General features: G+C 68.4%; 50 protein-coding genes and 1 pseudogene (2 of these 51 cut by a window edge). 27 read left to right on the top strand and 24 right to left on the bottom strand.

Annotated features, from left to right (window positions below; translation table 11 throughout):
* Positions 1–394, bottom strand: the beginning of a protein-coding gene (locus ACWEWT_RS04535; protein WP_452556097.1) for an SAM-dependent methyltransferase. Its footprint begins 488 nt before the window's first position; 394 of the gene's 882 nt are visible here — the first part of the coding sequence; it begins with the start codon at positions 392–394; its stop codon lies beyond the left edge, outside the window.
* 224 nt (positions 395–618) lie between these two features.
* Between ACWEWT_RS04535 and ACWEWT_RS04530 the strand changes: the two genes are divergently transcribed.
* Both ACWEWT_RS04530 and ACWEWT_RS04525 read left to right on the top strand, forming a co-directional pair.
* Complete coding sequence (locus tag ACWEWT_RS04530) at positions 619–1,338, top strand: nucleotidyltransferase domain-containing protein (protein ID WP_452556095.1); 720 nt, start codon at positions 619–621, stop codon at positions 1,336–1,338.
* An 80-nt stretch (positions 1,339–1,418) separates the two neighbouring features.
* Complete coding sequence (locus ACWEWT_RS04525) at positions 1,419–2,693, top strand: cytochrome P450 (RefSeq protein ID WP_452556093.1); 1,275 nt, start codon at positions 1,419–1,421, stop codon at positions 2,691–2,693.
* Here the strand turns inward: ACWEWT_RS04525 and ACWEWT_RS04520 are convergent, their stop codons facing one another.
* Positions 2,694–3,869 carry a thiolase family protein gene (locus ACWEWT_RS04520; RefSeq protein ID WP_452556091.1) on the bottom strand — a complete coding sequence of 392 codons (1,176 nt, stop codon included), beginning with the start codon at positions 3,867–3,869 and terminating at the stop codon, positions 2,694–2,696.
* 245 nt (positions 3,870–4,114) lie between these two features.
* On the opposite strand from ACWEWT_RS04520, the gene ACWEWT_RS04515 reads away from it, so the two are divergent.
* The 4 genes from ACWEWT_RS04515 to ACWEWT_RS04500 all read left to right on the top strand — a co-directional run bounded on the left by ACWEWT_RS04515 (position 4,115) and on the right by ACWEWT_RS04500 (position 7,458).
* Positions 4,115–4,261, top strand: a complete 147-nt coding sequence (locus ACWEWT_RS04515; protein WP_452556089.1) for a DUF1059 domain-containing protein — start codon at positions 4,115–4,117, stop codon at positions 4,259–4,261.
* A 123-nt stretch (positions 4,262–4,384) separates the two neighbouring features.
* On the top strand, positions 4,385–5,098 hold the full coding sequence (locus ACWEWT_RS04510; RefSeq protein WP_452556088.1) for a 3'(2'),5'-bisphosphate nucleotidase CysQ: 714 nt from the start codon (positions 4,385–4,387) through the stop codon (positions 5,096–5,098).
* A gap of 106 nt (positions 5,099–5,204) precedes the next feature.
* Positions 5,205–6,026 carry a mycofactocin-coupled SDR family oxidoreductase gene (locus ACWEWT_RS04505; RefSeq protein WP_452556086.1) on the top strand — a complete coding sequence of 274 codons (822 nt, stop codon included), beginning with the start codon at positions 5,205–5,207 and terminating at the stop codon, positions 6,024–6,026.
* 304 nt (positions 6,027–6,330) lie between these two features.
* On the top strand, positions 6,331–7,458 hold the full coding sequence (locus ACWEWT_RS04500; RefSeq protein WP_452556084.1) for an NDMA-dependent alcohol dehydrogenase: 1,128 nt from the start codon (positions 6,331–6,333) through the stop codon (positions 7,456–7,458).
* 18 nt (positions 7,459–7,476) lie between these two features.
* On the opposite strand, the gene ACWEWT_RS04495 is transcribed toward ACWEWT_RS04500, so the two are convergent.
* The gene (locus ACWEWT_RS04495) at positions 7,477–7,935 is read right to left on the bottom strand and encodes a MaoC family dehydratase (RefSeq protein ID WP_452556082.1); all 459 of its coding nucleotides are present in this window, start codon (positions 7,933–7,935) and stop codon (positions 7,477–7,479) included.
* Between the two features lie 335 nt (positions 7,936–8,270).
* On the opposite strand from ACWEWT_RS04495, the gene ACWEWT_RS04490 reads away from it, so the two are divergent.
* Positions 8,271–9,008 (top strand): sulfite exporter TauE/SafE family protein, encoded by a 738-nt coding sequence (locus ACWEWT_RS04490; RefSeq protein ID WP_452556080.1) that lies wholly within the window; start codon positions 8,271–8,273, stop codon positions 9,006–9,008.
* A gap of 56 nt (positions 9,009–9,064) precedes the next feature.
* On the opposite strand, the gene ACWEWT_RS04485 is transcribed toward ACWEWT_RS04490, so the two are convergent.
* Both ACWEWT_RS04485 and ACWEWT_RS04480 read right to left on the bottom strand, forming a co-directional pair.
* Entirely contained in the window at positions 9,065–10,135 is a 1,071-nt protein-coding gene (locus ACWEWT_RS04485; protein WP_452556078.1) for a DNA glycosylase AlkZ-like family protein, read from the bottom strand.
* A gap of 84 nt (positions 10,136–10,219) precedes the next feature.
* Entirely contained in the window at positions 10,220–11,743 is a 1,524-nt protein-coding gene (locus ACWEWT_RS04480) for an SDR family oxidoreductase (protein WP_452556076.1), read from the bottom strand.
* 315 nt (positions 11,744–12,058) lie between these two features.
* On the opposite strand from ACWEWT_RS04480, the gene ACWEWT_RS04475 reads away from it, so the two are divergent.
* From ACWEWT_RS04475 to ACWEWT_RS04465, 3 genes and pseudogenes are all read left to right on the top strand, one after another.
* Positions 12,059–16,678: a cation-translocating P-type ATPase gene (locus tag ACWEWT_RS04475; RefSeq protein WP_452556074.1), complete on the top strand. Its 4,620-nt coding sequence runs from the start codon at positions 12,059–12,061 to the stop codon at positions 16,676–16,678.
* A gap of 104 nt (positions 16,679–16,782) precedes the next feature.
* Positions 16,783–17,073: pseudogene (locus tag ACWEWT_RS04470) on the top strand (helix-turn-helix domain-containing protein); the annotation flags it as partial.
* A gap of 42 nt (positions 17,074–17,115) precedes the next feature.
* Entirely contained in the window at positions 17,116–17,622 is a 507-nt protein-coding gene (locus ACWEWT_RS04465) for a DUF4240 domain-containing protein (protein ID WP_452556072.1), read from the top strand.
* 60 nt (positions 17,623–17,682) lie between these two features.
* Here ACWEWT_RS04465 and ACWEWT_RS04460 read toward each other — a convergent pair whose 3' ends face one another.
* Positions 17,683–18,504, bottom strand: coding sequence for a PRC and DUF2382 domain-containing protein (locus ACWEWT_RS04460; RefSeq protein ID WP_452556070.1), 822 nt, complete (start codon positions 18,502–18,504; stop codon positions 17,683–17,685).
* A gap of 402 nt (positions 18,505–18,906) precedes the next feature.
* Complete coding sequence (gene lysA, locus ACWEWT_RS04455; protein WP_452556069.1) at positions 18,907–20,250, bottom strand: diaminopimelate decarboxylase; 1,344 nt, start codon at positions 20,248–20,250, stop codon at positions 18,907–18,909.
* Between the two features lie 175 nt (positions 20,251–20,425).
* On the opposite strand from lysA, the gene ACWEWT_RS04450 reads away from it, so the two are divergent.
* The 4 genes from ACWEWT_RS04450 to ACWEWT_RS04435 all read left to right on the top strand — a co-directional run bounded on the left by ACWEWT_RS04450 (position 20,426) and on the right by ACWEWT_RS04435 (position 27,257).
* Positions 20,426–22,093, top strand: coding sequence for an FAD-dependent oxidoreductase (locus ACWEWT_RS04450; RefSeq protein WP_452556067.1), 1,668 nt, complete (start codon positions 20,426–20,428; stop codon positions 22,091–22,093).
* A 12-nt stretch (positions 22,094–22,105) separates the two neighbouring features.
* On the top strand, positions 22,106–23,563 hold the full coding sequence (locus ACWEWT_RS04445; RefSeq protein ID WP_452556065.1) for an ATP-binding protein: 1,458 nt from the start codon (positions 22,106–22,108) through the stop codon (positions 23,561–23,563).
* 102 nt (positions 23,564–23,665) lie between these two features.
* Positions 23,666–26,389, top strand: coding sequence for a helix-turn-helix transcriptional regulator (locus ACWEWT_RS04440; RefSeq protein WP_452556063.1), 2,724 nt, complete (start codon positions 23,666–23,668; stop codon positions 26,387–26,389).
* Positions 26,390–26,507: 118 nt separating this feature from the next.
* Positions 26,508–27,257 carry an SDR family NAD(P)-dependent oxidoreductase gene (locus tag ACWEWT_RS04435; protein WP_452556061.1) on the top strand — a complete coding sequence of 250 codons (750 nt, stop codon included), beginning with the start codon at positions 26,508–26,510 and terminating at the stop codon, positions 27,255–27,257.
* 129 nt (positions 27,258–27,386) lie between these two features.
* Here ACWEWT_RS04435 and ACWEWT_RS04430 read toward each other — a convergent pair whose 3' ends face one another.
* Positions 27,387–28,532, bottom strand: a complete 1,146-nt coding sequence (locus tag ACWEWT_RS04430) for an FAD-dependent oxidoreductase (protein ID WP_452556059.1) — start codon at positions 28,530–28,532, stop codon at positions 27,387–27,389.
* Positions 28,533–28,628: 96 nt separating this feature from the next.
* Between ACWEWT_RS04430 and ACWEWT_RS04425 the strand changes: the two genes are divergently transcribed.
* The gene (locus tag ACWEWT_RS04425) at positions 28,629–29,201 is read left to right on the top strand and encodes a TetR/AcrR family transcriptional regulator (protein WP_452556057.1); all 573 of its coding nucleotides are present in this window, start codon (positions 28,629–28,631) and stop codon (positions 29,199–29,201) included.
* A gap of 41 nt (positions 29,202–29,242) precedes the next feature.
* Here ACWEWT_RS04425 and ACWEWT_RS04420 read toward each other — a convergent pair whose 3' ends face one another.
* Together ACWEWT_RS04420 and ACWEWT_RS04415 are read right to left on the bottom strand one after the other, a co-directional pair.
* Complete coding sequence (locus ACWEWT_RS04420; protein ID WP_452556056.1) at positions 29,243–30,409, bottom strand: alpha/beta fold hydrolase; 1,167 nt, start codon at positions 30,407–30,409, stop codon at positions 29,243–29,245.
* A gap of 72 nt (positions 30,410–30,481) precedes the next feature.
* Positions 30,482–31,147 carry a TetR/AcrR family transcriptional regulator gene (locus tag ACWEWT_RS04415; protein ID WP_452556054.1) on the bottom strand — a complete coding sequence of 222 codons (666 nt, stop codon included), beginning with the start codon at positions 31,145–31,147 and terminating at the stop codon, positions 30,482–30,484.
* Between the two features lie 40 nt (positions 31,148–31,187).
* On the opposite strand from ACWEWT_RS04415, the gene ACWEWT_RS04410 reads away from it, so the two are divergent.
* The 3 genes from ACWEWT_RS04410 (at position 31,188) to ACWEWT_RS04400 (ending at position 35,604) form a co-directional block, all read left to right on the top strand.
* Entirely contained in the window at positions 31,188–32,678 is a 1,491-nt protein-coding gene (locus tag ACWEWT_RS04410; protein ID WP_452556052.1) for a flavin-containing monooxygenase, read from the top strand.
* Positions 32,679–32,933: 255 nt separating this feature from the next.
* A complete protein-coding gene (locus tag ACWEWT_RS04405; RefSeq protein ID WP_452556050.1) occupies positions 32,934–33,665 on the top strand; it encodes an alpha/beta hydrolase in 732 nt (243 codons plus the stop codon).
* A gap of 772 nt (positions 33,666–34,437) precedes the next feature.
* Positions 34,438–35,604 (top strand): lipase family protein, encoded by a 1,167-nt coding sequence (locus ACWEWT_RS04400; RefSeq protein WP_452557667.1) that lies wholly within the window; start codon positions 34,438–34,440, stop codon positions 35,602–35,604.
* A gap of 80 nt (positions 35,605–35,684) precedes the next feature.
* On the opposite strand, the gene ACWEWT_RS04395 is transcribed toward ACWEWT_RS04400, so the two are convergent.
* The 3 genes from ACWEWT_RS04395 to ACWEWT_RS04385 all read right to left on the bottom strand — a co-directional run bounded on the left by ACWEWT_RS04395 (position 35,685) and on the right by ACWEWT_RS04385 (position 36,866).
* A complete protein-coding gene (locus tag ACWEWT_RS04395) occupies positions 35,685–35,939 on the bottom strand; it encodes a hypothetical protein (RefSeq protein WP_452556048.1) in 255 nt (84 codons plus the stop codon).
* Positions 35,940–35,948: 9 nt separating this feature from the next.
* Positions 35,949–36,239 (bottom strand): hypothetical protein, encoded by a 291-nt coding sequence (locus ACWEWT_RS04390; RefSeq protein ID WP_452556046.1) that lies wholly within the window; start codon positions 36,237–36,239, stop codon positions 35,949–35,951.
* Between the two features lie 123 nt (positions 36,240–36,362).
* Positions 36,363–36,866 (bottom strand): gluconokinase, encoded by a 504-nt coding sequence (locus ACWEWT_RS04385; RefSeq protein ID WP_452557666.1) that lies wholly within the window; start codon positions 36,864–36,866, stop codon positions 36,363–36,365.
* A gap of 666 nt (positions 36,867–37,532) precedes the next feature.
* On the opposite strand from ACWEWT_RS04385, the gene ACWEWT_RS04380 reads away from it, so the two are divergent.
* Complete coding sequence (locus ACWEWT_RS04380) at positions 37,533–38,087, top strand: hypothetical protein (protein WP_452556044.1); 555 nt, start codon at positions 37,533–37,535, stop codon at positions 38,085–38,087.
* 46 nt (positions 38,088–38,133) lie between these two features.
* On the opposite strand, the gene ACWEWT_RS04375 is transcribed toward ACWEWT_RS04380, so the two are convergent.
* Entirely contained in the window at positions 38,134–38,451 is a 318-nt protein-coding gene (locus tag ACWEWT_RS04375; RefSeq protein WP_452556042.1) for a DUF2000 family protein, read from the bottom strand.
* A 3-nt stretch (positions 38,452–38,454) separates the two neighbouring features.
* Between ACWEWT_RS04375 and ACWEWT_RS04370 the strand changes: the two genes are divergently transcribed.
* From ACWEWT_RS04370 to ACWEWT_RS04360, 3 genes are all read left to right on the top strand, one after another.
* Positions 38,455–38,904 (top strand): helix-turn-helix transcriptional regulator, encoded by a 450-nt coding sequence (locus ACWEWT_RS04370; RefSeq protein ID WP_452556040.1) that lies wholly within the window; start codon positions 38,455–38,457, stop codon positions 38,902–38,904.
* A gap of 171 nt (positions 38,905–39,075) precedes the next feature.
* Complete coding sequence (locus tag ACWEWT_RS04365) at positions 39,076–40,407, top strand: alpha/beta hydrolase (protein ID WP_452556038.1); 1,332 nt, start codon at positions 39,076–39,078, stop codon at positions 40,405–40,407.
* Positions 40,404–42,890, top strand: a complete 2,487-nt coding sequence (locus ACWEWT_RS04360; RefSeq protein WP_452556036.1) for a bifunctional lysylphosphatidylglycerol flippase/synthetase MprF — start codon at positions 40,404–40,406, stop codon at positions 42,888–42,890. Before ACWEWT_RS04365 ends, ACWEWT_RS04360 begins: the two co-directional genes overlap by 4 nt.
* Before the next feature lie 101 nt (positions 42,891–42,991).
* Here ACWEWT_RS04360 and ACWEWT_RS04355 read toward each other — a convergent pair whose 3' ends face one another.
* Complete coding sequence (locus ACWEWT_RS04355; RefSeq protein ID WP_452556034.1) at positions 42,992–43,903, bottom strand: RNA polymerase sigma-70 factor; 912 nt, start codon at positions 43,901–43,903, stop codon at positions 42,992–42,994.
* A 164-nt stretch (positions 43,904–44,067) separates the two neighbouring features.
* Here ACWEWT_RS04355 and ACWEWT_RS04350 point away from each other — a divergent pair, with 164 nt between their 5' ends.
* Positions 44,068–44,556 carry a carboxymuconolactone decarboxylase family protein gene (locus ACWEWT_RS04350; protein WP_452556032.1) on the top strand — a complete coding sequence of 163 codons (489 nt, stop codon included), beginning with the start codon at positions 44,068–44,070 and terminating at the stop codon, positions 44,554–44,556.
* Between the two features lie 308 nt (positions 44,557–44,864).
* Here the strand turns inward: ACWEWT_RS04350 and ACWEWT_RS04345 are convergent, their stop codons facing one another.
* Positions 44,865–45,485 (bottom strand): TetR/AcrR family transcriptional regulator, encoded by a 621-nt coding sequence (locus tag ACWEWT_RS04345; protein WP_452556030.1) that lies wholly within the window; start codon positions 45,483–45,485, stop codon positions 44,865–44,867.
* Between the two features lie 88 nt (positions 45,486–45,573).
* Here ACWEWT_RS04345 and ACWEWT_RS04340 point away from each other — a divergent pair, with 88 nt between their 5' ends.
* Complete coding sequence (locus tag ACWEWT_RS04340) at positions 45,574–46,311, top strand: 3-oxoacyl-ACP reductase family protein (protein WP_452556029.1); 738 nt, start codon at positions 45,574–45,576, stop codon at positions 46,309–46,311.
* A 204-nt stretch (positions 46,312–46,515) separates the two neighbouring features.
* On the opposite strand, the gene ACWEWT_RS04335 is transcribed toward ACWEWT_RS04340, so the two are convergent.
* From ACWEWT_RS04335 to ACWEWT_RS04310, 6 genes are read right to left on the bottom strand one after another with little or no spacing between them, the layout of a single operon-like run.
* Positions 46,516–47,283, bottom strand: coding sequence for an ABC transporter ATP-binding protein (locus ACWEWT_RS04335; protein ID WP_452556027.1), 768 nt, complete (start codon positions 47,281–47,283; stop codon positions 46,516–46,518).
* Positions 47,284–47,329: 46 nt separating this feature from the next.
* Complete coding sequence (locus ACWEWT_RS04330; protein WP_452556025.1) at positions 47,330–48,352, bottom strand: ABC transporter substrate-binding protein; 1,023 nt, start codon at positions 48,350–48,352, stop codon at positions 47,330–47,332.
* 47 nt (positions 48,353–48,399) lie between these two features.
* Positions 48,400–49,254, bottom strand: coding sequence for an ABC transporter permease (locus ACWEWT_RS04325; RefSeq protein ID WP_452556023.1), 855 nt, complete (start codon positions 49,252–49,254; stop codon positions 48,400–48,402).
* Between the two features lie 13 nt (positions 49,255–49,267).
* Complete coding sequence (locus ACWEWT_RS04320) at positions 49,268–50,695, bottom strand: NtaA/DmoA family FMN-dependent monooxygenase (RefSeq protein WP_452556021.1); 1,428 nt, start codon at positions 50,693–50,695, stop codon at positions 49,268–49,270.
* Positions 50,696–50,698: 3 nt separating this feature from the next.
* Positions 50,699–52,159: an NtaA/DmoA family FMN-dependent monooxygenase gene (locus tag ACWEWT_RS04315; RefSeq protein WP_452556019.1), complete on the bottom strand. Its 1,461-nt coding sequence runs from the start codon at positions 52,157–52,159 to the stop codon at positions 50,699–50,701.
* A gap of 35 nt (positions 52,160–52,194) precedes the next feature.
* Positions 52,195–53,256, bottom strand: coding sequence for an aldo/keto reductase (locus ACWEWT_RS04310; RefSeq protein ID WP_452556017.1), 1,062 nt, complete (start codon positions 53,254–53,256; stop codon positions 52,195–52,197).
* A 284-nt stretch (positions 53,257–53,540) separates the two neighbouring features.
* Between ACWEWT_RS04310 and ACWEWT_RS04305 the strand changes: the two genes are divergently transcribed.
* Positions 53,541–54,308 carry an IclR family transcriptional regulator gene (locus ACWEWT_RS04305; protein WP_452556015.1) on the top strand — a complete coding sequence of 256 codons (768 nt, stop codon included), beginning with the start codon at positions 53,541–53,543 and terminating at the stop codon, positions 54,306–54,308.
* A 31-nt stretch (positions 54,309–54,339) separates the two neighbouring features.
* On the opposite strand, the gene ACWEWT_RS04300 is transcribed toward ACWEWT_RS04305, so the two are convergent.
* Positions 54,340–55,290 carry an SDR family NAD(P)-dependent oxidoreductase gene (locus ACWEWT_RS04300; protein ID WP_452556014.1) on the bottom strand — a complete coding sequence of 317 codons (951 nt, stop codon included), beginning with the start codon at positions 55,288–55,290 and terminating at the stop codon, positions 54,340–54,342.
* Positions 55,291–55,418: 128 nt separating this feature from the next.
* Here ACWEWT_RS04300 and ACWEWT_RS04295 point away from each other — a divergent pair, with 128 nt between their 5' ends.
* Both ACWEWT_RS04295 and ACWEWT_RS04290 read left to right on the top strand, forming a co-directional pair.
* Positions 55,419–56,588, top strand: coding sequence for a sensor histidine kinase (locus tag ACWEWT_RS04295; protein WP_452556012.1), 1,170 nt, complete (start codon positions 55,419–55,421; stop codon positions 56,586–56,588).
* Positions 56,589–56,599: 11 nt separating this feature from the next.
* On the top strand, positions 56,600–57,250 hold the full coding sequence (locus tag ACWEWT_RS04290; RefSeq protein WP_452557665.1) for a response regulator: 651 nt from the start codon (positions 56,600–56,602) through the stop codon (positions 57,248–57,250).
* Positions 57,251–57,280: 30 nt separating this feature from the next.
* Here the strand turns inward: ACWEWT_RS04290 and ACWEWT_RS04285 are convergent, their stop codons facing one another.
* On the bottom strand, positions 57,281–57,671 hold the 3' portion of the coding sequence (locus tag ACWEWT_RS04285) for an SRPBCC family protein (RefSeq protein WP_452556010.1). The gene runs 62 nt beyond the window's last position; the window shows 391 of its 453 coding nt (coding positions 63–453); the start codon falls outside the window, past its right edge; the stop codon is at positions 57,281–57,283.

Below are 57,671 nucleotides of genomic sequence, written 5' to 3'. Positions count from 1 at the left end.
TGTCCTCGTTGGTCTCCAGCATCACCCGGCCGTGCGCGACGCACATGGGGTCGTTGTCCAGGTACACCACCCGAGCCCACGGATTCACCAGCTGGGCGATCTCGTGGGTATTGCCGGACGCGGGCAGCCCGGCCCCCGCGTCGAGGAACTGGTCCACCCCGACGATGCCCGCCAGATACCGCACCACCCGGCGCGACCAGGCCCGGTTGCGCCGGGAGACCTCCACCATCCCCGGCGCGACGGCCAGCACCGCGTCGAGCACTCGGCGATCCACTTCGAAGTTGTCCTTGCCACCGAGACTGGCGTCGTGCACCCGGGCGATACTGGCCCGGGAGGTATCGACTCCGACAGGTGAACGGCCGGTGGCCGGTGGGCGAAACGGCGTGTCTGGCATCGGTTTCTCTCTATCCGGTCTGATACGGCGCGATATCGACAAGTGAGGCTCGACACATACGACGACCACAATGCGACGAATTAATCGCTCCGGGAACAGATTCGTCGACAAAGATCTCGAAACGATAAGTTTCGCTGTGGGCGATCGGAAAAAATTCGCTGGAGTCCGGCCGTCGCGTCGCTCATCATGAACCGGCGCGAAAGACGACCGGGGAGGAGCGCCGCATGCACGGCTCACCACAACTGCTGCTGGAGGGCGTCGTCGGTTCCCGGGCCTACGGCCTCGCCGGTCCGGCCAGTGATACCGACTATGCCGGAATCTATGTCGAACCCACGCACAACCTGCTCGGATTGCACCCCCCGGCGAAGCAGACCCGGCAGGGCCGCGCCGGAGCGGACGCGACCTATCACGAAATCGGCAAGGCGATGCGGCTGATGCTGTCCTGCAACCCGACCGCCACCGAGATCCTCTGGCTCGACGAGTACACCGCCGCTTCGGATTTCGGCCGCGAACTGGTGGCGCTGCGCAGCTGCTTCCTCTCCGCGGCCCGGGTACGCGACGCGTTCTACGGCTATGCCACCAGTCAGGCAGAGCGGCTGATGCGCGGGCCGTCCGGAGCGGACCGGCAGGCCCGGCGCGAGAAGCACGCCCGGCACACCCTGCGGTTGCTGTGGCAGGGGTACGAGCTGTACACCACCGGCCGGCTTCCCATCCGGGTGCCCGACCCGGACCGGTATCACGCCTTCGGCCGGTCGGTCGGCGCCGACCCCGACGCCACGGCGGTACGCGCGCTACTGGCCGAATACAGTGCCCGTTTCGACGAAGCCGTCTGCGTATTGCCCGCCGCTCCCGACGAGGCACCGCTGGACGATCTCCTGCGGCGGGTCCGCCGGGCTCATCTCGATTCGCCGGAAGCAGCCGCCGGGGACAGTCGCGCGCTCTAGAGTGTTTCTACCGGCGCGCGCTCGTCTCCGCGGCCTGCACCGCGTGCGGTACCCCTGGTTTGCCGAGCTCGGAGCCGCTCATGAACCCTGCCGACAGCGCCCCGGCCACTGCCCGCCGCTTCCACCGGCTCGATATCTCCGCACCGGCCTTCTGGGCCCGGGATTTCCGGGCCCGCGAGGAAGTGTTCGCCCGATTGCGCGCCGAACCCGGACTCAGCTGGCACGCGCCCGCCCCCGCCCTGTTCCCCCATGAGGAGCCGGGATTCTGGGCGGTGACCCGGCATCGCGATATCGCCTACATCAGCCGTCATCCCGAGCTCTTCACCTCGGCCCGCGGTATCAGCATGGACCCGATGCCGGTGGAGTTGCAGCGCCCCACCAGCTTCTTCCTCACGATGGATCCGCCGCAGCACACGCGGTACCGGCGCCTCATCAGTTCGGCGTTCACGCCGAAACAGGTGCGGCGTATCGAGTCCCAGATCGGCGCCAACGCCGCGGAGATCGTGGACGAGTTCCTCGCCGAGCTGGCGACGGGACGATCGGTGGACCTGGTGGACAGCCTTTCCCGGAAACTTCCCATGCGCACCGTATCGGACATGATCGGTATCGAGGGCGCCGACCGGGAGGCCGTGGCCTACGCTGCCGAGGCGATGTTCAGTTCCAGCGACGAGGAATACGCGAGCCTCGAAGAGCGTGCGTCGTTCTTCATGACCCAGTTCGGCATCCTGCACGGCGCCGGCACCGAACTCGCCGCGCGCCGGCGCCGCGAACCGCGCGACGATCTCATGTCCGCGATCGTGGCGGCCGAGGTGGACGGTCACCGGCTCGACGACGACGAGATAGGCGCTTTCATGGTGCTACTCGCTTCGGCGGGTAACGACACCACCAAGCAGACCACCTCGCACGGATTCAAGGCGCTGGTGGACCATCCCGCGCAACGAGAGTGGCTGCTGGAGGACTTCGACGCCCGGATCGGCGGCGCCGTGGAGGAATTCGTGCGGTGGACGACGCCGGTACTGCATTTCGCCCGGCACGCGGTGACCGATACCGAGGTCGCCGGCACCACGGTACGGGCGGGCGAGAAGCTGGTGCTGTTCTACTGTTCGGCCAACCGCGACGAGACCGCACTCGACGCACCGCATATTTTCGACCTCACCCGTGGCCCGAACCCGCACTCGAGTTTCGGGGGCGGCGGCGCGCATTTCTGTCTGGGTGCCTGGCTGGCCCGAATGCAACTGCGCCTGCTCTTCCACGAACTGCTCACCCGGATGCCCGAGGTGGTGCTCGGCGAACCGGAGTACGTACACAGCGATTTCGTGCACGGCATCAAACGGATGCCGGTTCGCCGGGCCTGATCAGACCTCGAGTACCACCGCGCCGCCCTGGCCACCGCCGGCGCACATGGCGGCCACACCGATACCGCCGCCGCGCCGGCGCAATTCGTAGAGCAGCGTGGTGACCATCCGCGCTCCGGAAGCGGCGATGGGATGGCCGAGGCTGCAACCGCTTCCGGAGAAGTTGACCAGTTCCTCGTCCAGATCGTATTCCCGGCAGGCGGCGATCGGCACCGACGCGAACGCCTCGTTGATCTCCCACAGCGCGATATCGGCGGGTTCCAGCCCGGCGCGCCGCAGCACCTTGCCGATCACCGCCACCGCGCCCAGGCCGGTATCGCGCGGCGCCACCGCCGAACTCGCCCAGGCGCGCACCGACCCCAGCACGGTGAGACCTTCGGCGGCGGCGAAGACGGCGTCGGAGACCACCACCGCGGCAGCCGCGTCGTTGATACCGCTGCTGTTGCCGGCAGTGATCGAAAAGCCCTCGATCTCCGGGTGGAGCACCGGGAGCTCCGCGAGGCGTGCCAGAGTCGTATCGCGGCGCGGGAATTCGTCCACCGCGAAATCGGCGACCGTACCGTCGGGCAGCGTCACCTTCATCGGCACGATCTCGTCGAGGAACTTCCCGGCGTCGATGGCCGCGACCGCGCGCTGATGTGAACGCACTGCCCAGGCATCCATTTCGGCCCGGGTGATCCCTACCGCCTGCGCGGTGTTCCAGCCGACGGTGATGGACATATCCCCGGCCGGCGCGTCCGGGGTCTCGGGATTGATGGGCGGCATCCAGCCTTCGGTGAAGGCGAGTTCGGGGCCGGGTACCCGCCACTTCATGATCGGGTTGGTGGACAGCGACTGGACGCCCCCGGCCACCACCACCCGTTCCATCCCGGAACCCACCTGCGCGGCGGCGTTACCGAGCGCGGTGAGGCTGCCCGCGCAATGCCGGTTCACGGCCTGTCCGGGCACATTCTCCAGGCCCGCGGCGACCGCCGCGTACCGCGCGATATCACCCCCGCCGTAATGGGATTCGGCGAAGATCACATCGTCGATCAGCTCCGGGGACACCCCGGATCGGCGGACCACCTCGGGTAGGACCGTCGTGGCGAGAACCTCGGTCGGGACATTGGTGAGCGTTCCCTTGAAGGATCGCCCGATCGCGGTCCGGGCCGCGCCGACGATTACCGGTGTTCCCATGTTCTCCACCTCTGCTGGCACGCGCCGCCGGCCGGGCAGCGGAATCCGCCACCGGCCGTCGCTTTACTGTGTACATCGCACAGCGTTGCACAGCGGCCGCCGGCATGGGTCCGAACCGCACAGAATTCCGGATGAGTCTGTGCGACGGAAGCCCCGTCACCCGTACCGCGGCCCCGATAGCCGCCGCGCCGGAGCCCGGGGACGTACGCTGTTCCCGATCGTTCCACGCTACGAAAGGAATTCCGATGAAAACCAGGCTCAACTGCCCGTGCGGCGAACATCTCACCGGGACGAACGAGGACGAACTGGTCGACATCGTGCGCAAACATCTCACCGAGAACCATCCCGGGCACGATTACAGCCGCGACGAGATCCTGTTCATCGCGTACTGACCCGCCGCACCGGCCCGTGGCGGGCCGGTGACACCGGGCCGTTCACCGACACCGCGCGCCGGGTACCTCGGACGCACCGTGGTATATGGATCTGGGCGGCATCGTTCGCCGGGAAGGATCCAGATGGACGACCACACTCTCGCCGCGACCCTGGCCGGCGAAGCCGGCGAACTACTCCTCGGCATCCGGCAACTCGGCGGCGCGGTCGGCGACCGGAGATCCGACAAGTTCCTGCTCGAACGACTGGCCCGGGAACGCCCGGCGGACGCCGTGCTCTCCGAGGAATCCCCCGACGACGGCGATCGCGTCCACCGCTCCCGGGTATGGATCGTCGATCCGCTCGACGGGACCCGGGAATACGGTGAACCGGCGCGCGCGGACTGGGCGGTGCACGTCGCGCTCGCGGTCGACGGGAAGCCCGCCGCGGGAGCGGTCGCTCTCCCGGCCCAGGATCTGGTGCTCCATACCGGACAGCCACCGGTACTCCCGCCACCGCCCCCGCCCGGAACCGTCCGGGTGGTGCTGTCGCGCAGCCGACCGTCGTTCGAAGTCCGGCGGCTGGTGGCCCGGCTCGGCGCCACCGAGGTGCCCATGGGTTCGGCGGGCGCCAAGGCCATGGCCGTGGTCCGGGGGATCGCCGATATCTACGCTCATTCGGGTGGGCAGTACGAATGGGATTCCTGTGCACCGGTCGCGGTGGCGGCCGCCGCCGGGTTACACGTCTCCCGCCTCGACGGGAGTCCGCTGGTCTACAACCGGCCCGACCCGTATCTCCCCGATCTGCTCATCTGCCGGCCGGAGCTGGCCGAAATCGCCTTGAAGGCCCTGTCGGAATAGTGGACCGGCCGGGTTCGGCCACCCGCCGCGTCCACGGGTCCGTGCGCACTCCGCCCGGATCGGCACACAATGGTCGGATGTGTCCGCAACGACAGGAGAATGGCAAGTGAGCGGTCGACTATCCGGGCGAGTAGCTTTCGTCACCGGCGCGGCGCGGGGCCAGGGACGGGCCCACGCGGTACGACTCGCGGCGGAGGGCGCCGATATCATCGCGGTGGACCTGGCCGGTCCGCTGCCGCCGGCGGTCCCCTACGACGCCGCGACACCCGCCGATCTCGACGAGACCGTCCGCCTGGTCGAGGAGACCGGGCGAAAAATCGTCGCCACCGTAGCGGATACCCGCGATCTGCAGGCCCTGCGCGCCGCCGTGGACGAGGGCGTCGCCGCGTTCGGCCGGCTCGACGTCATCGTCGCCAATGCCGGGATCTGCATTCCCGAACCGTGGGACGCCATCACCGAGGAGTCGTTCCGGGCGGTCCTCGATACCAACGTGACCGGCACCTGGAACACCGTGACCGCGGGCGCGCACCAGATCATCGAAGGCGGTCGCGGCGGTTCGATCATCCTGATCAGTTCCGCGTCGGGCGTGGCGATGCAGCCGTTCATGGTGCACTACACAGCCAGTAAGCACGCCGTCACCGGGATGGCCCGGGCCTTGGCCGCCGAACTGGGTAGGCACTCGATCCGCGTCAACAGCGTCGCCCCCGGACCGGTCGCCACCCCGATGGGTTCCGGCGATATGGTCGGCGCGCTGGTCCGGGCCGCGCAGACCAACGAAACGCTGGCCCGCATGAACACCCCGCTGCTACCGGAGGGTATCGCGCAGCCGGAGGACATCTCCGATGCGGTGTGCTGGCTGGCGAGCGACGAATCGCGGTTCGTCACCGCGACCAGTATCTCGGTCGACCTGGGCGCGGCCCAGTACTGAACCACGCGGTCCCGGTCCGCCGCCCGTGTCGGTGTCACCGATGCGGGGGTGGGGCCGTGACTGCACTACCTCCACCCGCTCGCGGCCGCCGCGGCGCACGGGCATCGGCCGCCAACGCAGCCGGTCGACTCCACTGCCCGTCACGCCACGATCGGCTCCGTGGCACCGATCTCGCAAGCGCGGGCCCCGGCGAGGGACTGCGCAGGAAAATTCGATATAACACTTTCCGAGAACGCCATTATCAGGCAACCTGGGTACTGCCGCGAATCGACACGCGATACCGCCACGACAGTAAGGGAAGCCGATGAAATCCAAGGGTGCTTTGATCTGGGATTACGCGCAGCCGTGGTCGGTCGAGGAGATCGAGATCGGCGACCCCCAGTACGGCGAGGTGAAAGTCCGGGTCGAGACCGCCGGTCTCTGCCAGTTCGATCAGCGTCTGGCCAGCGGCGATGTACCCACCGCCGAATTCCCGATCCTGGGCGGGCACGAGGGCGCCGGCGTGATCGTCGAGGTCGGCGGCGGCGTGGACCAGCTACAGGTGGGCGACCATGTGGTCTTCTCCTTCATCCCGGCCTGCGGGATGTGCCAATCCTGCCTATCCGGTCACCACAACCTGTGCGATCGAGGCCAGGACCTACTCACCCGGGGTGCGGTCTCCGACGGCACCTTCCGGATCCGCGCCCGTGCCCGCAATGTCCACCCCACCTCCTTGATCGGCGCGTTCGCACCGTACGCGGTGGTACACAAGAGCTCGGTGGTCAAGATCGATCCGTCGATCCCCTTCGATATCGCCTGCCTCGCCAGCTGCAGTGTGACCACTGGATACGGCGCCGTGGTCAATACAGCCACGGTGCGGCCCGGCGAGGATGTCGCGGTCATCGGAGCGGGCGCGGTCGGCAGCGCCGCGGTACAGGCCGCGGTCATCTCCGGAGCCCGCCGGATCTTCGCGGTCGATCCGGTCGAAGCCAAATGCACCCAGGCCGCGAAATTCGGTGCCACCCACACCTATTCCGATATCGACCGGGCCATCGGCGGTATCGAGGAGGTGACCGGGGGACAGATGTGTCGCACGGTGATCGTGGCGGTGGGGCGCTGCGACGGCCACGACCTCGCCAAATGGATGCGGATCACGGCCAAGGGCGGTAGTTGCGTCCTCGCCGCCACCGGCGACGCCGCGGATACCAACCCGCGGATGAACCTGTCCGCGCTGACCTTCCAGCAGAAGAGCCTGTGCGGCACGCTGTTCGGCGGCGGCAATCCCCAGCTGCTCATTCCGGAAGTGCTGGCGCTCTACAAACTCGGCGATCTCGGACTCGGCGATATGGTCACCCGCGAGTACTCCCTCGAGCAGATCAACGAGGGCGTCGCCGATATGCTCGAGGGCCGCAATATCCGCGGTGTCATCCGCTTCACCGACGCGGATCGCTGACGATCGCGTGGGGCCGGGTCAGAACACGACCCGGCTCACCGCTTCCGCGATCAGCGCCGGTTTCGCCCCGCCGTCGATCTCCACGGTGTGCTGCACGACCAGTTGCAGCGCCCCGCCGGCGACCTCGCTCGCATCGACCAGCACCGCCGTCGACCGTACCTTCGCGCCGACGGGGACCGGGCTCGGGAACCGGACCTTGTTCGAACCGTAGTTGATACCCAGTTTGGCGTTGTCGAAGCCGAAGATCTGCGAACCGAGCTGCGGCAGCAGGGACAGCGTCAGATATCCGTGCGCGATGGGCCCACCGAACGGGCTCTCCCGTTTCGCGCGTTCCGGATCGACATGAATCCACTGATGGTCTCCGGTGGCCTCGGCGAACTGGTCGACCATCTGCTGGGTGACCTCGATCCAGCCACTCGTACCCAGCGTCTCTCCCACCGCGGCGAGTACCTCGTCCTTGCCGGTGAATATGCGCACAGTGTGTCTCCTCCGGTCCGTGCCGCGCCGTCGCGACATCGCCTACTCCCCTATAGGTATTCCGCACTTCGGGTCCGAGTTCAACCCCTATTGAGACATATTTACAATTCGTCGCAAATGGGAGCCGGGAACCGAAGGGCCACCGATGACGGACGACGCCCGGCCCGAGCCGCTCGACATAGCAATCCGTACGACCGTTATGCTGCGGCAGATCGTCCTCGGCACGATCCGGCAACGACGCCGCGACAGCCCGGCCGCCCCGGCGGAGGCCGGGGGTCCACTCCCTCCGCGGCGGCGCAGCCCGCCGGCTTCCGTACCACCCAGGAGATCCGACCTTGACCGTGCTCACCTTCTGCCTGGTCACGGTCGCCGGCTTCTTCGCCGGACTGGTCGGTTACGTCACCGGTATGGCATCACTGATCTCGTATCCGGCCCTCCTCGCCGCCGGCCTACCCCCGGTATCGGCGAATGTGACCAATACCGTGGCCATGGTCGCGGTCGGCGTCGGCTCCACCGCGAAAGCGGGCGCGGCGGTCAACGACGATTCCCGATCACTTCTCCTGCACGCCGGTGCCGCCGCCCTGGGCGGCCTGGGCGGGGCGGCACTGCTCCTGACCACCTCGGCGGAGGTATTCGCCGCGGTCGTGCCGTTCCTGATCGCCGCGGCCGCGGCGAGCCTGCTGCTACAACCCAAACTGCGCGAACTCGCCGGCGGACGGAGTTTCCCCCGGCTGTACCCGCTCGCCACCGCCGTCGTGGCCCTGTACGGCGGCTACTTCGGCGCCGGAGTCGGTGTCATGTTCCTGGCACTGATCCTCGTATGCACCTCGGAGACGATCTGGCGGGCCAGTGTGCTCAAAAGCGTACTGACCGGTGTCGCCAACCTCGTCGCGGCGATAGGGTTCGCGGTGTTCGGCCCGGTCCACTGGGTCGCTGCGGCGGCCATGGGACTGGGCGCTTTCGCCGGCGGCTGGTACGGGCCACCACTGGTGGCCCGCCTACCCCCGGCCGCCATGCGCATCGGAGTCGCACTGTGCGGGTTCGGGCTCGCCGGGTACCTGGCGATCAGCTGACCGGCCGCGAGCCGATCGCCGGGAAACCCGTCTGGGCCGGGGCACTCCCCGGTGGATCACACCGGGCCGAGGAAAGTCTGCAGCCGTTGGATCTCCGCGTCGAGCGCAATCGTGAACGCGCGGCCCCGCGGGGCGCCGTCCACATATCCCACCTCGACACCGCTACCCGGTCCCGCGCAATTGGCCCAGCCGATCACCCGGTCGCGCCACAGCATGGGCATCGCGTAGTAACCGCGAACCCGCTTGGTCACCGGGGTGTAGGCCTCGAATCGGTAGTCCCAGCCCCAGAGCAGGCCGAAACGTTTGCGGTCCCAGACGAGGGGGTCGAACGGTGCCAGGAATCGGACCCGCGACTGCGGTGGGCGATCGGTGGGTATCAGATCGGACGGCCAGAGATAGCGCACGCCGTCGACGGTCTCGGCGGACAGTTCGCCCGTCGCGAGGAGTTCGCGGATCGTCGCCGAACCGGTCGCGCCCCCGAGGGAACGAACGACGCGGTTGACCGTCGCCGCCAGCGTCGATTCCGTTGCGGGGGCCAAGGTCCGGGCCACCCGCAGTACCAGCGCGCGCCTGCGGTCGTCCGGGTCGAGCACGGTCTCCGGGGGATTCGTGATTTCGTATCGCCTGATGCCGGAGATACGGTCGGCCACCCGTAACAATCCGTATCGGTGCATCTCGTCGAGTGCGACGGTGGTGGCCGAGGATGTCCCGCCCCAGGCGTTGACCACACCGCGGTGCCCGAAATGCGCCTGCAGGTCGCGCGGATGCACGACGCCACGTTCGCGGACGAAATCCAGTATTTCCACCGACCGTGTGTCGTGCGGGAACTCGCCGCCGGTACCGCGCGGGTGGCGGCGGGGATGCAGGTAGGGGCGCAGCCGGTTCACGGTGTAGCCGTAGGCATAGACGAAATCCTCGTCGAGGCCGAGTGCGCGGTAACCGCGATCGAGATCCCCGGCCCGGTATCCGCGCACCCGGTGCCGCAGGATGAGATCCTGCGCCCGCGCGGGTGAGCGAATGGGGTCGGCCTGGACGAACTCCAGTTCGGCCAGGGCCTCGGCGAGCGAACCCGGGCTGCGTGGCAGTGCCCAGGCGACGGCGTTGGAACGCAACCATGCCAGCGACATGGAGGTGAGGGTAGCGGTGGCCTCCGACACCGGGATGCGCCCGGCGGGCGTCCGACTCGCCGACCGCGTGTGCGCGGCCGGAATTCAGTGCCGGGTCCGGCCCGGCCGGGGTATGCGCCCCAGCGGACCGGTGCGTGTGGGGCCACTGCCGCCGCCGTCGATACTCTCCGCGGCGCCCGTGATATTGCGGGTCATCCCGCCGAATATCAGCGCGTGGAACGGTGCGATCGACTTCCAGTACAGATGTCCGGCCAGCCCGTGCGGTTCGAACATCGCGCGCTGCCGGTATATCGCGCCGGTGTCGCCGTTCCCGGGCCGCGCCTCCAGTTCGAGCCAGGCACGTCCCGGAACCCGCATCTCCGCGCGCAGCCGCAGCAGACCGGGTCGTTCTATCCGTTCCACCCGCCACCAGTCCAGCGCTTCGCCCTCGTGCAACCGATGCGGATCACGGCGGCCGCGGCGCAGCCCGGCGCCGCCGGCGAGCCGGTCCAGCCAGCCGCGCAGCGACCAGGCCAGCGGGAACGAATACCAGCCGTTCTCGCCGCCGATCGCCTCGATCACCGCCCACAGCGCCGCCGGGTCGGCGGTGGTCGGACGTTCCCGCACGTCCTGGTAGAGCGAGCCGCCGGACCATTCCGGATCGGTGGGCAACGGCTCGGCGGGAGCGGGGCCGGCATCGGACCAGCGGGTCGGAACATCCAGATTCCGGATCCTGGTCAACGCGAGTTCCACCGCCCGCCGGACCCCGGTGAGTCCCTCCTCCGGGTCGGGAATATGCTCTGCGATCTCGTGCTCACCGCAGACGACATCGTTGACCAGCGATTCCATCAGCGGAACAGCGATCGCCCGGGGCACCGGAGTCACCAGGTTCACCCACTGCGCCGACAGCCAGGGTGTCAGCACCGGGACCGGCACGATCACCCGCCGGGGCAGGCCGGCCACCTCGGCATATACCCGCATCATCTGTTCATAGGTGAGAACATCGGGGCCCCCGATATCGAAGGCGCCGCGGATCGCCGGCGGAAGTTCCGCGGCGCGGGTCAGGTAGTACAGCACATCGCGCACGGCGATCGGCTGGATCCGGGAACGCACCCAGCGGGGAGTCACCATCGCGGGCAGACGTTCGGTGAGATAGCGCAGCATCTCGAAACTCGCCGAACCCGACCCGATCACCACCGCCGCCTGGAAGACCAGGGCGGGGACGGCACCGTCGAGCAATATCCGGCCGACCTCGGCGCGCGAGGACAGATGACGGGACAGTTCCTGCCCCGCGGGCGCGATACCGCCGAGGTAGACGATCCGGTCGAGCCCGGCCGCCGCGGCCTCCCGGGCGACGATGGTGGCCGCGTCCCGGTCCACGGTGTCGAAATCCGCACGGGTCAGCGAATGCACCAGGTAGTACAGGACCTCCTGGTCCCGCAGTGCCGCCCGGACGTCACCGGCGTCCGTCACATCGCCGCGCACGATCTCGACCCGGTCGCGCCACGGTGTATCGGTGAGCTTGCCCGGTGTCCGCGCGAGGACCCGGACGGTATGGCCCGCCCGCAGGAGCTCCGGGACCAGACGCCCGCCGAGATAACCGGTCGCCCCGAACACCACACAACGCATAGCTCTCCTCGGTCGAGGTTGCTCACGGCCGGACGCGAATCGCTACCGGACGCTCGGCGCCACCGCGGTGGTCCGGCCCCGGCGCTGTGCCCTGCCGCCGATCCGGACACTGCACCACCTCGCAGGCTAGACCCGGTATCCGGGCCGATTCGGCTCGACACCGTCGCACCCGCACACCGTCGCGCAGTCGATATCTATATCTATCCGGCGCGAACCGGTCGCGATCGCGTCCCGAGCGGCACGAACAGCCGGCGGAGGCGTTTGCCCGTGCCTGCGCCGGGTAGGCGCGCGCCTATGGCCCCTTCTGTGCGAAGCATGCTGTCACCTCGTCTGCTGACCGCCCCGGCCGCCACAGTGACCACGGTGGCACGCACCGGCGCGAGCCGTGCCGTCGATACCGGAGCCCGGCTGGTCGAGGCACCGTGGCGAGCCGCGGAGAAGGTCGCCGACACTGTCACGACGGGCCTGTCGACCCTGGAGTCGGACCACTCGACCAGCCTGCGCGACGATCTGACCGCACTGATCGATCCACGCGACCGCCGCGCGCAACGCCGGATCGCCGTCAGCGAGGATCTGGCGACCATCGAGATACGCGGTCTGGACAACGGCCAGGGTCCGGCAGTGACCCGTTCGCTCGACCAGCATCTCGGACGGCTGCGCGGCGTGGAATGGTGGCGGGTCAACGCGGTCACCGGACGGGTTGTCACCGCACTGTCCAGCGGCGCGGATCTGGAGAAACTGCTGGCGGCGGTCGAAGAGGTCGAAGAGGAATCCGAGGTCGCCGATACCGGGTGGAGTCGCGCGGACGAATTCCCGGCCGATCGGGAACCGGTGCTGGCGGCGGCGATCGAAGTGGCCGGCGATCTCTGCGCCATCGCGGTCTCGGCCGCGGGTACGGTGCCGCCGCTCCGTGGCCTGATGCGCAGTGTGCGGGCAGTCGCGGCGTTCACCGACGCGCAGCCCCGGCTGCGGACACATCTGGAGGACCGGCTGGGTGGCGCCCGCGCCGACCTCGTACTGGCCATCGCCAACGCGGCGGGCGCGGCGCTGGGTGAGGGCGCGACCGGTGGCGTGACGAATCTGCTGGCCGACGCCGTCCAACGCGGATTCGCCCTCACCGAGGCACTGGCCCGCCGGGCGCAGTGGCGGGAATGGGAGGCCGATATCGTCGACGCCGAACATTTCGGGGTCGACGATCCGCTACCGCCCTATACCCGCCCCGCCGAGCTGCCGCGCGGTCCGGTGGAACGCGTCGCCGACGAGATGGCGGCCGCGTCGCTGGCGGGTGCGGCGACCCTGGCCGGACTCGGCCGGGCCGGTGATGTGCCGGACGCGCTGATGCTCGGCGCCCCGAAAGCGGCCCGCGCGGGTCGCGAAGTGTTCGCCGCGACCGTATCGACCGCGCTCGCCGGCACGGGTGTCCTCACTCTGCACCCGGCGGTGTGGCGGCGGCTGGACCGGCTCACCGCACTCGTCGTCGACGGCGAGTCACTGGCCACCGCCGGGCGGGTGGTGCTCGAAGTGGACACCGCGGACGCGGACCGGCCGGCCGCGTGGGTCTGGAGTACCGCGCAACGGTTGCTCTGGGAGTCCGACGACAAGGCCGACGCGGGCGGCAACGATTCGGTACGGCTCGTCCACCCGAATTCGGGAGAACCGGACCGGGGAGCCACCACCCGGCCGGTCTGGCGCGAACTCCGCGACGGCGACGAGGTTCTCGGCCGAGTGCTGGTGGGACGCGAACTCGATCCGCGCGCCCACGATCTGCTCGGTACTGCCCGGCGAGCGGGTCTGCGCATCGTGCTGGCCGCACACCGGGACGCGGGCGAACTACGCGGTCTCGCCGATGAATTCGTCTCCGCCCGCGGTTCGCTCAGCGATCGTGTCCAGCGTCTCCAGGAGCAGGGGCAGGTGGTCGCGGTCCTGGCCACCCGCGCACACAAGGCATTGGACCACGCCGACGTGGCCGTCGGCCTCATCGGCTGCGAAGGCGGCGGAATACACGTGCCCTGGTCGGCCGATGTGCTGTGCCGGGACCTCGGCCAGGTGCAGCGCATACTCGGGGCGGTGGGTCCCGCCCGGCAGGCCGGTGAACGCGGCCGGACGCTCGCCCTCTCGGCGTGCAGTCTCACGGGCCTGCTGCTCGCGGTCGCGCCTGCCGCGCGCTCGCGGACCGCGCCGATGATCGCCGCGAACTTCGCCGGTCTGTTCAACGGTGCGGTGACGGGTGCGCGCGCCGTCCGGACGCAGCCGTCGACCGGGCACGCACCGCTGCTGCCCTGGCACGCGTTGGAACCGCATGAGGTACTGGCCCGGCTCCCCGAACCGGTACCGCCGCCGGATCGGGATACCGGTGAACCGGAGTCCCGCGGTGCGGTGGCGGCCCGGGCGGCGGCGCTGACCGATTTCCTCGGGCATATGCGCCGGGAACTGGCCGATCCGCTGACTCCGATCCTGGGTGTCGGCGCCGCGGCTACCGCGATCCTGGGCTCCCCTTCCGACGCGGTCCTGCTGTCCTCGGTACTCACGGTCAACGCGATGATCTCCGCGCGGCAGCGGCAGGCCGCCGAGAACGAGCTGTCCGATCTCATCGAGGGCGAACGGTTGTCCGGGCGGGTGATCGACCGCGCCGATATCGATACCGACGACCCCGCCACCGCCGGACTTCCCGCCGATAGCCTGCTGGTCGGGGATGTGGTCGCCGTACGCGCCGGAGAAGTGGTGCCCGCCGACGCCCGCCTGCTGCGCGCCGACGATCTCGAAATGGACGAGTCCGGGCTCACCGGCGAATCGGTGACGGTACCCAAACAGGTCGAGGCCACTCCGGGCGCGGCCCTGGGCGACCGCGCCTGCATGGTGTTCGAGGGCACGACCGTGGTGAGCGGTTCGGCGGTGGCGGTGGTCGTCGCGGTCGGCGCCGATACCCAGGCCGGGCGGGCGACCGCGGGCGCGGTACCGCCGGAGAAGGGCGGGGTGCAGGCGCAGTTACGGGCCCTGACCGATCGCGCGCTTCCGCTCACCCTGACCGGTGGTGCGATCGTGACCGCCCTCGGTGGTATGCGCGGCCGCACCCTGCGGGCGGCGATCGCCGACGGGGTGGGTGTCGCGGTAGCCGCGGTACCCGAAGGCCTGCCGCTGGTCGCGACGGTGGCGCAACTGGCCGCCGCACGCCGGCTGTCCCGATACGGCGTGCTGGTCCGCGCCAATCGCGCCGTCGAGGCCCTGGGCCGGGTGGACACCCTGTGTTTCGACAAGACCGGCACCCTCACCGAGGGCCGGCTGCGGCTTACCGCACTGGCCGATCTGGACGACCAGTGGGAGCCCACCACCGGCAGCGATGCCGCCCGGCGGCTGCTGCGGGCCGCCGCGCGGGCCTGTCCCGATCCGGACAACGGTCCGGTCCTGCATGCCACGGACCGGGCCGTTCTCGACGCGGCCGGCGAGATCCTGGGCGCGGACGCGCACCGCTGGGAACCGATCGACGAGATACCGTTCGAATCCAATCGGGGCTACGCGGCGGTACTCGGCCGGACCGCGCACAAACTTCGCCTGGTGGTCAAGGGCGCACCGGAGGTCGTACTACCGCGGTGCACGCGGGTCCGGGGCGGGTCTTCCGGCGACTCGGATCGCTCGTTCACCGCCCGGCGACGCGAGCGCGCCGACGCGACGGTGCACGAACTCGCCGAACAGGGGCTGCGGGTGCTGGTGGTGGCCCGGCTCGATATCACCGATCCACCCGACGAACTCGAGGACGCCGTGGCGGGACTGACCCTGCTCGGGTTCCTGGGCATCGCCGATACACCCCGCCCGCAGACGCCCTATCTGGTTCGCGCGCTGGAGGACAACGGAGTCGGGGTCCGGATGATCACCGGCGATCATCCGGTGACGGCGGCCGCCGTGGCGCGCCAGCTGGGGATCACCGTCGAGACGGTCACCACCGGCACCGATCTGGACGAACTCGATGACACCGCGCAGACCGAACTCATCGAACGCAGCACCGTTTTCGCCCGGGTCGACCCCGAGCAGAAGGTGCGCATCGTGGCCGCGTTACGGCGGACCGGACATGTGGTGGGGATGACCGGTGACGGGAGCAACGACGCCGCGGCGATCCGCACCGCCGATATCGGCATCGGGATCGCGGCGCACGGTTCGGCCGCCGCGCGCAATGCGGCCGATCTGGTACTGACCGAACCGGATCCGCGGGCTCTGCTGCACGCGCTGGTCGAAGGTCGCAGTATGTGGCAGCGAGTCGCGGACGCGGTGACCGTACTGGTGGGCGGTAACGCGGGTGAAGTGGCGTTCACCCTGTTCGGCACCGCGGTCGGTGGTCGCGCCCCGCTCCGGACCCGCCAGTTCCTGCTGGTGAACCTTCTGACCGATATGTTCCCCGCGCTCGCCCTGGCGCTCGCCGGTGACCAGGAGACCCCGGAGCCGGAGCACGATCCGCAGTGGGTGGAGCAGCGCGCCCGTCAGCTCGGCGATATCCCGCCGGCCCGCTTGGGCGCCGATCTGCTGCGCACCATCGGGGTTCGCGGGGTCGCCACCGCCACCGGTGCCGCCGTGGCCTGGATGGCCGGCCGGTACACCGGCACCCAGCGGCGCGCCGATACGATCGGCCTGGTGGCGCTGATCGGTACCCAGCTCGGTCAGACCCTGGTCGCGGGTTACCGCAGTCCCCTCGTGTGGGTCACCACCGCCGCCAGTGGCGCGGTGCTCGGTGTCGTGGTCATGACGCCCGGTCTGGGCGCGTATTTCGGCTGTACTCCGCTCGGTCCGGTCGGCTGGACGATCGCGAACACCTCGGCACTGGCCGCGACCACGGGAGCGACGGTACTGCCGCGGCTGCTGCCCGGAACCGCGCAGAACGCGGTGGACACAGCTTCCGAGACGCCGGACGAGCAGCGGGATCCGGCGGAAACACCGCAGTACGTCTGAGATTGCCGGGAAACCGATTACGCGCGAGATGTTGTGGCCGATGGCGAGGTCCGCCCCACCATGGGATCGGTGGCCTGCTCCCTCGAATGCGGCGGCACCGGCGAGAAGTCCTCTACCGGGTCGCCACCGGCGGTAGCGCGCTCGATCCCGAGGTCGTGAGTCGGTTGCTGGGCGCGTCCCGGCACCAGGACCCGCCGGCCCGACTCACGCCCCGGGAGCGCGAAGTACTCGAGTCGACGGCCCAGGGGCTCACCAACCAGGCGATCGCCACAGCACTGAGCGTTTCCGAGCGCGCGGTGGAGAAATATATCGGGAACATCTTCACGAAACTCGACCTGCCGCCCTCGGATACGCACCATCGGCGGGTGCTGGCGGTACTGCGGCTCAGGGGGTGATCCGGTCGGCGCGTCGTACCGGCCTGCTAGCGTCCCGGAACTGTGAACGAGATCGTGACACCCGCCGAGGAAACCCGATTCTGGGATCTGATCGATACCGCATGGGCTCAGGTGGGCGCCGAGCCCGATATCGTGCGAAAGGGTCTGGCCGACAGGGACAGTGACGACCTCGCCTTCTCCCTCGACCCGCACCTACCCGTATTCCTGCTGCGGCTGCGCGCGCTCACCGAGGATCTGTCGAGCGCGGACCTGACCGCCCTGGACCGGGTGGCCGAACGAAAACTGCACGATATCGACCGGGCCGATATCCAGGCGGTGACCGACGGATCCGACGACGGATTCCTGTACTGCCGCGGGTTCATCCTGGCGATGGGGCGGGACTTCTACCGCGCCGTCGCCGCCGATCCCGCCGTGGCCGTGACCGATGCCGAATGCGAGAGGTTCTGCTACTTCTACGCCCACCTGCACAACGAGCGTTTCGGCTCCTTCCCGGAAACCGGTTCGGGGATCTCGCGGGAGAGCGGTACGAACCGGGCGGGTTGGTCCTGATACCGCGCGCACCGGTGGGCCGGGCCGGAACCCGGACCCACCGGCGGCGGTCGGCGACGCTCAGCGGAGCTTGTCGTCGCGGTCCATTCCTTCGATCTCGATCCGCTCCTTACGCACCGTTTCGGTGATCGTCTGGTCCTCTTCGACCTGATCGATGATCAGCCGGACTCGTTCGACCGGAACCATCTCCTTCTCGACGGTCACCCGGTCCCGGTGCAGGGTGACCTCCTGTTCCTGCTCACCGAAGTCGGCGGGCAGGGCCGAGGTGTCGCTGATCGGCTCACGCTCGATCCGCACTTCCTCGCGGCTGGTCGGCACGGTGATCGTCTGTTCCTCGCTGACCACGTACTTGTGCAGCCGCGCGTGCCCGGACACTTCCTGGTGGGTGCCGATATTGAGCCGTTCCTCCGACCGTACGAGGAAGTCCGGTTTGCGTTTCTCGGGCATAGCGGGCTCGGTGGGTCCGGGGGCCGCGGTGCCGGTGGTCTCGCTCCTCGCCGTATCGGTGGCCCGCATCTCACCACCGGTGGGTGTACCGGCATGCCGGCCGTAGTCCTCCCAACCGGCCCGGTTGGGATCGACACCGTAGTGGACGAACAGGTCGTTCTCGGAATCCTGGGTGATCAGGCCGTCGTGTGCCAGATGCGGTGCGGTTTTCACCGCTTCCTTGCGCACCCGCACCTGGAGTTCGGCGGGATCCTGCCGCAACTGCGCGCCGGCGAGCGGCACGAGTGAGTCCTCGCTGAACAGGCCCGTGCTGACCGATGCCCACGTCGGTGCGCCGGACGCGTTGTCGACGTAGACCCGTTTGACCTTCCCGATCTTGGCGCCGCCCAGGTCGTAGACTGCGTCGCCGATCAAGTCTTCCACATGTTGAGCCATGGCTTTCTTCCTCGATTCTCGTCCGATACGTGGCCGGCGAACCGAGTTGCGCGGTCGCGACCGGGACCGGCCCGGCCGGTCTCCGGCTCGTGGCCGGGTACTGAGCGGACCTCGACCGACGACGTTGCCGCTCGGCGTGCTCGTCGCTCCCGGTTGAACGGATCGGGTCGGGCGCGGCGCGCTGCACCTACCTGGTAGCGGGCCCGGCTCTCCACCCGGGAGACCCGGCAGCTACAAACCGGCAAATACCCCGAGCCGGGTACGTCAAACAGGCGCGCCGAGAGAGATCGCGAAAACCTCCTGCTACCCGGACCGCGATTCCGGACTGCCGCCTCGTTCGCTCGCCGGGCACCCGCGCGGATCTCGATTCCGGCGACACCGGACCACGAACCACGCATCGGTTCACCTACCGATATCACGGGCCAGTAGATCGCCCGCCGTCTCCCGCCGGACGAGTTCGCGTGCCCGACCGTCCCGGACGGCGACGACAGGCGGCCGGCCGACGCAGTTGTAGGACGCGGAGAGGCTGTGGTGATAGGCGCCGGTACACGGCACCGCCAGCAGGTCGCCGGGATGGACATCGGCCGGTAACCGGATATCGCGGGCGAGTACATCACCCGATTCGCAGTAACGTCCCGCCACGGTCGCTGTCGTCCACGGCCCGTGCGGGCGACGGTTGGCCACCACCGGTTCGTACCGCGCGCCGTAGAGCGCCACCCGCATATTGTCGTTCATACCGCCGTCGACGGTGACGAAGGTCGTACCGCCGTCGATCCGTTTGATCGACATGACCCGATAGATCGTGACCCCGGCCCGCGCGACGACGGCCCGGCCGGGCTCCAGCGCGATCTCCGGACGGGGGAACCGGTGCCGGGCGCAGGCGGCGTCCAGCGCGTCGTCGACGATATCGGCGAGTTCGGCGAGGTTCAGTTCGGCGTCCCCGGGACGGTAGGCGACCGCGTGACCGCCACCCAGATCCAGTTCGGTGAGCAGGTGGTGGTGTTCGCGCCGGATCCAGGCCATCTCCCCGATCAGCCGCCGGATCGCCTCGCCGTAGTGGTCCGGATCGTGGATCTGGGATCCGAGGTGACAGTGCAACCCCACCAGCTCGAGATCGGGCCGGGCCAGTACACGGCGCACCGCTTCGGCCGCCGTATCGCTGCCGAGCGGAAAGCCGAACTTCTGATCCAGCACCCCGGTACGCACCGCGGGATGCCCGTGTACATCGATACCGGGTGAGAGCCGCAGCAGTACCGGCTGGGGTCGTTCCGGCGAACCGGCGAGCAACGCGATATCGGTGAGCGAGTCCAGCACGATCCGGCCGACCCCGCAGCGGACCGCGGCCGTCAGTTCGTCGCAGGATCGCCCGGCCCCGTGCATGATCAGCCGTTTCGGGTCCACCCCCGCCGACAACGCCACCGCGAGCTCACCGCCGGAACAGATATCGATCGACAGGCCCTCGGCGGTCACCCAGTCCGCGACGGCCCGGATCATCAACGCTTTGCCGGCGTAGTAGACGCGGGCCCGGGGGAAAGTCCTGCGGTAGGCCCGGCAACGTGCCCGCACCTCGGCTTCGTCGAGCACGTAGGTGGGCGTCCCGTAACGGTCGGCGATCTCGGTGAGCGCCACCCCGCCGAGGGTGATGTGCCCCTCGCTGTCGTACTCGGTCCCGCGCGGCCAGATCACCGGGCTCAACCTGGGCGGAATCGCCGGTTGCAACGACGGGATCATATCGAGCAGTGTCACGGTGTGCTCCTGAAGTGTCCCCGCCGTTCGGTATGCGGGGCCGATATCAGGACTACTCGTCCGCCGGGTCACCGGAGCAGGCCTTGACATCTCCTTGACCTCCAGCCCGCGCTTCCTGACCGAACCTTGACCTCGCCGCCGCAACGACTGTCCGCCGACGCGGCATACTCGTCAGGTGAGCTCCCCCGCTACCAGCAAGCCCGCCATTCTCAGCGTCGACGACGATCCGGGCGTATCCCGGGCCGTGGTCCGCGACCTGCGCCGCCGCTACGGCGCCGACTACCGGATCCTGCGCGCCGAATCCGGCCCGCAGGCCCTCGAGGTGCTGCGCGAGATGAAATTGCGCGGGCAACCTGTCGCGGTGCTCATCGCGGACTTCCGGATGCCGGGTATGAACGGTGTCGAGTTCCTCGAGCAGGCGATGGATCTGGATCCCTACGCCCGGCGGGTCCTGCTCACCGCCTACGCCGATACCAATGCCGCCATCGATGCGATCAATATCGTCGATCTGGATCACTACCTGCTCAAACCGTGGGATCCGCCGGAGGAGAAGCTCTACCCCGTACTGGACAGCCTGCTCGACGCCTGGCGCAGCAGCGATCACCGGCCGGTGCACGGAACCAAGGTCATCGGCAACCGCTGGTCGCCGCGGTCGTCTCAGGTCAGGGAGTTCCTGGCGCGTAACCAGCTGCCCTATCGGTGGTTCCTCGCCGAGGAACCCGAGGGCGCGCGACTACTCGAGGCCGCCGGCGCCGACCCACGCCGCTGCCCGGTCGTGATCACCGAGGGCGGACAGGCCCTGGTGCAGCCCAGCGACAGCGAACTGGCCGAAAGTGTGGGTCTGAGTACCGAACCGTCCGGTGATTTCTACGACCTGATCGTGGTCGGTGGTGGTCCGGCCGGGCTGGGCGCCGCGGTCTACGGGGCTTCCGAGGGGTTGCGGACCGTACTGGTCGAACGTACGGCCACCGGCGGACAGGCCGGCCAGAGCTCGCGGATCGAGAACTATCTGGGCTTCCCGGACGGGCTCTCCGGTGCCCAGCTCGCCGACCGGGCACGCCGCCAGGCGGCCAAGTTCGGGGCCGAGGTGGTCACCACCCGGGAGGTCGTCGGCTTGGAGGTGAACGGTTCGGCGCGCACCGTACGATTCGCCGACGGTGGGGCGCTGTCGGGTCATACGGTCATCATCGCGACGGGCGTGGACTACCGGCGCCATCCCGGCACCGGTGTCGACGAATACACGGGCCGCGGGGTCTACTACGGCTCGGCCATGACCGAGGCCGCCGAATGCGCGGGTCACGACGTCTATATCGTCGGCGGCGCCAATTCGGCCGGGCAGGCGGCGATGTTCCTGTCCCGTAACGCGCGCACCGTCCACCTGGTGGTGCGCGGCGACGCACTGGAGAAATCCATGTCGCACTACCTGATCCAGCAGATCGCCCAGGTCCCCACCATCCGGGTGCACACCGAGACCGAGGTGGTCGCCGTGGACGGTGAGGACCATCTCCACACGCTGGTGCTGCGGAACAACCGGACCGGCAACGAGGAGAAGGCACCCGCCGAACGGCTGTTCCTCTTCATCGGCGCCGCTCCGCAGACCGACTGGCTCGACGGTGTGGTCGAGCGCGATACCGCGGGATACGTCCTGGCCGGCCCGGATCTGCTGATCGACGGTGACCGGCCCGCGGGCTGGGAGCTGTCCCGGCCGCCACACCATCTGGAAACCAGCGTGCCGGGGATCTTCGTGGCCGGTGACGTCCACGCCGAATCCGCGAAGCGGGTGGCCTCGGCCGTCGGCGAGGGCGCCATGGCCGTCATGCTCGTGCACCGATACCTGGCATAGAGAGGCCGAACAATGAGCATCTGTGATCCCGGCGAACTGCGCTCGCTGTTCCTGTTCGAGAAACTCGACGACGAACAATTGGACTGGCTGTGCGCCGACGGTCGCATCGAGACCATCGAACCAGGTCCGGTGTACCACGAGGGCGATCCGGCGACCTGTTTCTATGTCCTGATCGACGGTGAGGTCCGGCTCACCAAACTGTCCGCGGGCCGGGAGATCGAGATGGTGCACACCGACCATCGCGGCTCCTATGCCGGCGCGTGGACGGCATACCTGGGTGAACGGGCCGAAACCCACTACTACCACTCGCTGTATGCGACGAAGCCGTCTCGATTCTATGTACTGGACGCGCAGATCTTCGCCCGGATGATGCACAGCTGGTTCCCGATGGCCGTACATCTGCTCGAGGGCGCCTTCTTCGGCAATCGCAACACCAATGCGCGTATCGCCCAGCGGGAGCGGCTGCTCGCCCTCGGTTCGCTGTCGGCGGGCCTGACCCATGAACTGAACAATCCGGCCGCGGCCGCCGTCCGGGCGACCTCGGGCCTGCGCGACCGGATCGCGGGTATGCGGCACAAGCTGGCCATGATGGCGCAGGGCAAATTCGATACCGCGGTGCTGGAAACGCTGGTCCGGTTGCAGGAGGAGGCGGCCGCCCAGGTCGCCAAGGCACCGGAGCTGTCGCCGCTCGAGGCCGCCGACCGGGAGGATCTGCTCGGCGACTGGCTCGAGGACCACGGGATCCGTGACGGCTGGGAACTGGCGCCCAACTATGTCCAGGCCGGTTTCGATACCGATTGGCTCGAACGGGTGGCCGCCACCCTCGAGGGGTGCCCGCCGCAGGTCCTCGAGGGAGCGTTCCGCTGGTTGAACTACACCATCGAAACCGAACTGCTGATGAACGAGATCGCCGATTCCACCACGCGTATCTCGACGCTGGTGGACGCGGCCAAACAGTATTCACAGATGGATCGGGCCCCGTTCCAGGTGGTGGACCTGCACGAACTGATCGACAGCACGCTCGTGATGCTCAGCCGCAAGATCGGCGACTCGATCGAGGTGGTGAAGGACTACGACCGCAACCTGCCCCAGGTCCCCTGCTACGCCGCCGAACTCAATCAGGTGTGGACGAATCTGATCGACAACGCGGTGTACGCGATGGCGGGCAGCGGAACCTTGACACTGAGCACCCGGCTGGAGAACGACTGCGCGGTGGTGGTGATCGGCGATACGGGTCCCGGGATCCCGGCGGAGGTACAGAGCCGTATCTTCGAACCGTTCTTCACCACCAAACCCGTCGGCGAGGGCACCGGGCTCGGTCTGGATATCTCGTTCCGCATCGTCGTCGACAAGCACGGCGGCGATATCCGGGTCGACTCCCGGCCCGGCGATACCCGATTCACCGTATGGCTCCCGCTCACCCGGCCCGCGGACGAACCCGCCGAAACCGCCGACGTGGAAGCACCGTAGCCGCCGGTCGGTGCGGCGGCCGTCCGTGGCCCGTTGGATCGCCGGGCTCGTGGGACGGCCGACGGCCCGCCGTACCGTACGACCGGTCGCTACGCTGACGCCATGTTGCTGGGGCGCGAGGACGAGCGCACCGAAATGGACGGATTACTCGCGGACGCGCGTAAGGGACACAGCCGCGCGCTGGTACTGCGCGGTGCGGCCGGTATCGGGAAATCGGCGCTGCTCGATCACGCGGTGCGCGCCGCCGACGATATGCGGGTGATCCGCGGCGTGGGTATCGAATCCGAGGCGGAGCTGGCCTTCGGCGGGTTGCATCTGCTGCTGCACCCGTTCACAGAACGGCTGGCGGGGCTACCGGCCCCGCAGGCCAGGGCATTGCGCGCGGCCCTCGGACAGGCCGAGGAGTCGGATGCGAGCCGATTCCTGGTGGGCGCCGCGACTTTGACACTGCTGGCCGAACTCGCCGCCGAGACACCGACCCTGCTGGTGATCGACGATGCGCAGTGGCTCGATCAGAGTTCCTCGGACGCCCTGTTGTTCGCCGCGCGGCGCTTCCACGCAGATCCGATAGCAGTACTGCTCGCGGTACGCGATTCGGCGGTTCCGTTTCCCACGCCGGGAATCGACACCATGGTGCTCTCCGGTCTCCCCCGCGCGGTGGCCGCGGAACTGCTCGACCGGCATTCCCCGGGTCTCACCGTTCCCGGCCGGGAGCGGGTGCTCGCGGAATCGGCGGGTAACCCACTGGCACTCCTGGAACTCGGTTCGGCACGACACACCGCCGAACGCACCGGCCGGGCCGAACCCGGCCACGAGGTGGGGCCACTACCGGTGACCCGGCGGGTCCAGGAGAGTTTCCGGGCGCAGATCGCGGACCTGCCGGCCGATACCCGCACCCTGCTGACCGTCGCTGCCGCCGATACCGGCGCCGGATTCGAGACCATCCTGCGCGTCGCCTCCGAATTCGGGCTCGGCGCCGCTGTTCTCGAACCCGCCGAGCGGTCCGAACTGATCACGCTGTCCACCGATCACCTGTCGTTCCGGCATCCGTTGATCCGCGCGGCCGCTTACCAGCACGCACCCCATCACCTGCGTACCGCCGTCCACCTCGCCTTCGCCCGGATGCTGACGGCGGACGCGGACGCCGACCGCCGCGCCTGGCATCTGGCGGCGGGCACCGGTGATCCCGACGAAGAGGTGGCCGCCGAACTCGAACGTACCGCCCGCCGTGCCGCGCACCGGGGCGGTGCCATGGCCGTGGCCGCGGCCTACGACCGAGCCGGGCGGCTCAGTACGAACACCGAACACAAGGCGCGACGATTCCTCGCCGCCGCCCGGGCCGCCTACGACGCCGGGAAACCGGACCGCGCGACCCGGCTCGCCGCCGAGGCGGCCGCGCTCACCCGTGATCGCGGTATCGCCGCCGACGCGATACATATCCGGGCGCAGGTGGAATACGAACGTACGTCCCCGTCCGCCGACAGCGAACTCGCGCTGGAGGCGGCGGCGCTGGTCGCCGCCGATGATCCCGGGCGCGCGACCTCCATTCTGGCCGAGGCGGTCTGCGCCGGTCGCGACGCGGCCGACGCGGGGCTGCTCATCCGCGCGGCGGAACTGGCGCGGACGCTGCGCCCACCGGCCGGTTCCGGACTGCACGACCGGATCGATGCCCAGGCTGCCTGGGCCGATTTCCTCGGTGGCCGGCCCGAACTCGCCGTCGGGGCGATGGCGCGACAGTTACGCCGCGCACGCGAGGACGAGGCCGACTATCTCGGCGAGGTCGTCGCGGCGTTCAGCGGATTGATGCTCGCCGACGACGCTACGGTGCTCGTACTCATGGACAGGGCGCTCGCCCGGGCTCGCGCTACCGGATCGCTGCAGTGGATTCCCTACACCGTCGAGGTGATCGCGGTGGCGCAGTTGTTGCGCGGACGGTTCCACAGCTCCCGGGCGGCGGTGGCCGAGGGGCTGGCCATCGGTATCGAACTCGAGATGACCACCGAAATCGCCGCGCTACAGGCCGTCGAGGTGTGGTTGACGGCAGTCGGCGGCGATCTCGACGGCGCACGCGACCTCGCCGGACGAATCCTGCCGGGTCTGTCCGCGGGGCACCGGACCCATGCCGCGCTCGTCCGCTGGGGCCTCGCGGGCGGCGAGCTGGCCGCGGGACGATTCGATGCGGCGCTCCCCCTGCTCGACGACGTCTGCGGTGGTCCGGCCGCCCACGATTTCCTCGTGCGGGCAGTCCCCGACCATATCGAGGCGGCCGTCCGCGCCGGTCTGCAGAAGCGCGCGCACGACCACCTGGAATCACTCGAGCGGTGGGCGACCTCGGTGCCGAGCCCGCCGGCGGAGGCACTGGTACAGCGCTGCCGGGGGATGCTGGCCGATGCCGGTGCCGCCGAGACCCACTATGCTGCCGCGATCCGGCGGCACGAGGAGTACGACGGACCGTACGACCTCGCACGCACCCGGCTGCTGTTCGGAGAATGGCTGCGCCGCAAGCGACGCCGGGCCGAGGCACGTACCCAGCTGATCGCCGCCGTGGAAGCCTTCGATCAACTGGGCGCCCCGGTATGGGCCGAACGCGTCCGTACCGAACTGGCCGCCCTCGGCGAACCCGCCGTGGCCCCATACCGCGACCCGCTGGCTACGCTGACACCCCAGGAGACACAGGTCGTACGACTGGCGGCGGCCGGTTACAGCAACAAGGAGATCGGCGCGCAGTTGTACCTCAGCCCCCGCACCGTCGGTCACCATCTGTACAAGGCCTATCCGAAACTCGGAGTCACTCGCCGGATCGAACTCACCCAACTCGAGCTCTAGGCAGCGGCGGCCCATCGGCTACGTCGGACCGGCCGGAACACCGGTCATCCGACCGATGCGGCAGCGGTACCGACCGCAATAGCTTTCCCCTGTCAGACCGGCCACGACAGGAGACAGCATGCTGCTCGAGAACAGAACCGCGATCATCTACGGCGCCGGAGGCTCCATCGGATCGGCCCTCGCGAGCGGGTTCGCCGCCGAAGGTGCCCGCTGCCATCTGGTGGGCCGGACCGCCGCGACCCTCGATGCCCTCGCCGAGAAGATCCGTGCCGACGGTGGTCGCGCCGAAACCGCCGTGGTGGACGCGCTCGACGCCGCCGCGGTGAACGATCACGCCGACGCCGTGGTCCAGGAGAGCGGTGGTATCGATATCTCGGTCAATGTGATCTCCCAGGACCCCGTTTTCGGGCCCCTCGTCGATATCTCGGTCTCCGACTTCGCGGACTCGATGACGCGACTGATGACCTCCCAGCTCATCACGACCAAGGCCGCGGCCCGCCATATGATCGCCCGGGAATCCGGTGTGATCCTCTTCTTCGGCGGCTCCGACCATGCGAACAAGGTGCCCGGACTGGGCAATGTCCAGATCAGCTTCGACGCGGTGGAGGGTTTGCGGCGGCAGTGGGCGTGTGAACTGGCACCGCACGGTATCCGGGTGGTGACCCTGCTGACGGGCGGTATACCGGAGACCTTCCCCGATATCCCGGAGACCGAGCCGGCCCGGCAGGGCATCATCGACGGCACGCTGCTCGGGCGGGCGGCGACCCTCTCCGATGTCGGTGATGTCGCGGCCTTCGTGGCCTCCGATCGGGCGCGGTCGATCACCGCCACCCAGATCAATATCTCCTGCGGTGCCTGCGGCGACTGAGATGGCCGGCCGGGCCACCCGTGTGAACGGTGGCCCGGTCCGCGTGGACGGTCGGGCCGAGCTGCCCGGCGAGCCGCGCGTCGACGATCCCGTCGTCGTATCCCCGCTGTGCTGGAGCTGCTTTCCGGGTCAGCGACGGTCGAGCCCGGACAACCGCCAGGCGAGCTTGTCGCGTACCGACGCCCGGCTGCCCGCCAGGCGCATGGCGATATTGCGCAGGGGGCGAACCGCCGCTGGCATGGTCGCCAGCGAGGTGAGCCGGCCGGCGATCGCGACCACCGATTCGGTGCTGCGGCGCCGGGCCGCCGCATGCTCGTCGAGCAGTGCCTGCGGGTCACCCCGCAGTATCCGGGACAGCGTCGTGGCGGCGGTGACCGCGTCCTCGATCCCCAGGTTCATCCCCTGTCCACCGGCCGGCGAATGCACATGGGCGGCATCCCCGGCCACGAGGATCCGGCGGTCCCGGAAGCGGTCGGCGATCCGGTGGTGCACCCGGAACCGCGATCCCCACACCACCTCTTCGACCACCGCGGGCTGGGCCTTCGGACCGCGTGTGTCCAGGAGCCGCTGGATGAACGCCACATCGGGTTCGTGCGGGGCCTCGTCGACGGTGGCCACGATCCGGTACATCCCGTCCGGCAGCGGTGCGACCACGACCAGCCCGGCCGGCGAGAAGTACAGGATCACTTCGTCTTTCGGTACCCCACCGGAGACGCGGACATCGGCCAGGGTGAACGATTCGGCATAGCTACCGCCGGTGAAGCCGATACCGGCCTGTTCGCGGACCGTGCTGTGCAGGCCGTCGGCGCCGATCAGATAGCGGGCGCGGAGCTGCTCGCCGTCGGCGAGGGTCGCGGTGACCATATCGTCGTCCTGGACGACCGTGCGCACTTCCACGGGACGACGGACCGGTACGCCGAGCTCGGTCAGCCGTTCCAGGACGAATTTCTCGGTATCGGCCTGCGAGATCATCAGCGTGTAGGGGTAGGCGGTGGGCAGATCACCGAACGGGACGGCGATCAGCACCTGGTCCCGGTCGCGGATCGTGAAATCGGGGGTGTGCAGGCCGCGGCCGACCAGCGGGGCGGTCACCCCGTAGGGCTCGAGCAGTTCGAGGGTGTGCGGGTGCACGACCGCCGCCCGGGAGGTGTTCGCGCCCGCCGCCTGGGCGTCGACGATGACGACGTCGTGGCCGAGTTGGGTCAGCACTACCGCCGCGGTGAGACCGACCGGGCCGGCGCCGACGATCAGGACATCTGCGATTTCGGTGGTCATCGTCCTACCTGCTCTCCAGAGGTCAACACTTGTTGGCATCAACGCTAGGCCGGATCGGCCGACTTTGTCAACAGACGTTGGCCTACAATCGTTGACATGAGAAGGTCCTCGGAAGAGACGAAAGCGGTCATCCTCACCGCGGCGCGCGAACGGTTCGCCGCCGACGGCTACGACCGGGCCACGATCCGGTCGATCGCCGCCGACGCCGCGATCGACCCGGCCATGGTGATGCGGTACTACGGCAACAAGGAGCGATTGTTCGCCGCGGCGACGGAATTCGATCTACGACTGCCCGACCTCACCGCCGTACCGCGCGACCGGATCGGCCCCGCCCTGGTCGCACATTTCCTCGATCGCTGGGAGAGCGACGAATCCCTGCTGATCCTGCTGCGCGCCGGTGTCACCAATGCGGCGGTGGCCGACAAGATGCGCTCGATCTTCGCCGCTCAGCTCGCACCGGTGGTCGCGAAGACCGGCAACGACCCCCGGGAGGGGCCGTTACGCGCCGGCCTGGCAGCCTCCCAGATCCTGGGCATGGCGCTGTGCCGTTTCATCCTGGCGTTTCCCCCGGTGGCGGCGATGACCGGGCCGGAGGTCATCGCCTGGCTGGGGCCGACGATCCAGCGCTACCTCACCGGTCCGGCACCGGAGATCACGACGACGCCGTAGTCGATCGCTACCCGAACGGCCGCCGGCGTCGCGGACCGGCGTCAGCGATGCCAGGCCGGAGCAGCCCCGGCGACGCTGCTGATGCGCACCTGGTAACGCTCCACGAACGGCAGCACCTGCTGAGCGATCACCTTGTTGTACTCCGCCGGCCGCTGTCGCGGATTCGCGTGACCGGTCCCCCGCGGCTTGACCACGAGCAGGTTGCCGTCGACACCACCGACCTTGTCGATCAATGCCTGCTGGGTGCGCGCGACATCCACGACCCGATCCCGGCTCGCTGTGTGCGGCCGGATGAAAACGATCGCCGGGCGCGGTTTCCCGTGCGCGGGCCCGGAGACCGCACGCAGGTTGTCGGCGGCACCACCGGCGACGATCGCCAGGAATTGCGCCTCGATCAGTCCGTTGCTGGCGGCATCGGCGTTGAAGATCTTGTCCCGCATGACCTGTCCCACGGCCTTCCGGAGATCACCCAACCGGATACCCGGCACCCCATTGCGATCGACGAAACTGTCGCGACGCGCGTAGGTCTCCACCGCGGTGCGCAATCCGCGGCTCTCCCGGGCGCCGGGCAGCCAGCCCATCCAGCGCACCATATCCTCCCCCAGGCCCCGGCTCTCGGGCCGTACCGAATCGAGGTCCAGTGGTGTGCAGTCCAGCAGCACACCCACCAGTCTGCGATCACTGCCGATATGGATGTGCTGCGCGACCTCGAGCGCGATGACCCCGCCCATACTGTGTCCCGTCAGCACGATATTGTGCACTCCGGACATCACCGCCGCGCGGATGATCAGGTCCGCGATCACCTCGGTATCGATACCGCGATTGTCGTAACGGATCGCCCAGACCGCTCCCATCTCCCGCAGCGCGGGGAGGGCGGCGGCGGTATCACTGGCATTGAGATTGCCCAGACCCACCAGATCGACCACGGCGGTATCCCGTTTATCCGGCCGGAACGGTTCGGCGATCGGTAACAATGCCGGCTCGGTGAGCGCGAGGCGATCGCGCTCCGGCTCGACATCGTGGTTCCAGTACTGCGCGAACGCGACCAGAACGATCATCAATACTGCGGCTACCCGAATCAACGCCAGCCTGGTGCGGCGCAACGTCTTCCAGCCGTGACCCGGGCGCGTCTCGCGCAACCTGGCCCGGCGACGTTCGTCACTCCAGTCCGCGACGGTGGACGGATGCCATTCGTCAACCGGCGACATGCCTCCACTGTATGTGCACGCGCCGCCACGACCCGGCCGTGCGGCGGTGAGAATCACCGCACGGCCCCGAGCTCAATCCCTGCGAACCCCGTCCACCAGCAGTCGCCGGATCGCCCCGTTCAGGGCGGCGATCGCCGCCTCGTCCGGATTCCGCAGCCCGTGCACCACCCCGGCGAGCATCATCCCCGTCACCGCCCGCGCGGTGTTGATCGTGTCGAGGTCCGCACGCAGATAACCCAATTCGACGCCGTGGTCGAGATATCCGGCGGTCAAGGTATCGGCCGTATCGAGGAGTCCGTAGAGCCGCTGGGTGAGTTCGTCGTCGATACCGGTCGCGTGGAACAGCAGCAGCTGCGCCACCCGCCGGTCCTCGACCAGGATCCGGGTGAGCGCAATGCCGATACGGTCGATCTGCGCTCGGTACTGATCCAGTGAGGTGGCGGCATCGGGTGCGTTGTCGGTGCCCAGGGCATCGATGATGCGGGCGGCCAGATCGTCGATCACATGGTCGATGATGTCGCGCTTGTTGCTGAAGTAGCGGTAGAAGGTACCGTGCCCGATACCCAGCTCGGTCGCGATATCGGCGATCCCGGTCGCGTGATAACCCTTCTCGGCGAAACAGACGAAAGCGGTATCGATGATCTCCTGGCGTAGCTCCGCCTTCCGGCGTTCGGCCCGCGTCGATGGCTTCGTCACGCCACCGATGATACTGTCATCACAAGCGGAATGATGTGTCATTCTGTGATGAGTCGTTCAGCAGAGCAGCAGGAGGTTCGGCGTGGCACCTCGATACGACGCGGTCGTGGTCGGTGCGGGATTCGGCGGTATGGGGGCGGGAATCCAGCTCGACCGTCTCGGCCTGCACAATTACGTGATCCTCGAACGCGAATCCGACCTCGGGGGCACCTGGCACGTCAACCGCTATCCCGGTCTGGCCGTGGATATCGCCTCGGTGACCTACTCGTATTCCTTCGAACCCAACCCGAACTGGTCGCGCCTGTTCGCACCGGGCGAGGAGCTGAAGAACTACGCCGACCACGTCGCCGACAAGTACGGTCTGCGCGAGCGTATGCGCTTCGGGACCTCGGTGGACAGCGCCCGCTGGGACGCCGGCGATCAGCACTGGGTGGTCACGGTCGCCGGTGGGGAAACGATCACCGCCCGCTACCTGCTGACCGCGACCGGCTTCCTCTCACAGCCCTACACCCCGCCCTTCCCCGGTATCGACACCTTCGCCGGCAAGATCATCCACACCACCGCCTGGGACGATACCTACGATCTCACCGACCGCCGGGTCGCGATCATCGGCACCGGCGCCACCAGTGTGCAACTCGTACCCGAGGTCGCCGGGCGGGCCCGGGAACTGACGGTCTTCCAGCGCACCCCGATCTGGGTGGTACCCAAGGTCGATATGCCGATCCCACCCGCGGTCCAGCGGCTGTTCGCCCGGGTCCCGGCCGCCCAGAAGGCCGCCCGGCTGGCCAACACCACCGCTCTGGAAGCACTCATGGTGATCGGCGTCCTGCACTACAAACAGGCCAAACCGCTGAACAAGGCGGCGGCCCTGCTCGCCAAGGCACATCTGCGTATGCAGGTCCGCGACGAACACATCCGGGCACAGCTCACCCCCGACTACGATTTCGGCTGCAAACGCCCGACCTTCTCCAACCGCTACTTCGCCACCTTCAACCAGCCCCACGTGCAGCTCGAGACCAGCGGCATCGAACGGATCGAACCGGACGGGATCGTCACCGCCACGGGCAACAAGACCGAAATCGACACTCTCGTCCTGGCCACCGGATTCAACCTCTGGGATGTGAACTTCCCGGCCATCGAGATCATCGGCCGCGACGGCGTGGACCTGGGTAAATTCTGGCGGGACAACCGTTTCCAGGCCTACGAGGGGATCACGGTACCGAATTTCCCGAATTTCCTCAGCCTCAACAGCCCCTACTCCTACAGCGGCCTGTCCTACTTCACCACCATCGAGGCGCAGATGAAGCATATGGGCCGGCTCTTCGGGGAACTGGCCCGGCGCGGCGAGACCACCTTCGAAGTCAGCGCCCGCGCCAATACCGAATTCCTCGACCGGGTCACCGGCAAGCTCGGGTCCTCGGTGTTCTACGGCGGCGATTGCGCCACCGCGCGCAGCTACTACTTCAACCAGCACGGTGAGGCGGCACTGCTGCGCCCGACCAGTACGGTCAACGCCCACCGCGAAGCAGTGCGCTTCCCGCTGGACGACTACCTCTACGGCCGGGCCGGCTGAATCGCGGGCCGGAACCGGCGAGCGACGACCTCGGCCCTGCCCGAGCGTGGCCGCCTTCCGGCACGCTCCGGAGTCTCCGCGAAAACCCGTTGCCGGACCGCGGCGACGACTGTTACTTTCCCTGAGGCCGTGCAAGAGAACGAGGAGGTGGTACCCGTGAACGCAGTATCGATACGGGTGCTCTCCTCCGGAGTCACGGTCGGGCGATAGGTCGTCCGGGAGCGCCGCTCGAGAGCACTCCCGAAAGGCACGACAATGCATTTCACTTCCGAAAATCGCCTCGCCGACGGCGTCCTCGAACGCGAATTCACCCTCGGCGAGATCCCCGGCATCCTGTGGACATCCGGATCCGCACCCACACCGGCGCCGCTGATCCTGGTCGGCCACCCCGGTGGCCTGAGCATGATGCACCCACGGCTGGTGGCCCGGGCCCGGGATGCCGTGGCGGCGGGCTATGCCGCCGCCACCATCGAACTCCCCGGCAGCGGCGACCGGCCCCGATCCGCGTCCGCCGAGCAAGCCCGCACCGACCTGCGCCGGGCGGTGGCGGCCGGCGAACCGGTCGCCGACGAGATCGTCGACCGGCTCGTCCTCCCGCTGGTCGACAAGGCGGTCCCGGAATGGCAGGCCGTTCTGGACGCTCTCCTGTCGCTGCCCGGGATCGACGGCCCGGTCGGATTCTCGGGCGGGGTGATCGCCGTCGGGATCCGGCTGGCGGTGGTCGAACCGCGTATCTCGGCTGCCCTTCTGTTCGCCGGGAGTTATGTACCCCGCGCCATGTACGAGGAGGCGCGGCAGATCACCATTCCGCTGCAGGTCCTGCTGCAATGGGACGACGAGGGCAACGACCGCCAACAAGCCCTGGACCTGTTCGACGCCTTCGGCTCCACGGAGAAGACGCTGCACGCCAATATGGGCGGGCACACCGGCGTACCGGACTTCGAGGGGGAGGCCGGGAACCGCTTCTTCGCCCGGCATCTGAAATAAGACCCGCCGGTCCGGCCCGCCGCCGGACGATAGGAGCCGCGGGCCGGGACACCGGTCCTCCAGGACGGGGTCCCGACGGTCCTCGGTAACGCTCGCCGGCAGCAGCACATCCGCCCCGATCACGCCGGTACCGGACTTCCGCGGTACCGGCGCCTCGCGGCACGACGGAAAGGAATTCGAGCTGGCTCGACCGGAACCCGGACGACGAACTCGCACCCGAGGTGCGGGCCGAACTCAGCACCGAGCCCGCACGCTACACACGCTGTATGCGTGAGTATCTCGGCTGGGGAGTTTTCGCCCTGATGCGACGCTGACCGTCGGCTCCGCAGTCCGGCCACCACCACATTCGAATCGGCCCACGGACAGACGTCGAGCCGCCGCGACGAGCGCCGCCGGCCACCACGGCCCGGCGGGTGAATCAAGGACGCATTCGCTGTGATCGGTCCAGCGGTATCCGGCGAACATTATGAGTTCGCGCAGAATCCATCGGCTGCTTTCGACAAAATCGCCCATACCGCCCGCGGCGTCGTAAGGTTGCTCGTCGAACAGAAACCGTCGCGGTCACAAGCCAAGGCAGACAGTTCGTTCGAGCGACGACCCGCTTTCGCGGAAGTCGCCGCGGTTCACCTGTGTGACAGCGACCGGAGCCGTTCGCTGGCACCACCGCGCATCCCGCCACACGGCGGCGGCCACCGCGGCATCACGAATGCCGGGCCGGCGCCGGTAGATTCCTGCTGTCCGAAAGAAGAACGTGTCCAGAGTTTCCACCCGTATCCTGGTCCTGCTGTTGACCCTCGTCTCGGTCGGGATTCTCGGCGGTGGCGCCAACGCCGAACCGCTCTATCCTCAGCCGGATCCGGACCCCTTCTACACCGCACCCCCCGACCTCGCCGCACTACAGCCCGGCGACGTGGTGCGCACCCGCAAGATCGATTCCGGGGTATATGTGGGCACCGAAGGCTGGCAGGTAGCCTTCCGGTCCACCAACTCCCTCGGTGATCCGATCATGGGTATGACCACCGTCCTGCTGCCCGCCGGCGTGAAGAATCCACCGCTGGTCTCCTACCAGGCCCTGATCAACTCGCTCGGTACCCGATGCAATCCGTCCCGGTCGCTGTTCAACGGTGAACTGCAGGACGCGGTCGGGGCGATGCTGCCGATCGGTCGGGGCTGGGCCATCTCGGTGCCCGACTACCTCGGACCCAATGTCGCCTACGCCGCCGGCAGGCTCAGCGGTATGGTCACCCTCGACAGTGTCCGCGCGGTACAGCGGGTCGCCGAACTGGGCCTCACCGACTCACCGGTGGCGCTGGCCGGATACTCCGGGGGCGGCCTGGCCACCGGATGGGCCGCGGCCCTCCATCCCACCTACGCACCCGATCTGAAGATCGCCGGGGTGGTCGCCGGTGGTATCCCGGCCGACCTGGAGCAGATGGCGCTGGGTCTCGGATTCGCACCGCACCCCGGGTTCGGCCTCGCCTTCGCCGCGGCCATGGGCCTGGAGCGGGAGTATCCCGACCGGTTGCCGATCTCGGATCAGCTCAACGAGAACGGACTGTGGTTCCGGGAGTTCACCCACGACGCGTGCCGGCGGTTCCTGCTCTTCCACGGCGCTTTCCGCAGCGCGGACCAGATGGCCGCGTCCAAGAATCTGATGAACAGTCCCGAAGCGCACGAGGTGCTGCGGGAGAACAGCCTGCGCTATTTCGACGGGGTACCGACGGTACCGACCTATCTCTGGCACGGCCGTTACGACACCCTCACGCCCTACGACGGAGTCGCCGAGTTCGCCGACCGTTACTGCCGCGCGGGCGCACCGGTGAAACTCACCACCTACGATATCGCCGAACATATGACCGCGGCAGCCGCGGGGTTCGCCGATGCCTGGAATTTCGTGGAAGCCAGATTCCGGGGTGAACCGGTGCCGAAGGGCTGCTGAACAGCGAGCACGCCGTGCCGCGGCCCGTCCGGTGAGAACACCGGACGGGCCGCCGTCGTATCCGGGCCCGCACGCCGGATTCATCCGTCCATCTCACGTTCCACCAGCCGGGGACGGTCCGGATGGCCGATGATCGAATACCGGGTCACGAGCAGGCGTAATCCGGCCAGATCCGTCGCATCGGCCATCACCTCGGTATCGAGGTCGAGGATGAAATGCCCGGGTCGTACGAAACGAGCCGATCGCCCCAGGTCACCGTCGGAGTGTTCGACCGCGACCACACCGGATACCGCGGTGATCCGGCCGCCGGTGTCGTATTCGATCTGCACGCGCACGGGTCCCCCTCATACGGTTATCGGACTGGACCAGGCTATGTAGAAGTAGTAATAGACGGGTTCTCCCCCGCCACTGTTGTATATCTCGAAATGGGTCTCGTCGTGGCCGCCGCGATAATGGGTGATATTCCGGACAGCTATCTCGGCGCCGCTGTCACAGAAAGCGGAGAATCGGTAGAGCCGGTTCTCCCGGCCCCATTCACCGCCGGCCGCCCACCAGTGGTCCGTATCCCCCGGTGCCAGCGGTCCACCGAAATTGCAGAACGAACCGACCCAGTTCAGAGCAACAACCTGCACCATCGGGCCTCCCTGGAATGATCCTCGAAAGCGCCGTCACCTCGTACGGTGGAATCCACGGTCGAACCGGTTCCCAGCTATTATCGCCGCGCGGACAGCGTCTGTCACGACCGGTACCGGTATGGGTCACCAACTGTGACGATCCGCGGTGTCCCGGTACAGCGACCGCATCGCCACATCCACCGCGTGCTCGGCGTCGCGACTGCCGTGCAGTGCGATACCGCGCTCTCCCGGCTGCAGCGGTTCGAGGGCCGCCAGCTGGGAATCCAGCAGCGCGACCGGCATGAAATGCCGTTCCCGGCCCGAGATCCGCTCCAGCAGATCGTCGCGGTCGGCGGTCAGCAGCACGAAAAAGGTGCCGGGCGCTCCGGCGCGCAACAGGTCCCGGTAGCGGCGTTTGAGCGCGGAACACGCGATCACGCCGCCGGTCCCCGCGGCCGTGTGGGTCCGCAGCCATTCGCCGACCGCGGCGAGCCACGGTTCCCGGTCGTCGTCGTCCAGCGGGATCCCGGACGCCATCTTGGCGATATTGGGCGGGGGATGGAGATCGTCGGCGTCGGCGAAAGGTACGCCGAGACGCAGCGCCAGCAACCTGGCGGTGGTGGTTTTACCGGTGCCCGATACACCCATCACCACCACGCACGGGATATCGGAACGAGCCGGTTCTTCCGCCGATCCCACCACCTCTATCGACTCCCGTCGATCTCGGCACGGCCGGATGACGCCGCGGCGCCGGGCCGGCCGTACTCCCGCCGGACAGCCGGGCCGGGGTGTGCGCAACGGCCGTGGGCGCCGCCGGTATCACCCGATATCACGAGGCCGGCACTCGACGCACCACCCCGGTTCCCGCTTCCTCGATATCGGCCGGGCAGGTCCGCCACGGGTGTTCCGGACACCCGGACCGGGACCGCCGCTCGGTCGTAGAGCTCTGCATTCTCCCGCCTCCGGCATGTTCGGGCGATCACGGTTCGCCAAGCATTTTCAACGTAACAGCAGGTCCGGACGCTGTCACGAGTATCGCCGGGACGAGACCGACCGCGCCGGTGGTCCGCACTGCCCGGTTCACCGCGGCGGCGGTACAGGCTCCGGGCGGCAGGAATGACCGGGCGCCGGCGAACGGCACCGCACCACAGGCATATTCGGAACACCCGAACCCCTTGACGCAAAGGACTATTCGCCATTGCAGGCCCGTCCGTTCGACCGAATTCGGGCCCCGCGCACCGGACCCGGCGGCGACAGAACAGCCCGCCAATGGTTCAATTCCGGGCGTACGCCCGGAATGCAGGAGGAAATCGAATGGCAGTGCGTTACTCGAAAAGAGAACAGAACAAACTCGTCAACCGGGTGAAAAAACTTCTCACCCAGGGTAAATCCGTCAACGCGGCGTGCACCGAGGTCTCCCAACGGGAAGGCGGCCTCCCCGCGACGAATACGCTCGCCAATTGGGTCCGGGCCGCCGGGCTTCCCGAAAGCACCTCGCCTGCCGAGGAGACACCGGTACCCGCGAAGCCCCGGCGCCGCACCCGCGCCACCGGCAAGGCGAGCGAAAAGCCCTTCACCGCAACCGAAACCGTCGAGGAGATCGTCTCCAGCGATACGGCGGAGACTCTTCTCGCCGACGCCGACGCCGACGCGGCCGAGCCGGCAGAGCAGACAGAGCCGGCACCGGAGACCACTGCCGAACCGACCGCCGAACTCGTCCGGGTGCGTCCCGCGGAGAACACGGTGGAAACCGCGCACGGCATCGACGATCTGCTCGACGAGAACCACCGGCTGCGTACCGCGTTGAACGAGGCCAATCGGGAAATTCGCGCCATGCGCGACCTCCTCGTCGTGTACGCCAGCCGATAGGCGAGCACCCGGGCCGTCCGGCGGCGCTACCCCGCCGGACGGCCCATCACGGGTGCAGACGAGCACCCTTCAAGACCACGTCCACCACTTTGCGGTCCGTGTACAGCGCGAGACCGACCTGGTCGAGGTCGTCGCGGCCCACCGCCGCGACCGCGGCCCGGTTGGCGTCGTCGTCGCCGGTGGCGAAGAGGTCGGCGGTGAATATCGACAGGGACAGTCCGCGGCCGAGGACGACGGCCGAGCCGCCGGAACTGCGGGATTCCGCAAACGTGTGCTGTACATCGAGAACACCCGGCTCTCGGGTATCGGTCCGGCGGTCGACACGCCCAGCACCCGGGACCATGTCCTCCGGGATCGGAGCCACCGGTTGCACACGGCGCTGCGGCACCCCGGTGACGAACTGGAAGCCGAGAGCCGCCTGAACTTCGTACTCGAGCGGCTCCAACGCCGCCTGTGCCGCCGGTCCGCCACCGTACCGCCGCAACGTGATCCCGGTCTCGCCCGGGATCTGCGCGCACTCTTCGACGAGCATGTGACCGACGGAATCGCGCTGTCGGACGCGAGCGGCACGCTCTACGCGGACCCGGCGCATCTGGTGCGCGTATTCTCCCGTCAGTTCGGTATCGCGCCGCATCGGTACCTGATCGGCCGCAGGGTCGACCTGGCCCGCCGTCTGCTGCTGGAGGGCCGGCGGCCGGTGGAGGTGGCCGCCGCGGCGGGATTCCACGACCAATCCCATCTGAACCGGCATTTCAAGCGGATGATCGGCGCGACGCCGAAACAGTCCGCGTCATCGGGACCGATCGGCGCGTCGTGAACACCGGCACGGTGATCCGGGCACGACGCCGCCGATCCGCCGCACCCCGTTCACGTCGCGCGGGAGCCGGCCACCGTGTCCGGAATACCGCCGGACCACAGTTTCCGCCGGTATCCGCGGCGCGGGCGAACGTCCCGGGCACCGGCGCGGCACACCTGCATACTGGACGTCATGTCGTGGTCCGGGCTCGTCGCAGCGGTGCTCGACCTGCGTGTGACGACATCCGCGGCGATCTTCGTCTTCGTCGCCGTCACCGCGGTATGCCTGACCACACTCGCCGCCCGGCGGCAGCGGCGCTGGCTACTCACCGGGCTCGCCACAGTGACGGCCGCGACGGTGCTGTCGGTAACCCTCGCCGCGGTGCTCATCGAGAAGGTGTGGCGGCCGTTTCCCGACCCGCTGCCCGCGACCGTCTACGTCTGGTCGGCGCTCGCGGTGCTCGCGGTCGGACTGATCATCGGCCGCTGGTTCGTCCGCGAGCGGGACCGGACGCGGCCGCTCGTCACGACCGGGCTCGTCGCGGCGGCGACGGCGGTCGTGCTCTGCGCCGCCGGTGGGATCAACGCGATATTCGACGCGTACCCGACCGTGCGGGCCACGCTCGGTATCGACGATTACCGCACCGTACCCTTCGACGCGACACTGGCACCTCGACCGGCGAACGGTGAGCGACCCACACCGCAGAACTGGGTACCTCCCGCGGATATGCCCGCGACAGGTGCGGTGACGAAAGCGGCCATACCGGGTGTGGTCTCCCGGTTCCCCGCTCGTGAAGCACGGATCTATCTGCCTCCGGCGTACTTCACCGATCCACGGCCCGATCTACCCGTGCTCGTCCTGCTCGCCGGACAGCCCGGCAGCACCGACGACTGGCTCGTCGGCGGCAGGCTCACCGGCATCATGGATTCCTACGCGGCCCAGCACCGGGGCCTGGCGCCGATCGTCGTCCTCGCGGACAGTACCGGCGGCCGGTTGGCCAACCCGCTGTGCGTGGATTCGCCGCTCGGGAACGCCGCCACCTACCTGGCCGTGGATGTGCCGGAATGGGTCCGCACACACCTACAGGTGGATCCGGATCCGCGAGCGTGGGCCGTGGGCGGGCTGTCCTACGGCGGCACCTGCTCGCTACAGCTGGCCACTACCCGGCCCGAGGTCTATCCCACCTTCCTCGATATGTCGGGACAGGCCGAACCCACGCTCGGCGACCGCCGGACCACCCTCCGGGAGGCGTTCGGCGGTGATGCCGAGGCTTTCGCCCGCAACAATCCCGCCGATCTGCTGGCCCGCAATCGTTACCCCGATTCGGCCGGGGCCTTCGTCGTGGGGCTCGGCGATACCGAATACCGCGCCGCGCTCGAGCGGCTCGCCGCCGCGGCGCAGGCCGCGGGCATGGATGTCCACATCACCGAACTACCCGGCGGGCACAGCTTCGCCGTGTGGTCGGCCGGTCTCGAGAAGGAGCTGCCGTGGCTCGGCCACCGACTCGGCCTCGACGCGTCGTGACGACCCGGATCGGCTCCGTGGTGTCACGCGCGCCCGTGGCCCTCGGATTACTCACCGTGATCTGGATTCTCGCGCTCACCACCGGTGCCTGGGCGCGAGGACCCGCGCCCGAGCTGTCGGGGCATATCGCACTCGGTATCCCCACCGTCGCCGACGGATACGTCTGGACACTGTGGACTTCGGGGCTGTTCGCCTCCGGGTTGGGCAACTATCTGCTGGCGAGCGTATTCGTCCTCGCGATCGCGGTACCGGTCGAACATCGGATCGGCAGCCGGCGGTTCGCAGTTGCGGTGGTGGTATCCCAGGGTGCCGGTGCGGCGCTGGCGCTCGCGGCGGCCGAGCTCGCCTCGGCGGTACCGAACTCGTGGGGCCTGGAACTGCACGGGCATCTGATCGTGGATCCGCTGTCCTGGGTGCTGGGCGCGATCCTCGCCGCCACCGCGGCGATGCATACGCTGTGGCGTCGGCGCCTGCGCACCCTGCTGCTGGTGATCCTGGTGACCACCGCGCTGTTCGCCGGGCATCTACAGGATGTGACGCGATTGTGCGTTGCGGTGTCGGGCCTGCTGATCGGGCCGGTGCTGTTCGGCCGGGCGGCGCGCAGCCCGGTGCTCGGCGGGACGATCCGGGAACGCCGCACTCTCGTCGCCCTCGTCGTCGCCGCCAGTGTGCTGGGTCCGATCTTCGCGGCGTTCTCTCCCCACGCCGTCGGCCCGCTGTCGTCGTTGCGCGAACTGTTCGATCAGGTGCCCTACAGCCCACGCGAGCTCGTCGATGTATGCGCCGATCCGGCCCTGCACGACGAGTGCCGTAGGGGACAGCAGGCTCTGCGTCTCTCCGGAGTGGGACCGCTGATCATGAATCTCATGCCCTCGGTGGTACTGCTGATCGGCGCCGAGGGTTTGCGCCGCGGCCGGCGCGCGGCCTGGCTACTCGCGGTGGGCGGGCATATCGTTCTCATCGGAATCGCTGTCGTCAGCGTGATCGTCCGGACCGTGCAACAGGACGAGGCCCGCTGGGTGCTGTACGGCATCCATCGGCACAGCTCGGTGTACCGGGATTTCGCGCCGCTGCTGGCACTGCTCGCGGTGCTGGTGTTGTTGCTGGTCACCCGGCGGCTGTTCGAGGTACGTGCGACGCGCGGGACCTACCGCCGGGTGTGGCTCGGTACGCTCGCGGTAGCCGGCGCCGCACTCCTGGTCTACACGGTGCTGGGCACCCTGCTGTCCGACGGATTCGACCGCGATCCCGGTATCGGCACGCTGCTGCGCGACGCACCGCTGCGGCTGCTTCCCCCGGTGTACCTCCAGCTGTTCGAACCACCGGTACTACCCCTGACCGCCGCCGCGACGGTGCTCTTCGAATGGATCGGCGTCATCGTCTGGGTGACGCTGTGCCTGTTGCTGCTGCGCAGCTTCCTCTCCCCAGCGGCCGGATCCGATCTCGGCGGCGCGCGCCGGGTGCGGGAGCTGCTGCACACTCCCGGCGGCGGTTCCCTGTCGTGGATGAGCACCTGGGCCGGAAACCGCTACTGGTTCGCCGCGGACGGACGGCACGCCGTCGCGTACCGGGTGCATTCCGGGGTCGCCCTGACCACGACGGATCCGATCGGGGAGCGCGACGGCCTCGCCGGCGCGATCGACGAGTTCGCCACCTGGTGCCTCGGTAACGGGTGGACCCCGTGCTTCTACTCCGTGGGAGCCGAAACCGCCGACGTCGCCCGCGAATACGGCTGGAGCTGCCTGCAGGTGGCCGAGGAAACGGTCGTCGAACTCGCGGACCTGGCTTTCAAGGGGAAGAAGTTCCAGGATGTCCGGACGGCCCTGAACCGCGCCGGCAAGGACGGGATCGAAGCCAGATGGACGACATTCGACGACGCCCCGCTGTCGGTGACCGAACAGATCGTCGACATATCCGAGGAATGGGCCGCGGACAAGGGCCTGCCGGAGATGGGGTTCACCCTCGGCGGGCTCGCCGAACTCCACGACCCCGAGGTGCGGGTGCTGCTGGCGGTCGACCGGGACGATCACGTTCATGCGGTCACCTCGTGGATGCCGGTGTACCGGGACGGCACGCTGGTGGGTCTGACCCTGGATTTCATGCGACGCCGGTCCGACGGATTCCGGGCAGCGATGGAGTTCCTGATCGCTTCGGCGGCGCTGTCCGCGCAGGAGGAGGGGCTCGAATTCCTCAGCCTGTCCGGGGCACCGCTGGCGAGTGCCGAGGCCGGTGAGAACGGGCTCGATCGCGGTGCGCTCGACGCGCTGCTGGATCTGCTGGGCCGCACTCTCGAACCGGTCTACGGCTTCCGGTCCCTGCTCGCCTTCAAGGCGAAATTCCAGCCGCGACACCGGCCGATGTACATGGTCTTCCCCGACGCCGCCGCACTGCCCACCATCGGGATCGCGGTGGGCCGCGCGTACCTACCACATCTGTCCCTGGAAGAGAGCGGACAACTGCTCACACACCTGCTGCGGCGCTGAACCCGGCAGGTCAGCTCCGCGACTGGGCAGATGTGAGGCGCATGTAGACGAGTCCCGCCCGTAGCGCGGCGAATCGAGGCCTTCCGGTCGGTCGGCCGGATTCACCGGCGCAGCGCCGTCACGGACTCGATACGCGCGAGCTTGACCGGATTACGCACGGCGTACAGCCCCGAGATCAGCCCGTCGTCGATCCGCACCGCCACCATGCTGTCGACCCGGCCGTCGATTTCGACGAGCAGTGCCGGATGACCGTTGATCTGCGCCGGGCGCAGCACCGCCGCACCCGCCAGACGGCCCAGTACCGCCGCCACCGGATCGGCACCGAGTACTGGTGCGAGCGCCGCCCGCACCACTCCCCCGCCATCGGTCAGCAACACCACATCGGGTGCCAGGACATCGAGCAGACCGCGCAGGTCGCCGGTGCCCACCGCGCGCCGGAAGGCTTCGAGCGCCGCGCGGGACTCGGTCGCGGAGACCACGCCGCGTGGTCGCCGCGCGGCGATATGGGCGCGTGCCCGGTAGGCGATCTGCCGGACGGCCGCCGGGGACTTCTCGACGGCCTCGGCGATCTCGTCGTACTCCAGCGCGAACACCTCGCGCAGGACGAACACCGCGCGTTCCACCGGCGCGAGCGTCTCCATGACCAGCAGCATCGCCATCGAAACACTGTCGGCCAGTTCGATATCCTCGGCGATATCCGGCGCGGTGAGCAGCGGCTCCGGCAACCAGGGTCCGATATAGGATTCCCGCCGCCGCCCGAGGGCGCGCAACCGGTCCAATGCCTGCCGGGTGGTGATCCGCACCAGGTAGGCACGGTGATCGCGCACCGCGTCGAGGTCGGCACCCACCCACCGCAGCCAGGTCTCCTGGAGCACGTCCTCGGCATCGGCGGCCGAACCGAGCATTTCGTAGGCGACGGTGAACAGCAGATTCCGGTGCGCGACGAAGACTTCGGTGGCGGGATCCGCACCACGGCCGTCCGCGCCGGGGTCGGCCTGCGATGTATCGGGCATGCGTGGCTCCTGTTTCGCGGTAAGAGGTATCGGCATCAGACGCCACCCGCCACCGTTTCGTAACACCGCACGGCAGTGGTTCACGCCACACCTACGAGTTGTTACGCCCGCCCCGCCGTCCACGTCTCATGGTCGTTCGATCGCGTACAACCAGTGAGGAAATCATGACCGAATCCCGTTTCGACCTGAACAGCAACGAACTCGCCGCAAAGATCGGCCGCCGATTCGCGAACACCAGTATGGCCATACTGCAGTCGCCGCTGCCGAAATCCACACTCGAACTGGTGGAGCTGCGAGCCAGCCAGATCAACGGCTGCGGTTACTGCGTCGACGCCCACACCAAGGAGCTGACGGCTGCGGGCGAACCGGCCGTCCGGATCCACTTGGTGGCCGCCTGGCGCGAGTCCACCGTGTTCACACCGGCCGAACAGGCCGCCCTGGCGCTCGCCGAGGAGGGCACCCGGATCGCCGACGACCGGCCGGGTGTGTCGGACGAGACCTGGGCCCGGGTTCGCGAGTACTACGACGACGATCAGGTCGCCGCACTGGTGTACGCGGTCGCGCTGATCAACGCGGCCAACCGGCTCGGCGTGATCCTGCATCAGAAAGGCGGTTCCTACGAGGCCGGAATGTTCGCCGCGATGGCGGACTGACCGGTCACCACGCCCTCGGCCCGCGGCTGTGCGCCCCGGGCCGGGGACCGGGCGGACAGGCCGTCCCGTACCGATCTCCGATTCGCCGGGGCAGTGTGCTCCGGTCGCCGGCCACAGTGCTCCGGGAGCCGCTGTTCCTGCTCACCGAAGTCGGCCGGCCGGCAGCAGCACCAGTGCTCGATTCACGCTCGATACGTCCGTCCGCGACGGCGGCGTCGCGAACGCAGCCGGGTTCGGACCGGTCTCGTCCATCGGCACGACCGGCCCGGGTGATCACAGCGTCGATGCATCCACCGCGGTGTACGTACTCACCGGGATGGGACGGGTTGCGCCGGTCCCGGGGCGGCGATGCTGTCCCAGGCCCGCATCGCGTTGTCCACGACCCGCTGCGCGTCCGCGCGCGAACATCCGTCGCGGGTACGGATCGCCAGACCGTGCAGGACGGTCAGGTAGAACGAGGCCACGGATTCGATATCGGCACCGGCGGCCAGATCACCGTCGGTGATCCCCTGCTCGAGTCGTGCGAGCAGTTCCGCGCGGTCCGCGGCGCGCATCGCCGCCAGCAGATCCCGGACGCGCATATTGTCCGGGGTGACATTGGTGGCCGCGAGTACCACCATGCAGCCGAGTGGCGTCGCCGGATCGAGGTTGGCGTCCACCCGCTGGCGCAACATCGCCTCGACCGCGTCCCGTGCGGTGGGCTGCCGGTCCATGGGGCGCGGTGTCGCGCTCCCGTACAGCGCGACAGCTTCGCCGAAGAGTTCCTCCTTGGAACCGAAGGCCGTGTAGAGGCTACGTGCGCCGATACCCATCGCGGTGGTGAGATCGCTGATCGACACGCCCTCGTAGCCGTGCTCCCAGAACAGGTACATGGCGGTGTGCAGCGCGGCGTCCCGATCGAAGCCCCGCGGGCGGCCCGGTCCCGGCATCACACCTCCACTCGGCGTTGTTGACATGCCCATGCTAGCCACGGTAGTCATTTATGCAACGATCACTGCATAAATATCGGGAGCTGAGATGGGTATCGAAGGTAAAGTTGCGTTGGTTACGGGCGGGAGCCGCGGTATCGGCGCGGCGATCGCACAGCGGCTGGCCGCCGACGGCGCGGATATCGCACTGACCTACAACGCCTCGGCCGAACGCGCCCAAGAGGTGGTGTCACGGATTCGCGAGACCGGCCGCCGCGCACTGGCGGTGCCCGCACCGGCCGCGGATCCGGAGGCGGTGCCCGCGGCGGTGCACCGGACGGTGGCCGAATTCGGCCGGTTGGACATCCTGGTGAACAACGCGGGCATCTTTCCCTACGGCACCATCGACGAACTGACCATGGAGCAGTTCGACGAGACCATGAATCTGCACGTCCGCGCCGCCTTCGCCGCCGCCCGCGCGGCGAGCCCGCATCTGGGCGAAGGCGGCCGGATCATCAGTATCGGGAGCAACCTCGCCGAACGGGCGACCCGGCCCGGGCTGAGCCTCTACTCCATGAGCAAGGCGGCGTTGATCGGTTTCACCAAAGGGCTGGCCCGCGACCTGGGCCCACGCGGTGTCACGGTGAATGTGGTGCAACCCGGTTCGACCGATACCGACATGAACCCCGCCGACAGCGCACCCGCCGACGCCCAGCGCGCGGCCACCGCCCTGGGCCGGTACGCGGAGGCGGACGAAATCGCTTCCGCTGTGGCCTATCTCGCCGGTGAGAGCGGAAACTTCGTCACCGGTAGCACGCTCACGGTCGACGGCGGCGCCAACGCATAGGCCGGGGCTCGGAGTCACTCCGGACCGGACCGCTGCACCGCCGGATCAGCTCGGCGGCCGGCGATCACCACTCGCGCCCGCCGGACGATACGACCGGTGGACCGCCCGAACTGGAACAGACTTCGGTACGCCGGAGAGCCCGCGCTCGGTTGTTCCGCGGCCCGTCGGCTCGGCGTCGATGCGGAACAGCCGAAGCGCCGGCCTTCACGACTCCGCATCCACCTGTTCTTCTATCCGCCCCAGTGCCTCATAGATCTCGCTCTCCAGCGCCAGCAGTTCGATATCCCCTTTACGACGCGGCCGCGGGACGTCGATCGAGAATTCCCGGTACACCCGGCCCGGTCGCGGTGACAGCAGGACCACCCGGTCGGCCAGATACACCGCCTCCCCCACATCGTGGGTGACGAAGACGACCGTCCGGCGCCGGCTCTCCCACAACGCCAGCAGATCCCGCTGCAGCTGGATCCGGGTGAGATGGTCCACCGCACCGAACGGTTCATCCATGAGCAGCACCGCGGGTTCGGTGGCCAGGGTCCTGGCGATGCCGGCCCGCTGCCGCATCCCGCCGGAGAGCTGATGCGGGTACTTGCGCTCGAAACCCGCCAATCCGACCTGCGCCAGGTATTCCGCGGCGGCGGCCCGACGTTCGGCACGGGGTACGCCGCGGAACTCCAGTCCTATTTCCACATTGCGTGCCACCGTCCGCCACGGATACAGCGAAGCGTCCTGGAACACGACGCCGATACGGCTGTTCGTCCCGGCGACCGGTGCGCCCTCGAACAACACCTCGCCCTCGGTCTTGTCCTGCAGCCCCGACAGGATATCGAGCAGAGTGCTCTTCCCGCATCCGCTGGGGCCGAGCAGGACGACGAATTCGCCCGCACCGATGGACAGGTCGATTCCGTCGAGCGCTCGCACCGGCGGATCGGTGGGGAATTCTTTTCCCAGACCGCGTACTTCGAAGGTTGCCACGGACCTACCTCGCTGATCGTGTCGTACAGTCACGCTGTCCGCAGGGTCAGCGCGCGGGCCGCGGGTAGGTGAAATCCTTCACGTACTCCTGCGGGATGAACTGCGTATCGATGTATTTACCGGCGTCGTAGGGCGCATCCTGCAGACCCATCTCGATTTCGATGTCCTGGGTGTCGCGGATCGCGACCGGATCGACGGCCGGGTTGTTGTCCCAGATATCGTCTTCCTGCCGCAGGGCCAGTTCGACCGCCTTCGGATCGATGGTGCCGAGTTTCGATTTCAGCCACGGCAGATACTCGTCGTAGTGCTCTTTGGCGTAGGTGTAGGCCTTGAAGTACGCGCGCAGGCTCCGGCGCAGCAGATCGGGATCGTCGTCGATCACATTGTTTCCGGCGATGAGCACGCCGGTGTGATAGGTCGGCAGATAGTCCCAGCCGCGGGCCAGGGTCACCGATCTGCCCTGGAGCTCACCCAGCGCGGGGAAGGGCTGATGGATGATCGTGGCGTCCACCTGACCGCTGGTGAGGGTGCCGTACGCCTGTTCGTTCACACCGTTGGCGATGAAGCCGACATCATCGGGATCGACCCCATTGGCGGTGAGGATCTTACGCGTGTAGGTCTCCATACTGCTACCGGCCGTGGCGATACCGATTGTCTTACCGCGCAGGTCGGCGATTGATTTGATCTCCGGACGCGCGATGAGGAAGAAGGGGCCCTTGCTCCGGAACGCGGAACTGACGATCGTGATCGGCGCGCCTTTCTCGGCCGCGCGCAGATAGTTGCTGGTCGGGCCGAACGCGAGTGTCAGCTCCCCGGTCGCTACGCCGGTCACCGCGTCCTGGACCTGGGTGAACTTCACGTCGAGGTTCTCCTCGCCGAAGAAGCCCTTCTCGACGCCGAAACGGATCGGCAACTGCGTATAGGACGTGCTGTCCTGCAGGGTCAGCACACTACGGCCGTCACCCGAGGAACCACTGTCGCCCGCAAGGGATTCGACGGTCCCGGAGCAGCCGGTGGCCGCCAGGGCCACCGCCAGCGCACCGGCGAGAACGGCCAGGGATCTCTTCACGAACACAGTTGTTCCTTCGAAATGGGAGGGATGGGCGAAGCCTGGTATCAGGTGTACTTCCAGCGGAGCAGGACTTTCTTCTCCAGCAGATTCACCGCGGCGATGATGAGAACCGAGAACACCGTGATGGACAGGACCAGCGCGAACAGGGTCGCGGTGTCGTAGACGCCGATAGCGCGGTTGAGCATATTGCCCAGCCCCGCCTTGGACGCGATGATCTCCGCGAAAAGAGCTGCCACCAGGGCGGTCCCCGCTTCGATCCGCAGCGCGGCGACGATACTCGGTGACGCCGACGGCAGGATCACCTTGACGATCGTCTGCCACCGGGAGGCCCCGTTCGCCCGGGCGACCTTGAGGTGGCTCTCCTGGACCTGTTTGATCCCGGCGACGGTGTTGAAGACGAAGAGGAAATAGCCGAAGAGGAAGACGATCACGATCTTGTGGTTGACGCCCACCCCGAGATAGAGCGTGAGCAGCGGAATGATGGTGACCTTCGGGACGGCCATCGCCGCACCCACGAACGGATTGAGGAACCGCTCGGCAGTGCGCGACAGACCCATGTAGATCCCGGTCGCCACGCCGAACACGAACGCCAGAGCGGTGCCGACGACGGCCTCGTACAGCGTGATCAAGAGATTGCCGAAGAGATGTTCCTCGGTGACGAGTCGCGGGAACACCCCGAGTACCTGGCTCGGCGAGGCGAGGTAGATCGACTCCACCCGCCCGGAATCCACCAGCCACTGCAGAATCGCCAGCACGATGACGACGACAGCGAGTTGCCCGGCGGTGAGCGCGAGATTCTTCGGCGATACCGCCGCGCGCAACCGCTGCCCCCGGGGCGCCCTACGGGGCCGTGGTGCGGCGGGGCGGGCGACAACTGCCTCGGCTTGGTCGAGAGCCACCGTCATGGTCCTTTCAGTTCGGTTCCGGCACGAACGGTGACCGCTCGCGATGGCGGTTGCCGGGACGTACGAGGCCCAGGTGATCGCGGAAGGTGGGGCCCGGGTATTCCGTGCGGAACAATCCGCGCCGCTGTAGCTCCGGCACCACCAGCTCGGTGAACGCCTGGACCAAACCCGGGACGAAATCGGGAAAGATGTTGAACCCGTCGGCGGCACCCTCGTCGAACCAACGCTGGATATGGTCGGCCACCTCGACCGGATCGCCGACCACTGTCCGGGAGCCGACGGTGATGCCGTTGATCAGATCGAAAAAGGTGATCGGCGCGGTGCCCTCGACCGTCCGGCGGGTGGTCTCGGTGATACCGGCGAAGACTTTGCGGCCCGCGGGGACGGATGCCTCGAACACCCGCCGCGGCACCGGGTCGTGGATACCCGAGCCGGTCACGTCCACTTCGAGGACCTGCGATACCGACGCGAGATTGCGTTTGAGGCCCTGACCGAGACCGCCGAACCGCACCGAATCCACGGTCTCGTGCTCGGGGTCCAACGGCACGAGCGAATTGAGCCGATCGTAGATCTCCACTGCCTCGGCGGTGGTCGGCGCGACCACCACACTCAGACCGGGCAGGATCTGGATCTCCTCGGCCGTACGGCCGTATCGCGCCGCGCGGGCTTTCACATCGGCGTAGTACTCCTTGGCCGATTCCAGATCGGGTTGTCCGGCGAAGATCACATCGGCCTCGCGGGCGCCCAGTTCGCGGGAGCGATCCGAGGTACCCGCGTGCAGCAGGATGACCTGTCCCTGCGGCGGCCGCGCGACATTGAGCGGTCCCCGCACCGAGAAATGCTCCCCCACATGGTCGACCGTGTGCAGTTTCGACTCGTCGATATAGCGCCCACCGGACTTGTCCCGCAGGAACGCGTCGTCCTCCCAGCTGTCCCACAGCGCGCGCACCACCTCGACGAATTCGTCGGCCCAGTCGTAGCGTTTCTCGGTGTCCCAGTGGCCGTCCCGGCTGAAGTTGTAGGCGGCGGCACCGTCCGCGCCGGTGACCAGATTCCACGCCGCCCGCCCGCGACTGAGGTGGTCCAGAGAGGCGGTGAGCCGGGCCACGGTGTAGGGGTCGTAATAGGTCGGGTTCGCGGTGACTGCGATACCGATACGGGAGGTCGCGGCCGCGACGGCCGAGGCGACGGTGAACGGTTCCATCCGCGACATCTGGGCCGGGTTGGTCTTGGCCAGCGCGGGATCGGTGGCCAGGCGGTCACCGAGGAAGAGGAAGTCGAACTTCGCCGCCTCCACCAATTGCGTCACCTGCTGGATGAATTCGATATCGAATGCGCCGTCGGACCTGGCGCCCGGGTAGCGCCAGCCCGCGGTATGGGTACCGGTGGCCCAGAACATGAGTCCCAGATGCAGTTCTCTGCGTTGTCCGGACATGGGTCACTGACCTCCGGTTCGGGTGTTCTCGCGGGCCCAGCGGTTGTCCGGCCGGTTCAGGCCGAGGTGATCGCGCAGGGTCCGGCCGGTGTACTCGGTGCGGAACAGTCCACGCCGCTGCAGTTCGGGTACGACGAGGCGGACGAAGGTCTCGAATTGTTCGGTGAGGAAGGCCGATTGGATATTGAAGCCGTCGGAGGCGCCGGATTCGAACCAGGCCTGGACGTAATCGGCGATATCCGCGGGACCGCCGACCACCACATGGCCGCCCACGATATGGGTGTTGAGCAGATCGCGGACGGTCAGCGGATCCGCCCCACCCACCGCACGCCCGGTCCGGGCGGCGGTGGTGTTCAGCAGGGCCCGGCCCGGCGGCGCGAATCGATCGGCGGTCGGCTCGTCCAGGGGTTCCGTGAGCTGCCGGTCGGTGAGATCCACACCCACCCGCTGGGACAGTGCGCCCAGATTACGCAGCCCGGGCCCCTGCGCCTCCCGCGGCGCGGCGCTGCCGACACCCCACTGGCCGGGTTCGCGCCCGCCGTAGCGGATATCGTCGTCGAGCACGAGCAGCTCGTTGAGCCGGTCGTACAACGCGCGAGCGGCCTGCCGTGTCTCGGCCACGATGGGGGTGAGACCGGGCAGGACGGCGACAGCCGAGCGCCCGCGACCGAAACCGGCCGCCCGCTGCCGGATCTCCTCGGCATAGGCCTTGCCCTGTTCGATCGTGGCCGCGGCGGCGAAGATGACATCCGCCTCCCGGGCCCCCAGATCCCGGGAGCGGTCCGAAGTCCCGGCATGCAGCACGACCAATTGCCCCTGCGGTGGCCGGGCCATGTTCAGTGGGCCCCGGATATCGAAGGCCCGGCCACGATGGTGCACCGGATGGATGCGGTCGGCGACGACGAACTCACCGGTCTCGGCATTGCGGACGAAGGCGTCGTCCTCCCAGCTGTCCCACAGATCGCGGACCACCTCGACGAATTCGTCGGCCCGGTCGTACCGCGCGGACGCGTCACCGTGTTCGGTCCGGGTGTAGTTGGCCGCGGCCCGGTGGTCGGCGCCGGTGACAATATTCCACGAGGCCCGGCCGGCCGATATGTGATCGAGCGAGGCGGTCAGCCTGGCCAGGTTGAACGGCTCGTAATAGGTCGGATTCGCGGTGACCACGATCCCGATCCGGCTGGTCGCCGTGGCGATATAGCTCGCCGCCGTGAACGGTTCGATACGTGCCAGCACCGAGGTATTGGTGAACTGGTACTCCGGCCCGGTGGCGAGCCGGTCGCCGAAGAAGAAGAAATCGAACTTCGCGGATTCGGCCAGCTGGGCCAGTTCGGTGAGGTAGCCGGCGTCGAAGCCGCGGTCGTGGACGGCTTCGGGTAGCCGCCAGCCCGCGGGGTGGGTGCCGTTCGACCAGTACATATAGCCGAGGTGCAGCTGCCGGTCGGCTCCGGAATCGTCGGACATATCCGCCTCTGCGTGGATCGAAGGATGGAGGATGCTCAGCCGCGCGCGGCGGTACCGGTGACCTGTCCCGGCGCCCCGCTCAGATCACCGGCGAACAGCGCGGTGAGTTCGGCGAATTCGGCCGGGGTGGGGCGCCATCGGGAGGCCGCCAGATTGTCGTCGAGCTGGCCGGGTTCGGTCACGCCGGCGATAACGCTGGATACCGAAGCGTGGGCGAGCAACCATCCGAAGGCGAGCGCGGTCGGGGTGATACCGCGTACCCGGGCGAACTCGGTATAGCGTTTCAGCGCATCCCACGGCGCGGCATCGAGCAGATGTTTCTTGAGGTTGGTGATCTTGCGGCCGGCCGGCACGGAATCACGCCGGTACTTCCCGGTGAGCAGTCCGTTCTGCAAGGGGAAGTACGGGAAGAAACCCAGTCCGTAGGCATCCAGCGCCGGAATCAACTCCCGGGCCGGCTCGCGCCAGAGCAGGTTGTACTCGTTGGTCGCCGAGACGAACCGGGTGTACCCGTGGATCCGCGCCACGTATTCGGCGTCGGCGACCTGCCAGCCGGCGAAATTCGAATTGCCGAGGTAGCGGATCTTCCCCTCGCGGACCAGATCGTCCAGGACCGACAGGGTTTCCTCGATCGGGGTCACCGGATCGGGCGTGTGGATCTGGTACAGGTCGATCCACTCGGTCCGCAGCCGGCGCAGCGACGCCTCGACCGCGAGCCTGATGTAGCGGCGCGAGCCGCGCACTCCCCAATCGGGACCGTTCAGACCGGCCAGGCCGATACCGAATTTCGTCCCGATGACCACCCGGTCGCGCCGGTCGCCCAGCGCCGCACCCAGCATGGTCTCGCTCTGCCCCGGCCGATCACCGTAGGCATCGGCGACATCGAAGTAGGTGATCCCCAGATCGAGTGCCCGGCCGACGATCCGGTCCACCGATTGCTGAGTATCGGCGATCATGCCGGTCCGGCCGAAGGTACTGGCCCCGATCCCGACTTCCGACACCACCAATCCCGAACGGCCGACACTGCGGAACCCCTCCGGCAGAGCGCGGCGCGCCGGCGCGCCGGACGGAGAGGTGCTGGTGACGGCTGTGGTCATGGTCTTCTTTCACACGATCCGGAGCACGGCCCGGCGGCCCGGGTGTTCATCCGGAGCTGACTTTTCGAACACTGTCACGCTAAAGAGCACAGGCAACTCCGAGCAACACATCTCATTCCACGAAGCGGAATAGTTGACGGAGGACGAGATTCGTGCTTGTGCAGGTAGCTGCGGTATCGCACCGGTTCCGGTCGCATTCGACACGATGTGGGACCGACTACTATTCCGATTATCGGAATCTGAGCCGCTCCCATTCCAGGATGGCCGGCCGGAAAGGACACCACGTGACGGTCAATCGGTCCGGGCTGCAGACGGTTTCCCGTGCGCTCGCGGTGCTGCGGTGTTTCCAGGGCGATATCGAACTGGGCGTCACCGAGATCGCCCGGGCACAGAACCTGCCGATGAGCACCACCCACCGGTTGCTCCAGGCGCTGCTCGAATCCGAATTCGTCGAACAGGACGAACGGACGGGCCGCTACCGGCTCGGCGTAGCACTGGCCGAATACGGTCAGCTCTCCTATCGGCGCCACCTGGTCTACCTGGCCGAACCCCATATCGAGCAACTCGCCGCCGAGACCGGTACCGCGGTCTCACTGGCGACTCGGCACGGTAGCGACGCCATCAATCTCGTGTTCACCCGCTGGCGCGAAGCCCACGGGCACAACCTCTCCGAGGTCCGCTTCCCGCTGCACGCCAGTGCCATCGGCAAGGCCCTGCTCGCCTGGTCTCCGGTGACGCGCGCGGAACTCGAAACGCTCCCCTACCATCAGGGCACCGACCGCACCCCCGCCGACGTGGATTCACTCACCGCCGAGCTGGAGACCGCCCGGAGCGCCGGCTACACGATCAACGACGAGCAGACCGAATGGGGTTATCGCATCATCGGGGTCCCGGTCCTGGACCGGACCGGGACCGCCCGGTTCGCGCTCGGTATCCGGGGAACCACCCAGCTGATGATCCCCGAGCGGATCCCGTTTCTCGCCGATCTCGCACGCGTCACCGCCACGACCATCGCCACCACCCTGTTCCGGGATACGGCACAGTCACAGTGACGGGTATCGCCGGGGCCGGGCGCGGACGAGGTCACGCATGGGCGGTCCGGCCGCCGTCGACCGACAGCCGCGCCCCGGTGAGATAGGTGTGCTCGGGAGAGGCGAGGGTCAGGGCGAAGGCCGCGATCTCCGCCGCGCTCGCCAGCCGTCCCAGCCCGGGGACATTGGATTGCGCCCACTGTTTCATGAATACCTGCCATGCGGAATCGGGTAGGGACTCCATCCCCGCGGCGCGCCGGACGAGTTCGGTATCGGTGGTACCCGGCAGCATGGCGTTGACCCGGATGCCGTCGGCGGCATAGTCCAGTGCCGCCGATTGGACCAGCCCGATCAGTGCGTGCTTACTGGCGGTGTAGGCGCCTTTGCCGGCATCGGTGGCGACGGCGTTGCTCGAGGAGGTCACCACAATCGTCCCGCCGCCCCCGCGGATCATATGCGGGACCTGATATTTCATCGCCAGGAAGACACCGCGCAGATTCGTGTTCACGACGCGGTCGAATTCCGCCGCGCTGTATTCGTGCAGCTTCTTCTGCACCGTGATCCCGGCATTGTCGAAGGCGATATCCAAGCTGCCGTACCGGTGCACCGCGGCATCGACGAACCCGCGCACCTCGTCCTCGACGAGTACATCGGCGCGGTAGTAGGTCGCCTCACCGCCGGCGCGCCGGATCTCGTTCTCGACGGCGCGGCCGCGATCCTCGCGGCGCCCGCAGAAGGCGACCCGGGCGCCTTCCGCGGCGAACTGCCGCGCGGCCGCGGCACCGATACCGGAAGTCGCGCCGGTGATCACGACCACCCGGTCGGCGAATCTGCGGGCGGTGTTCAGCGCCACCGCCGGCGGATTCGACCCCGCGCCGAGCGCGATCCCCGAGGCGAGGCCGGCGGCGCCCACCGCCAGCCCGGATGCGGTCATCGCGCCCAGCAGGGCGCGGCGGCTCTGCGCCGGGCGCCGGGTCTCGGTTGCTGTCTCATCGTCGCTCATGAGGGCAACCGTGCCGGAGCAGCGCGCTCGGCGGATCGGCGCACGGGCCGCTCGTACCGGCCGAAAGGACGAGACCGCTCCTGCGGGCGGAGGAGCCGCGGTGGTGGCGCGCCGGGCATCATATGGGCGTGACGGAGAACGGCGTGCTACGCGGAATCGACTGGCTGCTCGAGCCGCGGCAGTCGCTTGTGCGGCTCCTCGTTCTCCTGGCGGCAGCGGTGGGATGTCTGCTCTTCCTGTCCGATGCGCCGACCGCGACGGACTGGGCACTCGCGGTCGCGGCGGTCCTGGCCACGGCGGGTTCGGCGCGGCTGCCACTGGCGACCTCGGCGGCCGTGACGGGCATCCTGCTGCTCGGCTTCACGGTCGGCGAGATCGGCCCGGTGGTGCCGAAGGTCGCGGCCGCGCTGGCGCTGACCGAACTCGCCGTCCGGCGTGGGGGCGCCGCGGCAGCGCTCGGCGGGTCGGCGCTGGCCGCCGTCTACCTCTTCCATACCGAGGGTGGTCCCGCGGCAACGGTGTACCGCGCGGCGGTCATGGCCCTGCTGCCGGTGTTGCTGGGCGCGGTACTGCGGGCGACCCGGGAGAGCGCCGCCCGCGCCCGTCGCGAGGCCGCCGAGCTGGCGCAGCGACGGGAGACGGAGGTGGTCGCGGCACGCGCGACCGAACGGGCCGCGATCGCGCGTGAACTGCACGACCTCATCGCCCACCACATCTCGTCGACAGTGCTGCGGGTGAGTGTGGCCCGGCACGCGCTGACCTCCGCACCGCCGGCCGTGCTGGAAGTTCTGGACGATGTCCACCGCAGCGGCAAGGAAACTCTTCACGATCTGCGCACTCTGGTGACGGTGCTCCGCGACCCAGGTGCGGGGGCCGAGTCGTTCGTGGATCCGGCGGGGCTCGCGGTCGCCATCACCGCGGTGGTGGAGCGGACGCGGCTCGTGGTCGCGGATATCGAACTGGAGCTGGACCCGGCCGTCTCGACGGTGGACGCGCTGACGGGCCTGACCCTGTTGCGCCTGACGCAGGAAGGTACGGCCAATGTGGTGAAACACGCGGGCGCACGGACCACAGTCCGGGTCTCCATCGTCGCGGGACCGGGCCCGGTCGAGTTCCGGCTGTCCGACAGTGGCCCACCGGCGGGCGCGGCACAACCCGTCACGCCCGGGTCCGGAGTGGGCCTGATCGGGCTACGCGAGCGGGTCGCACTGCTCGGCGGCACATTCGACGCGGCGCCGGTGGGGCCGGGCTGGCTGCTCACCGCGCGCCTGCCCGGCGGACGGGGTGATATCTCGTGACGATCAGGGTGATGCTCGTGGACGATCAGCATCTCGTGCGTGCCGGATTGCGGATGCTCTGCGAGACCGCCGCGGATCTCGAAGTGGTCGCCGAGGCATCCGGTGGCGCCGCGGCCGTACGCCTGGCCGAGCGGACCGAACCGGACGTGATCCTGATGGATCTGCGGATGCCGGGAACGGACGGTATCCGGGCCACGACCGCGATCCTGGCGGCCCGGCCCGGGGCCCGGATCCTGGCCCTCACCACGTTCGACGACGACGAGCACCTCTACCCCGCGCTGGCGGCCGGTATGTGCGGTTTCCTGGTGAAGGACGCGTCCCCGGCGGAGCTGCTCGACGGTATCCGGCGCGCCGCGGCCGGCGAGCGACCGTTCGCACCGGATGTGCTGCGCCGCCTGGTGGACACCGCCGTCGCCGCCCGCGCCCAACCCAACCGGCCGGCCACACCGGAGGTGGAACTGACCGGGCGTGAAGCCGAGGTGCTGCGTCTGGTGGCCGAGGGGCTGTCGAATACCGAGATAGCCCAGCACCTGCATATCGGCGTGACCACCGTCAAAACCCATATCGCCAACCTGTTGTCCAAGACCGGCGCCGGCAATCGGGTCAGACTCGCGGTGTACGGGTTCGGGCCGGCCGCGGCGCGGTCGGAGGACCGTCGCTGACCGACCCGATCGGCCCGACCGCCTCCCGATTCAGGAGGCCCGGCCCACGAGGTCGCGTGCGGCGACGTCCAGCACGCGGCCGAAGGCATAGGTGAACAACGGCCGGACAACCTTCCGGGTCAGCGCCGCGCCGACCAGCGGGAGCCGCACCTGCACCACCGTCGTCCACACCACCCGGATGCCGTCGGCGGTCTCGGTGAACTCGACCCGGCCCAGTTCGTGCCGGGCGGGCGGAAAACTGCGGTAGACATGGTATTCGAAGGATCGGGGCGGATCGTAGGCAGTGACCCGTTCCCAGAACACGCCCACGAACCAGACGAGGAAGCGCACCGCCCCGAGTCCGTAGGGTGCCCCCTCTCCGGGTACCGCGAGCCGCTCGTGCAGGACCAGCGGAATCCGGGTGTAGTTGTGCGCATCGCTG

This window comes from Nocardia sp. NPDC003963 (assembly GCF_053605105.1).
Note: the sequence above shows the minus strand (reverse complement) of the source record. Positions and strands in the feature narration are given on the sequence as shown.

What these genes read in the sequence shown, in the direction of transcription:
- ACWEWT_RS04530 (WP_452556095.1), top strand. Translation starts at nt 619, where the DNA reads ATGCACGGCTCACCACAACTGCTGCTGGAGGGCGTCGTCGGTTCCCGG.
- ACWEWT_RS04525 (WP_452556093.1), top strand. Translation starts at nt 1,419, where the DNA reads ATGAACCCTGCCGACAGCGCCCCGGCCACTGCCCGCCGCTTCCACCGG.
- ACWEWT_RS04520 (WP_452556091.1), bottom strand. Translation starts at nt 3,869, where the DNA reads ATGGGAACACCGGTAATCGTCGGCGCGGCCCGGACCGCGATCGGGCGA.
- ACWEWT_RS04515 (WP_452556089.1), top strand. Translation starts at nt 4,115, where the DNA reads ATGAAAACCAGGCTCAACTGCCCGTGCGGCGAACATCTCACCGGGACG.
- ACWEWT_RS04510 (WP_452556088.1), top strand. Translation starts at nt 4,385, where the DNA reads ATGGACGACCACACTCTCGCCGCGACCCTGGCCGGCGAAGCCGGCGAA.
- ACWEWT_RS04500 (WP_452556084.1), top strand. Translation starts at nt 6,331, where the DNA reads ATGAAATCCAAGGGTGCTTTGATCTGGGATTACGCGCAGCCGTGGTCG.
- ACWEWT_RS04485 (WP_452556078.1), bottom strand. Translation starts at nt 10,135, where the DNA reads ATGTCGCTGGCATGGTTGCGTTCCAACGCCGTCGCCTGGGCACTGCCA.
- ACWEWT_RS04480 (WP_452556076.1), bottom strand. Translation starts at nt 11,743, where the DNA reads ATGCGTTGTGTGGTGTTCGGGGCGACCGGTTATCTCGGCGGGCGTCTG.
- ACWEWT_RS04475 (WP_452556074.1), top strand. Translation starts at nt 12,059, where the DNA reads ATGCTGTCACCTCGTCTGCTGACCGCCCCGGCCGCCACAGTGACCACG.
- ACWEWT_RS04460 (WP_452556070.1), bottom strand. Translation starts at nt 18,504, where the DNA reads ATGGCTCAACATGTGGAAGACTTGATCGGCGACGCAGTCTACGACCTG.
- ACWEWT_RS04445 (WP_452556065.1), top strand. Translation starts at nt 22,106, where the DNA reads ATGAGCATCTGTGATCCCGGCGAACTGCGCTCGCTGTTCCTGTTCGAG.
- ACWEWT_RS04440 (WP_452556063.1), top strand. Translation starts at nt 23,666, where the DNA reads ATGTTGCTGGGGCGCGAGGACGAGCGCACCGAAATGGACGGATTACTC.
- ACWEWT_RS04435 (WP_452556061.1), top strand. Translation starts at nt 26,508, where the DNA reads ATGCTGCTCGAGAACAGAACCGCGATCATCTACGGCGCCGGAGGCTCC.
- ACWEWT_RS04430 (WP_452556059.1), bottom strand. Translation starts at nt 28,532, where the DNA reads ATGACCACCGAAATCGCAGATGTCCTGATCGTCGGCGCCGGCCCGGTC.
- ACWEWT_RS04425 (WP_452556057.1), top strand. Translation starts at nt 28,629, where the DNA reads ATGAGAAGGTCCTCGGAAGAGACGAAAGCGGTCATCCTCACCGCGGCG.
- ACWEWT_RS04420 (WP_452556056.1), bottom strand. Translation starts at nt 30,409, where the DNA reads ATGTCGCCGGTTGACGAATGGCATCCGTCCACCGTCGCGGACTGGAGT.
- ACWEWT_RS04415 (WP_452556054.1), bottom strand. Translation starts at nt 31,147, where the DNA reads ATGACACATCATTCCGCTTGTGATGACAGTATCATCGGTGGCGTGACG.
- ACWEWT_RS04405 (WP_452556050.1), top strand. Translation starts at nt 32,934, where the DNA reads ATGCATTTCACTTCCGAAAATCGCCTCGCCGACGGCGTCCTCGAACGC.
- ACWEWT_RS04390 (WP_452556046.1), bottom strand. Translation starts at nt 36,239, where the DNA reads ATGGTGCAGGTTGTTGCTCTGAACTGGGTCGGTTCGTTCTGCAATTTC.
- ACWEWT_RS04385 (WP_452557666.1), bottom strand. Translation starts at nt 36,866, where the DNA reads ATGGGTGTATCGGGCACCGGTAAAACCACCACCGCCAGGTTGCTGGCG.
- ACWEWT_RS04380 (WP_452556044.1), top strand. Translation starts at nt 37,533, where the DNA reads ATGGCAGTGCGTTACTCGAAAAGAGAACAGAACAAACTCGTCAACCGG.
- ACWEWT_RS04365 (WP_452556038.1), top strand. Translation starts at nt 39,076, where the DNA reads ATGTCGTGGTCCGGGCTCGTCGCAGCGGTGCTCGACCTGCGTGTGACG.
- ACWEWT_RS04355 (WP_452556034.1), bottom strand. Translation starts at nt 43,903, where the DNA reads ATGCCCGATACATCGCAGGCCGACCCCGGCGCGGACGGCCGTGGTGCG.
- ACWEWT_RS04350 (WP_452556032.1), top strand. Translation starts at nt 44,068, where the DNA reads ATGACCGAATCCCGTTTCGACCTGAACAGCAACGAACTCGCCGCAAAG.
- ACWEWT_RS04345 (WP_452556030.1), bottom strand. Translation starts at nt 45,485, where the DNA reads ATGCCGGGACCGGGCCGCCCGCGGGGCTTCGATCGGGACGCCGCGCTG.
- ACWEWT_RS04340 (WP_452556029.1), top strand. Translation starts at nt 45,574, where the DNA reads ATGGGTATCGAAGGTAAAGTTGCGTTGGTTACGGGCGGGAGCCGCGGT.
- ACWEWT_RS04320 (WP_452556021.1), bottom strand. Translation starts at nt 50,695, where the DNA reads ATGTCCGGACAACGCAGAGAACTGCATCTGGGACTCATGTTCTGGGCC.
- ACWEWT_RS04315 (WP_452556019.1), bottom strand. Translation starts at nt 52,159, where the DNA reads ATGTCCGACGATTCCGGAGCCGACCGGCAGCTGCACCTCGGCTATATG.
- ACWEWT_RS04310 (WP_452556017.1), bottom strand. Translation starts at nt 53,256, where the DNA reads ATGACCACAGCCGTCACCAGCACCTCTCCGTCCGGCGCGCCGGCGCGC.
- ACWEWT_RS04300 (WP_452556014.1), bottom strand. Translation starts at nt 55,290, where the DNA reads ATGAGCGACGATGAGACAGCAACCGAGACCCGGCGCCCGGCGCAGAGC.
- ACWEWT_RS04290 (WP_452557665.1), top strand. Translation starts at nt 56,600, where the DNA reads ATGCTCGTGGACGATCAGCATCTCGTGCGTGCCGGATTGCGGATGCTC.